Annotated in this window: 43 protein-coding genes, 5 tRNA genes and 1 pseudogene; 33 read left to right on the top strand and 16 right to left on the bottom strand. The window is 28.2% G+C overall.

Translation table 11 applies throughout. The annotated features are described in order from the left end of the window. Positions 1-734: 734 nt before the first annotated feature. The 4 genes from KJR01_RS07735 to modA all read right to left on the bottom strand — a co-directional run bounded on the left by KJR01_RS07735 (position 735) and on the right by modA (position 3,339). Entirely contained in the window at positions 735-1,160 is a 426-nt protein-coding gene (locus KJR01_RS07735; RefSeq protein WP_214118256.1) for a hypothetical protein, read from the bottom strand. A gap of 169 nt (positions 1,161-1,329) precedes the next feature. Continuing rightward, positions 1,330-1,992: a molybdate ABC transporter permease subunit gene (gene modB, locus KJR01_RS07730; protein ID WP_214118254.1), complete on the bottom strand. Its 663-nt coding sequence runs from the start codon at positions 1,990-1,992 to the stop codon at positions 1,330-1,332. After that, positions 1,980-2,660: an ATP-binding cassette domain-containing protein gene (locus KJR01_RS07725; protein ID WP_214118252.1), complete on the bottom strand. Its 681-nt coding sequence runs from the start codon at positions 2,658-2,660 to the stop codon at positions 1,980-1,982. The genes modB and KJR01_RS07725 overlap by 13 nt, the downstream gene beginning before the upstream one ends. Beyond that, positions 2,647-3,339, bottom strand: coding sequence for a molybdate ABC transporter substrate-binding protein (gene modA, locus KJR01_RS07720; RefSeq protein ID WP_214118250.1), 693 nt, complete (start codon positions 3,337-3,339; stop codon positions 2,647-2,649). The genes KJR01_RS07725 and modA overlap by 14 nt, the downstream gene beginning before the upstream one ends. Positions 3,340-3,507: 168 nt before the next feature. On the opposite strand from modA, the gene KJR01_RS07715 reads away from it, so the two are divergent. Further along, complete coding sequence (locus KJR01_RS07715) at positions 3,508-4,137, top strand: c-type cytochrome (protein WP_250325169.1); 630 nt, start codon at positions 3,508-3,510, stop codon at positions 4,135-4,137. Positions 4,138-4,183: 46 nt separating this feature from the next. Here KJR01_RS07715 and KJR01_RS07710 read toward each other — a convergent pair whose 3' ends face one another. Both KJR01_RS07710 and galU read right to left on the bottom strand, forming a co-directional pair. Further along, positions 4,184-5,389: a phosphoglucose isomerase-related protein gene (locus KJR01_RS07710; RefSeq protein WP_214118248.1), complete on the bottom strand. Its 1,206-nt coding sequence runs from the start codon at positions 5,387-5,389 to the stop codon at positions 4,184-4,186. After that, complete coding sequence (gene galU, locus KJR01_RS07705; protein WP_214118246.1) at positions 5,386-6,207, bottom strand: UTP--glucose-1-phosphate uridylyltransferase GalU; 822 nt, start codon at positions 6,205-6,207, stop codon at positions 5,386-5,388. The genes KJR01_RS07710 and galU overlap by 4 nt, the downstream gene beginning before the upstream one ends. Positions 6,208-6,284: 77 nt before the next feature. On the opposite strand from galU, the gene KJR01_RS07700 reads away from it, so the two are divergent. The 6 genes and pseudogenes from KJR01_RS07700 (at position 6,285) to KJR01_RS07675 (ending at position 13,057) form a co-directional block, all read left to right on the top strand. Next, positions 6,285-7,634, top strand: coding sequence for a mannose-1-phosphate guanylyltransferase/mannose-6-phosphate isomerase (locus tag KJR01_RS07700; protein WP_214118244.1), 1,350 nt, complete (start codon positions 6,285-6,287; stop codon positions 7,632-7,634). 11 nt (positions 7,635-7,645) lie between these two features. Further along, the gene (gmd, locus tag KJR01_RS07695; protein WP_214118242.1) at positions 7,646-8,761 is read left to right on the top strand and encodes a GDP-mannose 4,6-dehydratase; all 1,116 of its coding nucleotides are present in this window, start codon (positions 7,646-7,648) and stop codon (positions 8,759-8,761) included. Further along, positions 8,758-9,684 (top strand): glycosyltransferase family 10 domain-containing protein, encoded by a 927-nt coding sequence (locus KJR01_RS07690; RefSeq protein WP_214118240.1) that lies wholly within the window; start codon positions 8,758-8,760, stop codon positions 9,682-9,684. Before gmd ends, KJR01_RS07690 begins: the two co-directional genes overlap by 4 nt. Continuing rightward, positions 9,681-10,724 carry a GDP-L-fucose synthase family protein gene (locus KJR01_RS07685; protein ID WP_214118238.1) on the top strand — a complete coding sequence of 348 codons (1,044 nt, stop codon included), beginning with the start codon at positions 9,681-9,683 and terminating at the stop codon, positions 10,722-10,724. Before KJR01_RS07690 ends, KJR01_RS07685 begins: the two co-directional genes overlap by 4 nt. Before the next feature lie 549 nt (positions 10,725-11,273). Beyond that, positions 11,274-11,576: pseudogene (locus KJR01_RS10580) on the top strand (glycosyltransferase family 2 protein); the annotation flags it as partial. Between the two features lie 572 nt (positions 11,577-12,148). Next, on the top strand, positions 12,149-13,057 hold the full coding sequence (locus KJR01_RS07675; protein WP_214118235.1) for a glycosyltransferase family 2 protein: 909 nt from the start codon (positions 12,149-12,151) through the stop codon (positions 13,055-13,057). Here the strand turns inward: KJR01_RS07675 and KJR01_RS07670 are convergent. After that, positions 13,050-13,826, bottom strand: coding sequence for an alpha-2,3-sialyltransferase (locus KJR01_RS07670; RefSeq protein WP_214118233.1), 777 nt, complete (start codon positions 13,824-13,826; stop codon positions 13,050-13,052). The two genes, KJR01_RS07675 and KJR01_RS07670, sit on opposite strands and share 8 nt — an antisense overlap. Before the next feature lie 67 nt (positions 13,827-13,893). On the opposite strand from KJR01_RS07670, the gene KJR01_RS07665 reads away from it, so the two are divergent. The 5 genes from KJR01_RS07665 to KJR01_RS07645 all read left to right on the top strand — a co-directional run bounded on the left by KJR01_RS07665 (position 13,894) and on the right by KJR01_RS07645 (position 19,563). Continuing rightward, a complete protein-coding gene (locus KJR01_RS07665) occupies positions 13,894-14,925 on the top strand; it encodes an N-acetylneuraminate synthase family protein (RefSeq protein WP_214118231.1) in 1,032 nt (343 codons plus the stop codon). After that, positions 14,918-16,042 (top strand): UDP-N-acetylglucosamine 2-epimerase, encoded by a 1,125-nt coding sequence (neuC, locus tag KJR01_RS07660; RefSeq protein WP_214118229.1) that lies wholly within the window; start codon positions 14,918-14,920, stop codon positions 16,040-16,042. Before KJR01_RS07665 ends, neuC begins: the two co-directional genes overlap by 8 nt. After that, a complete protein-coding gene (locus tag KJR01_RS07655; RefSeq protein WP_214118227.1) occupies positions 16,039-16,701 on the top strand; it encodes an acylneuraminate cytidylyltransferase family protein in 663 nt (220 codons plus the stop codon). The genes neuC and KJR01_RS07655 overlap by 4 nt, the downstream gene beginning before the upstream one ends. Before the next feature lie 101 nt (positions 16,702-16,802). Continuing rightward, on the top strand, positions 16,803-18,323 hold the full coding sequence (locus KJR01_RS07650; protein WP_214118225.1) for a YifB family Mg chelatase-like AAA ATPase: 1,521 nt from the start codon (positions 16,803-16,805) through the stop codon (positions 18,321-18,323). A gap of 541 nt (positions 18,324-18,864) precedes the next feature. Further along, the gene (locus KJR01_RS07645) at positions 18,865-19,563 is read left to right on the top strand and encodes a hypothetical protein (RefSeq protein ID WP_214118223.1); all 699 of its coding nucleotides are present in this window, start codon (positions 18,865-18,867) and stop codon (positions 19,561-19,563) included. Between the two features lie 38 nt (positions 19,564-19,601). Here KJR01_RS07645 and KJR01_RS07640 read toward each other — a convergent pair whose 3' ends face one another. Genes KJR01_RS07640 through KJR01_RS07625 form a run of 4 tightly spaced genes read right to left on the bottom strand, consistent with a single transcriptional unit; the run spans position 19,602 to position 20,948 of the window. Further along, complete coding sequence (locus KJR01_RS07640) at positions 19,602-20,168, bottom strand: hypothetical protein (protein ID WP_214118221.1); 567 nt, start codon at positions 20,166-20,168, stop codon at positions 19,602-19,604. Beyond that, entirely contained in the window at positions 20,149-20,460 is a 312-nt protein-coding gene (locus KJR01_RS07635; protein ID WP_214118219.1) for a hypothetical protein, read from the bottom strand. Before KJR01_RS07635 ends, KJR01_RS07640 begins: the two co-directional genes overlap by 20 nt. Continuing rightward, complete coding sequence (locus KJR01_RS07630) at positions 20,450-20,773, bottom strand: hypothetical protein (RefSeq protein WP_214118217.1); 324 nt, start codon at positions 20,771-20,773, stop codon at positions 20,450-20,452. Before KJR01_RS07630 ends, KJR01_RS07635 begins: the two co-directional genes overlap by 11 nt. A 13-nt stretch (positions 20,774-20,786) precedes the next feature. Continuing rightward, a complete protein-coding gene (locus tag KJR01_RS07625) occupies positions 20,787-20,948 on the bottom strand; it encodes a hypothetical protein (RefSeq protein WP_214118215.1) in 162 nt (53 codons plus the stop codon). Between the two features lie 169 nt (positions 20,949-21,117). Between KJR01_RS07625 and KJR01_RS07620 the strand changes: the two genes are divergently transcribed. Continuing rightward, a complete protein-coding gene (locus KJR01_RS07620; protein WP_214118213.1) occupies positions 21,118-21,249 on the top strand; it encodes an alpha-amylase in 132 nt (43 codons plus the stop codon). 64 nt (positions 21,250-21,313) lie between these two features. Here KJR01_RS07620 and KJR01_RS07615 read toward each other — a convergent pair whose 3' ends face one another. Genes KJR01_RS07615 through yaaA form a run of 3 tightly spaced genes read right to left on the bottom strand, consistent with a single transcriptional unit; the run spans position 21,314 to position 22,867 of the window. Beyond that, positions 21,314-21,910: an NAD(P)H-dependent oxidoreductase gene (locus KJR01_RS07615; protein WP_214118211.1), complete on the bottom strand. Its 597-nt coding sequence runs from the start codon at positions 21,908-21,910 to the stop codon at positions 21,314-21,316. Next, positions 21,907-22,131, bottom strand: a complete 225-nt coding sequence (locus KJR01_RS07610) for a hypothetical protein (RefSeq protein WP_214118209.1) — start codon at positions 22,129-22,131, stop codon at positions 21,907-21,909. Before KJR01_RS07610 ends, KJR01_RS07615 begins: the two co-directional genes overlap by 4 nt. A 1-nt stretch (position 22,132) precedes the next feature. Next, a complete protein-coding gene (gene yaaA / locus KJR01_RS07605; protein WP_214118207.1) occupies positions 22,133-22,867 on the bottom strand; it encodes a peroxide stress protein YaaA in 735 nt (244 codons plus the stop codon). An 87-nt stretch (positions 22,868-22,954) separates the two neighbouring features. Here yaaA and KJR01_RS07600 point away from each other — a divergent pair. From KJR01_RS07600 to KJR01_RS07515, 18 genes are all read left to right on the top strand, one after another. Continuing rightward, positions 22,955-23,030, top strand: a tRNA-Thr gene (locus KJR01_RS07600). Positions 23,031-23,086: 56 nt separating this feature from the next. Continuing rightward, positions 23,087-23,171, top strand: a tRNA-Tyr gene (locus tag KJR01_RS07595). An 8-nt stretch (positions 23,172-23,179) separates the two neighbouring features. Further along, positions 23,180-23,256 (top strand) — tRNA-Gly (locus KJR01_RS07590). 108 nt (positions 23,257-23,364) lie between these two features. Continuing rightward, a tRNA-Thr gene (locus tag KJR01_RS07585) sits at positions 23,365-23,439 on the top strand. A 62-nt stretch (positions 23,440-23,501) separates the two neighbouring features. Beyond that, positions 23,502-24,701, top strand: a complete 1,200-nt coding sequence (gene tuf, locus KJR01_RS07580; protein WP_214118205.1) for an elongation factor Tu — start codon at positions 23,502-23,504, stop codon at positions 24,699-24,701. Positions 24,702-24,751: 50 nt separating this feature from the next. Next, positions 24,752-24,910 carry a 50S ribosomal protein L33 gene (gene rpmG / locus KJR01_RS07575; RefSeq protein WP_214118203.1) on the top strand — a complete coding sequence of 53 codons (159 nt, stop codon included), beginning with the start codon at positions 24,752-24,754 and terminating at the stop codon, positions 24,908-24,910. A gap of 4 nt (positions 24,911-24,914) precedes the next feature. Beyond that, positions 24,915-24,990, top strand: a tRNA-Trp gene (locus tag KJR01_RS07570). A gap of 15 nt (positions 24,991-25,005) precedes the next feature. Next, positions 25,006-25,185 (top strand): preprotein translocase subunit SecE, encoded by a 180-nt coding sequence (gene secE / locus KJR01_RS07565; RefSeq protein ID WP_214118201.1) that lies wholly within the window; start codon positions 25,006-25,008, stop codon positions 25,183-25,185. Positions 25,186-25,194: 9 nt separating this feature from the next. Next, entirely contained in the window at positions 25,195-25,728 is a 534-nt protein-coding gene (gene nusG, locus KJR01_RS07560; RefSeq protein ID WP_214118200.1) for a transcription termination/antitermination protein NusG, read from the top strand. 17 nt (positions 25,729-25,745) lie between these two features. After that, positions 25,746-26,171 carry a 50S ribosomal protein L11 gene (rplK, locus tag KJR01_RS07555; protein ID WP_214118198.1) on the top strand — a complete coding sequence of 142 codons (426 nt, stop codon included), beginning with the start codon at positions 25,746-25,748 and terminating at the stop codon, positions 26,169-26,171. A 56-nt stretch (positions 26,172-26,227) separates the two neighbouring features. Then, complete coding sequence (gene rplA / locus KJR01_RS07550) at positions 26,228-26,929, top strand: 50S ribosomal protein L1 (RefSeq protein WP_214118196.1); 702 nt, start codon at positions 26,228-26,230, stop codon at positions 26,927-26,929. 186 nt (positions 26,930-27,115) lie between these two features. Continuing rightward, positions 27,116-27,595, top strand: coding sequence for a 50S ribosomal protein L10 (gene rplJ, locus KJR01_RS07545; RefSeq protein ID WP_214118194.1), 480 nt, complete (start codon positions 27,116-27,118; stop codon positions 27,593-27,595). A gap of 18 nt (positions 27,596-27,613) precedes the next feature. Beyond that, positions 27,614-27,988, top strand: coding sequence for a 50S ribosomal protein L7/L12 (gene rplL, locus KJR01_RS07540; RefSeq protein ID WP_214118192.1), 375 nt, complete (start codon positions 27,614-27,616; stop codon positions 27,986-27,988). 89 nt (positions 27,989-28,077) lie between these two features. Beyond that, positions 28,078-32,208 (top strand): DNA-directed RNA polymerase subunit beta, encoded by a 4,131-nt coding sequence (gene rpoB, locus KJR01_RS07535; RefSeq protein WP_214118190.1) that lies wholly within the window; start codon positions 28,078-28,080, stop codon positions 32,206-32,208. Then, positions 32,198-36,736, top strand: coding sequence for a DNA-directed RNA polymerase subunit beta' (gene rpoC / locus KJR01_RS07530; RefSeq protein WP_442862233.1), 4,539 nt, complete (start codon positions 32,198-32,200; stop codon positions 36,734-36,736). The genes rpoB and rpoC overlap by 11 nt, the downstream gene beginning before the upstream one ends. Positions 36,737-37,028: 292 nt before the next feature. Further along, positions 37,029-38,396 (top strand): hypothetical protein, encoded by a 1,368-nt coding sequence (locus KJR01_RS07525; RefSeq protein WP_214118186.1) that lies wholly within the window; start codon positions 37,029-37,031, stop codon positions 38,394-38,396. A gap of 51 nt (positions 38,397-38,447) precedes the next feature. Further along, a complete protein-coding gene (locus KJR01_RS07520) occupies positions 38,448-39,308 on the top strand; it encodes a hypothetical protein (RefSeq protein ID WP_214118184.1) in 861 nt (286 codons plus the stop codon). A 259-nt stretch (positions 39,309-39,567) separates the two neighbouring features. Next, positions 39,568-40,413: a hypothetical protein gene (locus KJR01_RS07515; RefSeq protein ID WP_214118182.1), complete on the top strand. Its 846-nt coding sequence runs from the start codon at positions 39,568-39,570 to the stop codon at positions 40,411-40,413. A gap of 406 nt (positions 40,414-40,819) precedes the next feature. Here the strand turns inward: KJR01_RS07515 and KJR01_RS07510 are convergent, their stop codons facing one another. Next, entirely contained in the window at positions 40,820-41,488 is a 669-nt protein-coding gene (locus tag KJR01_RS07510) for a cytochrome b/b6 domain-containing protein (protein ID WP_214118180.1), read from the bottom strand. Continuing rightward, positions 41,478-42,419 (bottom strand): 4Fe-4S dicluster domain-containing protein, encoded by a 942-nt coding sequence (locus KJR01_RS07505; protein ID WP_214118178.1) that lies wholly within the window; start codon positions 42,417-42,419, stop codon positions 41,478-41,480. The genes KJR01_RS07510 and KJR01_RS07505 overlap by 11 nt, the downstream gene beginning before the upstream one ends. Before the next feature lie 62 nt (positions 42,420-42,481). Here KJR01_RS07505 and KJR01_RS07500 point away from each other — a divergent pair, with 62 nt between their 5' ends. Next, positions 42,482-42,877, top strand: a complete 396-nt coding sequence (locus KJR01_RS07500) for a cyclic nucleotide-binding domain-containing protein (RefSeq protein WP_214118176.1) — start codon at positions 42,482-42,484, stop codon at positions 42,875-42,877. 21 nt (positions 42,878-42,898) lie between these two features. Continuing rightward, positions 42,899-43,087, top strand: coding sequence for a helix-turn-helix domain-containing protein (locus KJR01_RS07495; protein WP_214118174.1), 189 nt, complete (start codon positions 42,899-42,901; stop codon positions 43,085-43,087). Positions 43,088-43,502: the final 415 nt, after the last annotated feature.

Raw genomic sequence — 43,502 nt, 5'->3', positions numbered from 1 at the left:
ATATAAACTAATTTTATACCTTTACAGGATAAATAATGTTTTTAAAAGCTTTTTTAATGAAATAAATAAGCTGTGGATAATATAGATTTAATGATGTTGGGTAGTGGGTTAGATACAAATTGATAGATAAATTTTTATTTTATTTAATATAGGAATTTATCTTAAATATTTTTAATGTAGTTTGATAAGAGTTATTTCTAAAATGCTTTATAAGATGATTTAGGAAATGATTATAGTATTATTTTTAGTGTAATAAAAAATAGCTTATAAATTAGTGGATTTAGTGATTGATTGAATTGTTGGTGCGGTGTTAATATAATTAATAAGATTTATAATAGTGGCTTAGCCTTGCTTATTAGATTTAAATTGAGTTATTAGTAAATTAATTTTTTAGATTAATAATATAACTTATAAATTTTTAATCTAAAGGGTTAGATTAAGGCATAACAATAGTATTCCAGAATAAAAAAGCGTATATGAAAGAACTAATATTACAAATTTAAAATAATAAAGAAAATTTTCTATAAAATTATAATATATGTGGTTTTTATCTTTTGGTTTATATTCTTTTGAAATTACTTTAAAATAACGAAAGTAAAATACACATTTAAAGAAAAGTTTAGCATTAAATTTTTTATACGGGTAAGTTTCACATAAGAATACAAATCCTACAACTATCATAGCAAGAAATACTAGTTTCATAAAATCCTTTCAGTAGTATTTATAATACTTAATTAATCAAACCAACTATAACGCTTTATATTATTTTTTTCTAAAATTTCAATAAAATTTTTAATTTCATCTTGTGTAAACATATTTTGATTTATATGTATCGGAAATTGAAACTTCTTAAACCTAACTACTATATTATTATTAGTAATAGAAGTAAAAAACCAATAATCTTTAAATTTTCTATAGCAAACTTTTTGAGTGCAAAACTTTCTCTTAATTATGAAAAAATCTTCATAACAAATAACCGTTTTAATATCAATTGCACAAAAAAAATGATAAGGTATAATAGCAACTATAATAAAACCAATAATATTTGCTAAAAAATTATCTAAATCTATAAAACATATTCCAATCAGTAAAGTTGCTAAATCCCATATAAAAACAAATATATAATAAAGAGATACGAAAAAAGATTTTTTTCTATTCATTATAAAAATAGGTTCATTGTTGTTTTACATAATATTTTCCTATATTATTTATTTTTATTTTGAAAATAGGCTCTCCTTTAAGTTTTACCCTACAGCTTTTAATCTATTATTATATTCTCTATACTCTCAATTTTTATCATTATTTATTCTTTAGTTTAAAGAATTTGAATTAGGATTTATATTTATTTTGTTTTATAAATTGTAAGGCAAATAAAATAATAAAAGAAATGGCTAATAATATTATACTAAGCTCATTTGCTTTATTTAAATCTAGTGTTTCTAATGCTTCAAATACGGCAATAGAAGCGACTTTTGTCTCTCCTGCTACGCTACCGCCTATCATCATTACTACACCAAATTCTCCCATAGTATGAGCAAAACTCATAACACTAGCACTTATTATACTAGGGATTATTAGCGGCAAACAAAGGCGAAATATTATATTAGCTTGAGATTTTTCAAGTAATTTAGCTCTATCAAAAAGATTTTTAGGCAAAGCATTAAACGCACTATAAATAGGATTAAACATAAAAGGCATAGAATAAATTATTGAAGCAATCAATAAAGCCTTAAAATTAAAAACAAGTTTAATATCAAATTTAGCTAAAAATTGCCCTAAATAATTATTAGGACTTAATAGCACCAATAAATAAAAGCCTAAAACGGTAGGGGGTAGCACAAGTGGCAATGAAATTATGCTTAATAGTATTTTTTTACCAAAAAACTCTTTTTGGCTTAGATAAAATGCAGGATATAAGCAAATAAAAAATAATATTATAGTAGTTACGAAAGATAACTTAAGTGATAAGAAAATTGGTGTTAATTCTTGCATAAAAACTCATTATTTTGGATTTTTTCTATAAAAAATTCTTCTTTATTAAGACATTTTTCAAAGCTACCATTTTTTACAAAATATATTTTATCAGCAAGGGCATTTATTTCAAAACACGAATGAGATACAAAAATAATTGTTCTTTTGTAGTCTTGATTTATTTTTTTAATTAGTTTTATAAGTGCTATTTTGTTACTATCATCAAGTGCGCTTAAAGGCTCGTCTAGTAGTATATATTTTGCATTTTTGCTTAAGGCACAAATTAATGCTAGTCTTTGTTTTTGTCCTCCACTTAGAGTGCTAATTTTTTTAGTTTTGTGTTCTTCTAAATTAGCTAGTTTTAATAATTCATCGTAAAAATTACTTGTATTTTTATCTAATCTTTTACCAAAAATATATTTTAAATCATCTAAAAGAGTTTTAGTATTTGTAAAAACTAGATTTTCATATACATTAAAATTATCAAATAATGTGCAATCTTGAAATAAAAAAGCAATATCTTTTAGCAAAGGCTTATTAATAAGCCCAGCTATTAATTTTAAAATAGTGCTTTTACCACTTCCGCTATCACCAAACAATGCGATAATTTCTCCATCATCAAAGCTTAATCTAGCATTTATTTTAAAGTCTTTAAAATCGTGTTTTAAATCCAGCTCATTCATAGCCATATTTATTAAAAATTTCCTTTGCATCAGGGCTTAATATAAAATCATAAAACACTTTAGCATTTTTTTCTTTACTTGTAATTATCATACCTTGTAAAATTGGTTCGTATAATTTATCATCAATTTTTAATATGTTTTCATCACTAAAACCTAATTCTTTAATTTGCTCTACGCTAGACGCTGCTACAAAAGCATAATCACAAGCTTTTGTAGCTTGTAGTAATGTTGCTGAAATATTTGTAGCCGTTATTATGTTTGAACTATTTGGAATTTGATTTAATACTTCTTTAGCTGCTTTTCCATAAGGAGCTGTGTTTGGGTTTGCTATAGCTATACAAGATGCGGTTTTTAAATCATCTAAATTAGGCTTTTTTTTAGCTGAAAATAATATTAGCTTTCCTTTTGCATAAGTGATTGCTTGATTTTTAGTTAATTCTTCTAAATCTTTAGCAAATTCCATATTTGCAGATAAGAATACATCATAATTTGCTCCATTTTTAATTTGTGCGTTAAAGCTACCACTAGCACCTGTATTGACATTAAGTTTTATATCTGGGTGTAGTTTTTCAAATTTTTGCTTTAATTCGTTTAGTGGATAGCTTATATTTGCAGCTGCTGCGATATTTAAAGTATTTGCTAATGCAAAAGAACTTAAACTTAAAAATAATAATGCTTTTTTCATACTTACTCCTTTAAAATATAAAAAATTATATATTAAAAAATCTTTAATAAAACTGAATTTAAAAGCTTATTATATAAAATAATATATAATAAATTAATTTTTTATTTTAATATTACAATTATTAAAAAATGCTAGTATTTTGCCTTTTAATTTATTTAAGGAGAAAATATGAAAAAAATATTTTTAAGTTTAGCAGCAATTAGTGCTTTAATAATTCAAACAGGTTGTGATGATAAAAAAGAAGAGCAAAAACCAACTCAAGAGCTTAGTCAAAATGTAAAATCAAGCACTGAAGAAGTGGCTAAGAAAATAGATACAATTGTAGATAATGTAGCAACAAAGGTTGATGAACATATAAATACTGCTGCAAATCAAGTTGAACCTATGATAAATTCTGCAGTAGATAGCATTAGTGATACTACAAAAAGCGTTGCTAACAATTTAAAAGAAAGCACCAATGAAGTTGCAAATACAATAAAAGAAAGCACAGATAGTGCAGCTAAAGCAATTACTGATGGCATTGATAAGGTTAGTAGTAGTGTTGAAAATGTTTTAAAAACTGATGCGGCGACTTTATTTAAAAAATGTATTGCCTGTCATGGAAAAAATGCAGAAAAATTAGCTCCTGGGGCTGAAGTTGTAATAAATACTTTAAGCGAGAGCGAAATTTATGAAGCTTTAAGTGGATATAAGGCGGGAACTTTTGGTGGTAAATCTCAAAAAACTATGCAATTACAAGTAAAAAATCTAAATGATGAAGATTTTAAAGCTTTAGCTAAATACATTAAGACTTTATAAGATAATTAAAAATTAGGAATTTGAAATTCCTAATTTTATTTTATGATTATTTTGTAGTTAATAATATTTTTAGAAGTTTTTTTGCACTTTCAACACCAGGTTGATCGTAAGTGCTAATGCCTATCATAAGCCCACAAGCACCAACTAATAACTCATAATAGTATATTAAATATCCGATATTATAAGCACTTTTGCCATCAAGCTCAATTAGACTTGTTTCTATTCCTTCAGCTTTTATCGCATCAAGACACGATTTGCTTTGAGCGTAAAGTAGCTCATCTAAACTATGTCCTACGCTTTGATTTTCAAGATTTTCAAGTCCTTTTATGTGCTTTATTTTGGGGCTATTTGGATTTGGTTTTATACGGATAAATTCTACGAATTTATCTTTTGGCCCTTCAATTATGAGTTGTAAAAACGAATGCTGGTCTTTTGGTCCTATTAGACTAATTGGTGTAAGTCCTACGCGTTTATATTCTTTAAATTTCCCAAGACTTTCGGCTACAAGTTGAACGAACCATTCGTTAAAATGGCGTAATTCTTCACAATAAGTGAATAAAACATAATTTTTATTTATCATTTTTGTGCTTAGCGTGTAGGCTAGATTAAGTATATGTTCTTTTGTTTTTTGCTCGTTCATACAATCTTTAGCACCTTTGATAAGTTCATCAACATTAGCCCCTGCTAAAAATAACGGCACAAGTCCAACATTACTAAGCACTGAAAATCTACCGCTAACATTTTCTTCTATATCAAAATGCGTTATTTCATTTGTCTTTAAAAACTCATAAAATTTGGTATTTTGCATACAAATTCCTATTAAGTGATGCTTTAAATCATCCACATTTAAACCTAAAACATCAAGCAAAATCCTAAAATAACTTATACATTCAATTGTATTTCCAGATTTTGATACTAATATGAAAAGCGTTTTTTCAAGGTCAATTTTTTCTAATATTTCATTAAAAAGAGTGCTTGAAACATTGTCTAAATAATCAATATTTTTTATCCCCAAAAAACTCGTAATCGCCCTAGTGCCAACACTACTTCCACCCATTCCAATAACTATAAAATGACTTTTGTTAGCAAATTTTTCTTTTACTTTTTGAAGTTTTGAAATTCCTAAATCAAATTCTAAAGGCAAATCATAAAACCCAACTTCGCCACTTTGCCTTTCTTCATTCATTCTTTTTAGATAAAGGCTTATGTTTTCTTGCGAAGTTTTTTCAAAATACTCTTGATAGGTAATCATTTGTAATCTCTTTCATAAAAGTATTTAGTCGCCTCAAAAAAACCTTCTACACTACCACAATCAAATCTAAGACCACTAAATACTAATCCTATACATCTACCTTCTTTTGCTTGAGTATTAAGAGCATCAGTAATTTGAATTTCTCCACCACGACCAGGTTTGGTATTGTCTAAAATATCAAAAATATCAGGGGTTAGAATATATCTTCCAATAATTGCTAGATTTGTTTTTGCGTCTTTTGGGTCTGGTTTTTCAACCATATCTGTGATTTTGTAAATATTATCTTCTAATTTTACGCCTTCAATAATCCCATATTTTTTAGTATCTTTATTTGGAACTTCCATAAGTGCAACAATACTGCAACGATATTTTTCATATGCTTTTACCATTTGGCTCATTACACCACAAGCATCATTTACACACAAGTCATCTGCTAAAATTACCCCAAAAGGTTCATTACTAACCATATTTTTAGCACAATTTATCGCATCACCTAATCCATTCATTTTTCTTTGCCTAGTAAATGTGAAGTTACATACTTCCATTTGTCTACGAACATCATCAAGTAATTTTTCTTTTTCACTGCCTTTTATTGCGTCTTCAATCTCATAAGATATATCAAAATAATCTTCTAAAGCTCTTTTTGTTCTGCCTGTAATAATACCTATATTTGTAAGTCCTGCTTCAATAGCTTCTTCCATAGCATAGTGTATTAATGGCTTATCTAAAATAGGTAGCATTTCTTTAGGTAAAGTTTTTGTTGCAGGTAAAAATCTAGTTCCATAACCTGCTGCTGGAAATATGCAAGTTTTTATCATCTTTCTTCCTTTTTGCTAATAAATATTAAAAAAGTTTAGCAATAATGCGTTAATTTATATTTAAGATTGGAAAAGTTATGGTTAATATAGTGTTATGTGGTGGGAGTGGGACTAGACTTTGGCCACTTAGTAGAAGTCTTATGCCTAAACAATTTCTTAGGATTTTTGATAATAAATCTTTATTTTTGCTAACGTGTGAGAGAAATTCAAAGCTTTGTGAAAAAACTCTTATTGTATCAAACGAACAGCAGTATTTTTTGGCACTTGATGAAATCGGTCAAAGAAACGAAATTTATAAAAACACATCATATTTGCTTGAGCCACTTGCTAAAAACACAGCTGCAGCAATAGCGTTGGCTTGTTTTGGACTTAGTGATGAAGAAGTGGTTTTGATAACTCCAAGCGACCATCTTATAAAAGATTTATCATCTTATGAAAAAGTCATATCAAAGGCTAAAGATTTAGCAAATGAAGGCTTTTTGGTAACTTTTGGTATCAAACCAACTCACGCTGAAACAGGCTATGGATATATAAAATCAAGCGATGGTTTAAATGTAGATGGTTTTTATGAAAAGCCTGATTTTAAAACAGCTCAAAAATATATAATGGGGGGGGGGTATTTTTGGAATTCTGGAATGTTTATGTTTAAAGTTGGAGTATTTTTAGAAGAGCTTAAAAAACATTCAAACGATATTTACGAAACTTCATTAAGTGCTTATAAAAAATCTACCAAAAACAATAATACCACTAGAATAAAAATCGATGATATGGCAAAAATCCCTGAAAATAGCATTGATTATGCTGTTATGGAAAAATCAAACCTAATGAAAGTTGTCCCTGCTGATATTAATTGGTCTGATTTGGGTAGCTTTGAAGCATTAAGTGAAGAGATTAAAAGCACAGAATTTAAAAGTGTAAATTCAAATAATAACTTTGTATATAGTGATAAATTAGTATCTTTAATAGATGTTGATGATTTAATTGTAGTTGATACAAAAGATGCCTTGCTAATTTCAAAAAAGGGCAAATCTCATCATGTAAAGCAAATAGTAAAGAGTCTAAAAGATGATGAAAGAGCAAAAGCCCACACTACAGCTTATAGACCTTGGGGAAGTTATAGTGTGCTTGAAGTTGCAAATGGCTATAAGATTAAAAAAATCGTTGTAAATGTAGGCAAAAGACTGTCTTTGCAAAAGCATTTTCATAGAAACGAACACTGGATAGTAGTAAGCGGAACTGCAAGTGTTGAGATTGATGGGGTTAAGCAGCTTGTAAGGGCAAATGAGTCTGTGTATATAAAAATGGGGCAAATACATCGCCTAAGTAATGATGGTAAAATCCCACTTGTACTAATTGAAGCTCAAGTGGGAGAATACACAGGCGAAGATGATATAGTAAGATTTGAAGATGATTATAATAGAAATTGAAAGGAATTTAAATGAGTAAAAAAGTAGCTTTAATTACAGGGGTAACTGGTCAAGATGGAGCATATCTGTCTGAGTTTTTGCTAAATAAGGGTTATGAAGTTCATGGGATTAAAAGAAGAGCATCGCTTTTTAATACAGATAGAATTGATCATCTTATGGAAGATAGTAGTGTATCTAATAATAATTTTTTCTTACATTATGGTGATATGACTGATTCTATGAATTTAACTAGAATTGTAAGTGAAATAAAGCCTGATGAGATATATAATCTTGCTGCAATGAGCCATGTGCATGTTAGCTTTGATACGCCTGAATATACCGCAAATGCTGATGGTATAGGAACTCTTAGGCTTCTTGAAGCAATTAGATTTTTAGGACTAACTGATAAGACTAAAATTTATCAAGCATCTACAAGTGAGCTTTTTGGACTAGTTCAGCAAGTTCCACAAACAGAAAAAACGCCATTTTATCCTCGCTCTCCTTATGCTTGTGCTAAACTTTATGCTTATTGGATAACAGTAAATTACCGCGAGGCTTATAATATTTTTGCTTGTAATGGAATACTGTTTAATCACGAAAGCCCTATTAGAGGAGAAACCTTTGTAACTAGAAAGATAACTCGTGCAGCTGCAAAAATAGCTCTTGGAATGCAAGATAAGCTTTATTTGGGCAATTTATCAGCTAAAAGGGATTGGGGCCATGCAAAAGACTATGTGAAAATGATGTGGCTAATTCTTCAAGCTCCTAAGCCAGAAGATTGGGTAATTGCAACAGGGGTTACTACTGAAGTAAGAGAGTTTGTAAGACTTGCGTTTGCTGAGCTTGGAGTTGAAGTTGAGTTTCGTGGCAATGGAGTAGATGAAAGAGGCTATGTAAAGGCTTGTCATGGAGATTTTAAACTTGAAATTGGTAAAGAAGTTGTAGCAGTTGATCCAAGGTATTTTAGACCTACTGAAGTAGAATTACTAATAGGCGATGCAAGTAAAGCTAGAGAAAAGCTTAGTTGGGTACCTGAGTATGATTTACATATGCTTGTAAAAGATATGGTAAAATCAGACTTAAAACTAATGCAAAAAGATAAATACTTGCAAGATGGTGGGTATAAAATCTTAAGGTATTTTGAATGAAAACGTTAAAAATGCTTATTACTGATTGGTGGGGTGAAAACAATGAAGCTAATTTTTATAATAATTTAATTATTAAAAGATTGCAAAAAAAATATAAAGTAGTTTATTCTAATACACCTGATTATTTATTATATGGTCCATTTGGAGATAATCATAGGAAATTTAACAATTGTGTTAAGATTTTTTTTACACTTGAAAATAAGATTGCAAATTTTGATGAATGTGATTATGGTATTGATTTTGATAGTAATCTTGCTGACGATGAAAGACATTTAAAACATTATCATTATTTATCTGATTCTTTTTATAATTTAACATTGGAAAAAAGGCTAGAAAAATTAAAATTTAAAAATAAATTTTGTTCTTTTTTAGTTAGTGCAAAAGCTGTAAACTCTCCAAGAGATGATTTTTTTAATTTTTTAAATATGTATAAAAAAATAGATAGTGGCGGTGGACACTTAAATAATTTAGGCTATAGGGTAGGTGATAGATTTAATAATTTTAAAAAATCAAAACTAGAATGGTTGCAAGAATATAAATTTAATATTTGTTTTGAAAACTCATCTTCAAGTGGATATCTTACTGAAAAAATATTTCATGCTTTTGAATCAGGATGTATTCCTATATATTGGGGTGATCCAAGTATAAATGAAATAATTAATCCTAATTCATACATAAATATACAAAATTATTCAGGTTTTAATGTAGTTTTAGAAAAAATTAAGGAAATTGATAATAATGAACAAGCTTATTTGGATATGATAAATCAACCTATTTTTTTACAAGATATAGATTATTATAAAATGTATTATGGGAAACTAGATGAATTTTTGGATAATATTTTTTGTCTTAGCAAAGACAAAGCTATTAAAAGAAAAATTGGACTTTTTGATAAAATTAAAATAATGATCGGGATAAAATGAAAAAAACTGATAAAATCTATATAGCAGGGCATAATGGGCTTGTTGGCTCTGCTATTTTAAAATATTTAAAAGATAAGGGTTATACAAATTTCGTATGTTTGTCTCATAATGAGCTAGATTTAACAAATCAAGCAAAAGTATCGGATTTTTTTGCCAAAGAAAAGCCTGATTATGTAGTTTTAGCGGCTGCAAAAGTTGGCGGTATAATGGCAAATAATACTTATAGAGCTGATTTTATATATGAAAACTTGCAAATCCAAAATAATATTATCCATAGTGCATATTTGTATGGTGTTAAAAAGCTTTTATTTTTAGGCTCAAGCTGTATTTATCCAAAGAACGCAAAACAACCTATAAAAGAAGAATACTTATTAACCGATGAGCTAGAATATACAAACGAGCCTTACGGGGTAGCAAAAATAGCTGGTCTTAAGATGTGCGAGTCATATAACTTACAATATGGCACAAATTTCATCTCAGTAATGCCAACAAATCTTTATGGAAATAATGATAATTTTGATTTAGAAAAATCTCATGTAATGCCAGCACTTATTCGTAAAATGCACCTTGCAAAACTACTTAATGAAAATAAATTTGATGAGGTTTGTAAGGATTTAGGTATAGCTGATATAAATAAGGCTAAAGAATATTTAGCTAAATTTGGTGTGAGCGATAAAAGTGTAGAGATTTGGGGTAGTGGTAAGCCTTTAAGAGAGTTTTTACATGTTGATGATATGGCAGCTGCAAGTGTATTTGTGCTTGAAAGTGTAGACTTTAAAGATATTTGTGGAAAGGGCGAGATAAAAAATACTCATATAAATGTTGGCTTTGGAAGTGATATAAGTATAAAAGATTTAGCTTATATGATAAAAGATATTGTCGAATTTAGTGGAGAGATAGTTTTTAACGCTACTAAGCCTGATGGTACTATGAAAAAACTTATAGATAGCTCAAGGTTAAATAAACTTGGTTTTAAGCCAAAAATAAGCCTCGAAGAAGGTATAAGAAGTGTTTATGAAAATTATAAGGAAAAGTTTTGAAATAAATAAAACTAAGGATTGTTGATTGGTGGGAAAAGGACAATGAAGAGAATTTTGAAAAATAATTTGATAAATATTTTTATTTTTTTTGCAATAAAAGTAAACAAATATAATGCTTTTAACAAAGAGTAAGTCTTTATTAAATAACCAATAGATTTTATAAAATTTAATTATTTAAATTTAGATTATAAATTTATAAAGACTTATAAAAATTAGGTAATATTTTTAGAAGATTATTAAGATTGTTTTGTAAAATTCTATAATATATTACTAATTAATATAAAAGTTTTAAGGCAAGTTTGCGTATGAAAAAAACTATAAAAGTGAAAATTACCGATTGGTGGATAGTATACAGTAATACCAAATACACTAATTATTTTATAATATTATATATTAAAGCTAGCAAAAGACATGAAATTTTTGAAGATTTGTGTAAATATAGAAAAGTTGATTCTGATGGAAGATATCAATGATAAAATTAACATTAAAATTTATGCTAAAAAGTTTGTGGAGAATTATGAGAATAAAAATAAATTTTAAGGAAAATAAATGCCACTAATATCAATAATCCTACCAACTTATAATGTTGAAAAGTATATTGCAAGAGCACTTGAAAGCTGCATAAATCAAACTTTAAAAGATATAGAAATAATAGTAGTAGATGATAAAGGTCAAGATAAAAGCATTGATATTGCATACGAATATGCAAATAAAGATAGTAGGATAAAAATTATTCATAATAAAGAAAATTTAAAATTACTCCATGCAAGAGCTGAAGGGGTAAAGGTAGCTACAAGCGATTTAATTATGTTTTTAGACCCAGATGATGAATTAGAGCTTAATGCTTGTGAGATTTTATATATTCATTACAATAATGAGTTTAAGTTGCTAAGATGTAATTTTTCTTTAATAGGTTTTGATGAAACATATAATTTAAATGTGGCACATAGTTATGATGAATATATTCAATTAAGTGGAAAACATGTATATTATGATTTTTTAATGTGGGGTGTTTTGATTAATAAACAATTATATTTGGATTGTTTGTTGTTAGTGGAAGAGTATGGTTTAGATAATATAAATTTTATTGAAGATGTTACAATGGGTTTTTTATTAATAAACAAAACAAATAATTATTCTTATATTGAAAATAAATTATATAAATACTATAAAAATACTAATTCTTTAACAAATAGTAGTCAATTTGATTTAAAATTAAAGTTGCGTATAATAAATATGATTATAAGGTTTTTTAATACTATGAAAAATAAATATCCACAAGATTTTAATAATAAAATTTATATATCAAATTTATATATGCTAATAAGACTGAAATATAAATCAGAAAAAGAATTAAATTGTAATATTATAGGTAGATTACTTGGTAAAATATCGTATGAAATAAATAAGTTAAAGTTAAAAATATGCCACTAATATCAATAATCCTACCAACTTATAATGTTGAAAAGTATATTGCAAGAGCACTTGAAAGCTGCATAAATCAAACTTTAAAAGATATAGAAATAATAGTAGTAGATGATAAAGGTCAAGATAAAAGCATTGATATTGCATACGAATATGCAAATAAAGATAGTAGGATAAAAATTATTGATAATATAACAAATAAAGGCACTTATGAAGCTAGAAATATAGGTGTAAGAAATGCTAATTCTGAATTAATTATGTTTTTAGACCCAGATGATGAATTAGAGCTTAATGCTTGTGAGATTGTTTATACTAATATGTTAGATGGAAGTGATATGTTATGTTTTAATGCTAGAAAAATTAATTTAGATGGCACTATAAAAAATATGCTAGTGTTTAATAACAATATATTTTATGTATATAATTTTGAACAATTTATTAATACAAAGGATTCTTTTTGGAATTTATGTTTTAAATGTTTTAAGAAACATAAATTATTAGAGTCTATTAATAATACAAAAATTAGTACTAAAATTTTAATGGCAGAAGATGCTTTATTGTTTTATTTTGCTCTTGCTAATATAAATATAATCAAATCAATTTCTGATTGTATTTATAATTATTATAACAATCCAAATTCATCAATGAATATTAGCAGCATTGATGTATTAAAAAATAATATTATAAATGAACGTTATGTTTTAAATATTATTAGTGATACATATATAGATAATACCAATAGAATAAAAAAAGTATTATTGTATAGATTAAAATTATCTTTAGCTTACAAACAATATCTTTATAATTATCAAGTATTTCCAAAGTTTAAGCTGATTTTTAGATTAATACTGAGTTTAAGAAAAAAATATTATAGAATAATAGCTTGTTTTTCAAAATTTATTATTTAAATTTATCTAATATTTTTGTAAGCATAGATTTTTTGGTTATTTGTATTTCTGGTGTTTGTATAAAAATATTGTCCCTTGTATCTTTTATTATATCATTTATGTAATTATTTTTAACAACATGATTTTGTATTGTGCTTTCTAAGGTATTTAATTGTAAAAAATTATTATTTTTTATAAATAGTAAATCTGTATTTGGAGTATGATTAGATGAAAATAACATATCTTTATATATGAAATTATGTATAATACTATCCTTATTATAATTAATATGACTTATGTTTTTATTATTGGCAAAATCTATGCCAGTATAGTATATGTTTTTATATCCCAAAGATTTACCTAACAACATTAGTAATACACCAGATGTAGGTCTTAAATCATTAAATTCATTTAGCAAACATAGTTCTTTTAAGATTGTATTGTTTATAAAATTATTTAATATCATCACAAAAGGCATTGTTTGTATAAAATCATTTATATTGAAGTTTATATCCCAATTTTTATTTATATAATTTAAACATACATATTCAACATGGTATTCTTGTTTGCTTATTAAAGTATTTAATGTTTTTAATTGAGAGTAAATAACCATTGGATTAAACATAACAAGTTTTATGTTTTTTCCTAAATAATACTTATCTTCACAATAGAACTGATTACACCTAAATACGTCATATTCTTTTGGCATTGAATTTAAATCTATATTTTTAAGACTTGGGCCATTTCCAGCCACTATTAAATTGTCGCTAGTTCTATTGAATTGAAGCATTTTAAAGTTCCTTTTTTGTTACATTTAAAATATATTATAGTGTTTAAAAATAAAATAAGGGGTTTAAATGCAAATTTTAAATAGAATTATAGATAAAAATCATCCAGCTTTAATTATTGCAGAAATCGGTATTAATCATGGTGGTAGCCTTGAAGTTGCTAAACAAATGGTAGATGCGGCTCATCGTGCAGGAATTGAAGTTGTAAAACATCAAACTCATATAGTAGAAGATGAGATGAGTAAAGAAGCTAAGAAAGTAATTCCAGGAAACTCAAATGATAGTATATATGATATTATGGCTAGATGCGCTTTAAATGAAGTTGATGAACTAGAGCTTAAAAAATATGTAGAAAGTAAAGGTATGATTTTTATATCAACCCCATTTAGCCGTGCGGCAGCTCTTAGATTAGAGAGTTTTGGAGTAAGTGCATATAAAATAGGTTCTGGTGAGATGAATAATTACCCACTTTTAAAATTAATTGCTAGCTTTCATAAACCGACAATTATCTCAACAGGTATGAATGATATAGCTTCTATTAAAAAAGCTGTAAAGATTTTTAAAGATGAAAATACCCCTATTGCATTACTTCATACAACAAATCTTTATCCAACACCACCACACTTAGTAAGGCTTGGAGCTATGCAAGAGATGATGAATGAATTCCCTGATTTAGAAATTGGACTTAGCGATCATACTTTAAACAATAACTCATCAATTGCAGCTATTGCTTTAGGAGCAACGATAATTGAAAGACATTTTACCGATCATAAAAATAGAATTGGTGAAGATATAGTTTGTTCTATGGATGAAAATGAAGCAAGAGAGCTTGTAAATGCTGCAAAAGAACTTCATCAAATGAAAGGTGGTAAAAAAGAAGCAGCTAAAGAAGAAAAAGTAACCATTGATTTCGCATTTGCAACTTGTGTAAGCATAAAGCCTATTAAAAAAGGAGAAGTGTTTAGTGTGGATAATCTTTGGGTAAAACGACCTGGAACAGGTGAAATACTAGCTGAACATTATGAAAGTTTATTGGGTAAAAAAGCAAGATATGATATAGAAAACGATATTCATATAACTTGGGATATGGTAAATGAGTAAAAAAATACTTTTTGTAAGTGGAACAAGGGCAGATTGGGGGAAAATAAAACCATTAATAGAAAAAATTCAAAAGGATAATAATTCAGATTATATGATTTATGCTTGTGGTATGCATTTACTAGAACAATTTGGAAGTACTTATAAAGAAATTATCAAAGATGGATTTTCAAATTTATATTTAGCAAAAAAATATAAAACAGATAAAACTGATATAAATTTATCTCATTTTATAAGTGATTTTAGCGAGTTTGTAAGTTCATATAAACCTGATATGATAGTAATTCACGGGGATAGACCAGAGGCTTTAGGTGGTGCTATTGTTGGAGCATTTAATAATATTTTAGTAGCCCATATTGAAGGTGGAGAAAAAAGTGGCACTATAGATGATAGTATAAGACACTCGGTTACTAAACTATCTCATATACATTTTGTAGCAAACGATGAGGCTAAGGCTAGACTTATTCAACTAGGAGAAGATGAAAAAACTATTTTTGTGATAGGTTCTGCAGATATTGATGTAATGTTAAGTGATAATTTGCCAAATTTAGATGATGTTAAGTCATATTACAATATAGAGTTTAAAGATTATGCAATATTTTCATTTCATCCTGTTACAACTGAAGTTCATTCTATGCAATATCAAATTGAGAATTTAATTCAACTATTAATTAATAGTAATAAAAACTATATTTGCATATATCCGAATAATGATTTGGGTAGCGATATTATTTTAAATGAATTAAAGAAGTTAAAAACTAATTCAAAATTTAAATTATTTCCATCAATTAAATTTGAAAAATTTTTAACACTTTTAAAAAATGCTGAATTTATTATAGGAAATAGTTCAGCTGGTATTAGAGAAGCTAGAGTATATGGGACTTATTGTATAAATATAGGTTCAAGGCAAAATTCAAGAGTAAAAGAAAATATAAAATATATAAAAACATTTAAATCAGATGATATGCAATTACTTGATTTTATTAAAACACATAATTTTAATATAAAAAATAAAGATAATTCTTTTAGTAGTGGAAATTGTGCAGGTGAATTTCTTAAAATTTTAAATAATAAAAAGACTTGGAAAATTAATTTGCAAAAAAGGTTCAATGATTTATGAAAGTTTTAGCAATTATTCCAGCAAGAAGTGGTAGTAAAGGTGTAAAAGATAAAAACATTAGATTAGTAAATCAAATTCCTTTAATGGCATATACGATCAGTGCAGCTATTAAATCTGAAATTTTTGATGAAATAATGGTGTCTACTGATAGTATAGAATATGCGAGTATTGCTAAAAAATATGGTGCAAGTGTGCCATTTTTACGTTCAGAAAAAACAAGTGGTGATACAGCTAAAACCTTAGATTGTATCTTAGAAGTCCTAGATGAGTATAAAAAAATAGATAAAACATTTGATATTTTAATAATTTTACAACCAACATCACCACTTAGAGATGCCGAAGATATTAAAGGAGCTTTTAATACATTTTTAAAGTATAAAAAAAGTGTAGTTAGTGTATGTGAAGGTGATAATGTTGTTTTATTAAGAACTATAAGTGATGGTAAATTAGAAAAAATAATAGAACAAAATAGTACTATAAGACGTCAAGATTTTAAGAAAAACTATAAAATTAATGGAGCTATTTATATAAATTATATTAAAGACTTAGATGAAAATACGAGTTTTAATGATAACGAAATAGCTTTTATTATGGAAAAATCCCATTCACTTGATATAGATACTGAGTGGGACTTGAAAGTACTTAATAGCATAATTTAATGACATAAATTATTTTATAATATAATAGTTTTTTTGAATTATCAAATAAATTGCAGTTTTGTATTAATAAACTTAAAGTATTCTAAAGAAAAGGTAAAAATATGAAAAATATAAAATCAGCAATTTACACAAACGAACTAAATATAATAAATATTGAAGCAATGATGTCAAAGGGCTTACCTGCCTTTAATATAGTAGGATTAGCAAGCACTAGTATCAAAGAAAGCGTAGATAGGATAAAATCAGCTTTTGCTAATCTTGATGACTTTACAATGCCTTGCAAAAAAATCGTAATAAATTTAAGCCCATCAGATATTCCTAAAAATGGTAGTTATTTTGATTTAGCAATTGCGCTTTTAGTATATTTTTATGAAAAAGATTTAGATAATGATTATTATGTATTTGGAGAGCTTGGGTTAAATGGAGATATTAAAAGCACTTCGGGGCTTTTTTCTATTTTATTATTTTTAGCTAGATTTAAGCCAAATTCTAAGGTCTTAGTGCCTAAAGAATTAGCAAGTGAAGTTAGTTTGATTTATAATTTGCAGTGTTATGCTGTCGGGAATTTACTTGAAGCTTTTGAGTTTTTTACTAGCGAAGATAAAGAAAAATTCAGAATAAACTATAATGAAAATATTTTTAATTCTTTAATAAAAATCAATAATAAAAGTTATATAAAAAATACAAATTACCCACTAGATTTTATAGACATTAGGGGGCAAGAACAAGCAAAATTAGCTTGTAAAATAGCAGCTTTAGGAATGCACAATATTATGCTAGAAGGCTCACCTGGAAGCGGTAAGAGTATGTGTGCTAAAAGGTTAGTTTATATAATGCCGCCGCTTAGCGTTGATGAGATTTTAGAAAATAATGCTTATAGGAGTTTAAATGGCGAGAAGCTTGATTTTTCGTCTATTAGAAGTTTTAGAAGTCCGCATAGAAGCTCAACTATTAGCTCAATTTTAGGTGGTGGGACTAAAAATGCTAGGATAGGCGAAATTGCTTTGGCAAATAATGGGGTTTTGTTTTTTGATGAATTTACTTATTTTAATAAGCAAATTATAGAAAGCCTAAGAGAGCCTTTAGAAGATAATTTAATCAATATCTCAAGGGTCAATTCAAAAATATCTTATAAAACTAAATTCTTATTCATATCAGCCTTAAATCCTTGCCCTTGTGGAAATCTCTTTAAAAAAGAGCAAAATTGCAAATGCCTTGAGCGTGATATTATAAGGTATAAAAGCAAGATTTCAGAGCCGATTTATGATAGAATTGATTTATATGTGGCGGTTGATGAGGTTGATATGAACGCAAAAGCAAGTGTTAGTAGCAATGATTTAGCTGATGAGATTTTAAAGGCTTTTATCTTTCAAAAAGAGATAAGAAAGCAAGATGAATTTAATGGTAAATTAAGCGATGAAGATATTAAAAAATACTGCATTTTAGAAGATAGTGCAAGAGATATTTTTAACAAAGCTATTAATAATTACAATCTAAGCGCTAGGGCTGCTAATAAGGTTTTAAAGGTTGCTAGGTCTTTGGCTGATTTTGAAGGGAGATTGAAAATAAACGAAAAAGATATAAAAATAGCTTTATCTTTTAGATATAGAGCAAAACATTAGATTTTGATTTTAAATTCTTTAGTTTTAAAGAATTTAAAATTAGTAGTTAAAGTTAAATCAATAATCTAACAATTGATTATCACATATAATATTTTTCATATCTTTTAAAGCAGAGAATAAAACAATTTTTCTTTTTGTTATATCAATGGCAATTAAATTGTATTTTTCTAAATCAAGATTTTCTTTAGATATAACTTCGTTAAAATATTTTTCAAGTTCTTGAATTAATTTTTAGCTTTTTGTATTGCTGATACTAAGTTTTGATAAGAGTAATTTGTTTCATCTTTTTTTATTAATTCACAATAATCGTCCAATAAGATATAACAATCTTTCAAATTATTTATTATTTCGTGCTTTTTGGCAAATTTTGTCCCGTATTTTTAGTATTTTTAGCTCCTTATTTTGCTTAAAAAATTTTTGTGATTATAAAACAATCAATAATTAAATTCCTTAAAATTGGTTTTAATAATTTTATTTTTAAGCTTTTATTAAGAGTGGGGGGGGGTATTATTATATTTTTAAAATTATTTTAGGAGATATTATGAAAAAATTAGTTTTTTCGTTAATTTGTGTAAATGCTTTTGCAAGCAATTTTGTTGGTTTTGGTTTTTATGGTTCGAATGTTGAATCAGATGTTGAATTTAATGTAGATAATAAAAATCTTTATAGCTATGAAATTTATACGAATAAATTTTATAGTGAAGGTGAAAGTAATTTTGTATATGATTTAAAATTAGATTATTCACATTATAAAACTGATTATAAATATATAGATGAAAATATAGAATTTAAAGGTAATTTTAAAGCAAAATTGCTTAGCCTACAGGTATTAGCTGGATATGGAGAGTTAGTTAGTAATGATGTATCTTTATCATTTTTAGGTGGTTTAGGTTATGAAAATTTAAAAGTAACTTTTGATGATGAATTTATGAAGATTTACAATCTTGCTTTAAACATAAAACCTAGTATTGCTGTTGATATGAAACCAAAATCAATGTTTTTAAAGGCCGGTGTTGCAGCTAGAAAACAATTTGAGAATAATTTTACAATTAGTGGTGGCGTGTATCTTAAATATTTTGCAAAAAAAGTAGATTTTACAAAACGCTTTTCGCCTGAAGTTGATTTAAGACTTGGTTATACTTTTGCAAATAATACTTATGCAGGAGTAAAATTTGGCTATGAAAATACTTTAATCGGTCATGGTGGTAAAGCTGGTTTTGAACTAGGCTATAAATTTTAAAATTTACTCAAGCCTTTAAAGGTTTGAGTAAAAATATTTTAATAACCAATTAGCTCTACATAAACTTGCTCTTTATCATCTGTGTAATAAGTTTTATATTTTATTGTAGTTTCGTTTTCTCCACCATTCACAACTATGCCTTTTATCTTGCCATTTGTTATTTTACTGCTTAATTCATTTGGCATAGTTGGATAAACAAATTTCAAATTAGCATTACAATATCTTGCTCTATCATCTTCGTTTTTTAGTGTTACAAAGCTAGAAAAATCCATCTTAACATTACTGCTTACATATTTTATTATTTGATTTAATAAATCAATTACGGGTTTATAAGCATTTGCTGCGTAGCTTTCGGCAAAATTACCATTATATGAATAATCATAATCTTTAAACTCTCGCACTTTAATTATCGTATTTTCTACTTCATCTTGAAATGCTTTAATAACGCCATATTTAAATATTACTTCAGGAGCATTTTTTCTTATAAGCTCTTCTAGGGCTTCAAGTGCTACTTCATCATTGCATTTTGGTGTATTATCAAAAAAAGAAAAATTAAAAGCACTTAAATATGTGCTTAAAAATAAACTAATTATTATTTTTTTCATTGTTACTCCTATTATCTTCAAATATTTTTGCAATAACTTGAGAGATGTTTTCATTATTTGGGTTATTGTCTAATATAAATAATTTTAAAAACTCAACGCCAAAATGCGATGGGAAAATAAAATAACAATCATTGTGAAAATTATCCTTAGGAAAATGATTTGTCCTTATCCCTATTGATAATTCACCCTTATTTGTCTGTGCTTCACCGACTACTACTTCAAAATATTTATCTTTATAAATTAGTTTGAAAGGATAGTTTTTACTATCAATAAAAGGCTTTTTAATTTGCATTTCTTGCCTTTACTAAGTCTATGATATTATTAACCTTTTCTAGGTTTTTATTTCTTAAAAATACACCTATGCTAAATAAATCTATAAACCAAAATGCACAAACTAATAAATAAAATATAAAAGTAATTTGTGGATCAAATCTAATTAAAAGCGTTGCAATATAACTTATTTGATAAATTATAAGAATTAATAATTTTATAATACCTATTTTAAAATGCCCTACCTTAAATCTTGAAACACCGAAAGATCCTAATACGAAATTGTGCAACCAAAAACATACACTAGGACTATCAAGCTCGTCTTTTTCAAGCATTTTAGCAACTTCTTTAAGCTCGGTTTCGCTTAAACTTTCTAGTTTTTTTTAATAATTCTTCATTACTCATAATTGGTTTTGAGTAATTTTGATTTGCTGTAAGAGCTTTTTTAAATCCACCTATTTTCTTAGGCAACTTATCTTGAATTTGAGAGAATAAAATCGTCGCATTCATTTTTAATCCTTTTAAAATAAAATAAAAACGAGATAATACCCCCCCCCATTCTTAATTTATGCTTAAATATATAACAAGTTTTAAATATATGAATTTTAAATTTATATTTTTTAAGTAAAAATTAAGAATGGGGGGGGGTATAATAAATTATTTTATGAAAGGAGATATTATGAATAACGCTAATGCAAACCATAAAGCAAATCAAGCTAATGCTAATAAAGGCACTTCAGGTCAAAACCCAGCTCACGCAAAAGTTCATGGAAATCGTGGTGCTCAATTAAATCCAAATAATAAAAAATAATTTTGGATTTACTAGCCTAAAAAGGCTAGTGTATAAAATGTAATTTATTTTGAAGATAGAATGCTTATATAAATTTTACTTTTTCGTTAAACGAAAATCTCATTTTTTTATGTTTTGGTTGTCCGTTTGCTCTATAGCCAAAAGTTAAAACCAAAGCACAAAACTCATCTTTTGGTAAAAATTCTTCATTAATCGGTGCTTCGTCATATCCTCCGATAATGCAAGAATCAACGCCTAAAGTATGAGCACAATTTACCATATTTGTAGCTGCTATATAGCATTGTAAAGCTCCATATTCGTGAGCGTTTCTAGTTTCTAAACGCTTTAGATAAGGCGAATATAATTCATAAACTTTATCAAAATCTTCTCTTCTTTTAAGTGCATTTTGAACTACGCTACCCTTTGGGTCAAAATTATTTTTTGCAGCTACAATTACAGCAAAAGCACAAGTTTCAAATTGTCTTTTAGAATTACAAAATTGTTTTAATTTTTCAATGTTTTCAGGATTTTGTAAAACATAAAAAGTCCAAGGCTCAAGCCCTAATGAGCTAGGGCTTAAAACTCCAGCTTCTAAAATAGTATTGATTTTTGCTTGAGAAACTTTTTCGTTATTAAATTCTTTACAAGCAAAACGAGTTTTTAATAAGTGCAAATAATTCATTCTTCGTCCTTTCTAGCTTTTTTTTGAGCTAATATATTTTCTTTATTATCTTCTATTAATAATCTATTTCTTTCTATTAGCTTCATTGCTTCGTTTAATTTATCATCAATTACTGATATTTTTTGTTTTAATAGATTTATTCTTGCGTTGAAATATTGCGTAATTAAAAATGCTATCAGTAAAAATACGATTAGTATAACTAGTAAATACAAGCTTCCCATTTTAATCCTTTATATCAATATAAAATATTGTTTTATTTTCTATATTTTCTATATTTATTACAGAAAAATTAGTATAAATCATATTAGATAATTCTTTAATATTAGTAATATTATTTTGTGCTAATAGCCTTAAAACCCTGCCACGATAGACTTTTGAACTATGAGATAATTGCTTATTATTTTTCATAAAAATAAAAGTTGCGTGTGGAATTTGAATTTGATAATAGTCTTTATAAATATCGGCTCTAAGGTCAATTGCAAATTCTTTTATTATTTCATTTAGATTATTTGTTGTATCTTTTAAATATTCTTTAGCTTGGTTGATTTTGTTTAATTTCACCCCTTGTTTGAGTTTATAAAATGGTATCTCATCATTTGCAAGAATAGGTCCAAAAAGGTTGGAAAATATAATTACATTATCATCAATATATGTTTTTTCTTCATTACTTAAACTATTGTAATCTAATTCTTTATAGCTAACTCCTTGATATAAAATTATTGCTTTATATAATTTATTAGAGAAATTATTTAATATATTTTGGGTATTTTTAACACCAAAAATTAATTCTAAATTATCAAAATGATTTATATATTCCTTTATATATGATTTTCTAAATTGAGATTTTATTGAGAGATTGTCTAAATTTAAATTAGTAAAAAATATCTTTAATTCATCTATATTACAAGCATTTAAGCTATTTATTTTTTCTTCACTTGGTGAAAACAAAATTTTCATATTGCTCCTTTTTTTAAAAAAATTATAACTTACTCTTGACAAATGAAAAATTTTTACATATAATGCCGTCTTTCATTTTTGATTTATGCTGGTTTAGCTCAGTTGGTAGAGCAGCTGCCTTGTAAGCAGCAGGTCGGGGGTTCAAGTCCCTTAACCAGCTCCATTTTATTTTTAGCAGTGTTTGACCAGAACAAAAAAGGCTTTATTTTTATAAATAAAGGTGAGTTACTCAAGTGGCCAACGAGGGCAGACTGTAAATCTGCTGGCTTTGCCTTCCGTGGTTCGAATCCACGACTCACCACCATTATAGATGCGGGAATAGCTCAGTTGGCTAGAGCATCAGCCTTCCAAGCTGAGGGTCGCGAGTTCGAGTCTCGTTTCCCGCTCCAACTTTTTTGCAAGAACTGGGAGCTGTAATTTTTATCGCTTCGCAAGTTTTTCCAAAAATAGTTTAAGTTTTAGTGTATTTGTTGTCTAAAGTTATAATTTTTCTGAGCGCTCGTATGGCTCAGAGGTAGAGCACTCCCTTGGTAAGGGAGAGGTCGTGGGTTCAAGTCCCACTATGAGCTCCATTTATTCAAAAAGGTAATAATTTTAGACTAGTAATTAATTTTATTAATACGGAGGAAGTATTATGGCAAAGGAAAAATTCTCACGTAATAAACCACACGTGAATATCGGAACAATTGGTCACGTTGACCACGGTAAAACTACTTTAACTGCTGCTATTTCAGCTGTTTTATCAAGAAAAGGTCTTGCAGAGCTTAAAGATTATGATAATATTGATAATGCTCCAGAAGAAAAAGAAAGAGGTATTACAATTGCTACTTCTCATATTGAGTATGAGACTGAAAATCGTCACTATGCTCACGTAGACTGCCCAGGCCACGCAGACTATGTTAAAAACATGATTACAGGTGCTGCACAAATGGATGGCGCTATTCTTGTTGTTTCAGCAGCAGACGGCCCAATGCCACAAACTAGAGAACACATTCTACTATCACGCCAAGTTGGTGTTCCATATATCGTAGTATTTATGAACAAAGCCGATATGGTTGATGATGCTGAATTATTAGAACTAGTTGAAATGGAAATTAGAGAATTATTAAGTTCATATGATTTCCCAGGCGATGACACTCCAATCGTATCTGGTTCAGCTTTACAAGCTTTAGAAGAAGCAAAAGCTGGTAAAGATGGCGAATGGTCAGCTAAAATTTTAGAGTTAATGGCTCAAGTAGATAGCTATATCCCAACTCCAGTTCGTGATACTGACAAAGATTTCTTAATGCCAATTGAAGACGTATTCTCAATTTCAGGTCGTGGTACAGTTGTAACAGGACGTATTGAAAAAGGTATCGTTAAAGTTGGAGATACTATTGAAATCGTTGGTATTAGAGATACTCAAACAACAACAGTTACTGGTGTTGAAATGTTTAGAAAAGAAATGGAGCAAGGTGAAGCTGGTGATAACGTAGGTGTATTACTACGCGGAACAAAAAAAGAGGATGTTATTCGTGGTATGGTTCTTGCTAAACCAAAAACTATTACTCCACATACAGACTTTGAAGCTGAAGTTTATATCTTAACTAAAGAAGAAGGTGGTAGACATACTCCATTCTTTAATAACTATAGACCACAGTTCTATGTAAGAACAACTGACGTTACAGGTTCTATTCAGTTAGCAGAAGGCACAGAAATGGTTATGCCTGGTGATAACGTAAGAATTACTGTATCATTAATTCAACCAGTTGCACTTGAAGAAGGTACTCGTTTTGCTATCCGTGAAGGTGGTAGAACAGTTGGTTCAGGTGTTGTATCAAAAATTATTAAGTAATTTAAATGAGTAGGTTTTACGACCTACTCTAAAAACTAAAAGGAAATGTTATGAGAATTAAAATTGGTTTAAAATGCGAAGAAACAGGCGATATTAATTATAGTACGTTTAAAAATTCAAAGAATACTACTGAAAAGTTAGAACTTAAAAAGTATTGCCCAAGATTAAGAAAACATACAGTTCATAAAGAAGTTAAGTTAAAAAGCTAATTTTAGGGCAATAGCTCCAACGGTAGAGCGCCGGATTCCAAATCCGATGGTTGGGGGTTCGAATCCCTCTTGCCCTGCCAATTAAAGGTTTTAAAATGGAAAAATTAATAAATTATTTTAAGTTATCAAAAGCTGAGTTAGCAAAAGTATTTTTTCCAACTAAAGGACAAGTAAAAAATGCTTTTATTACGGTAGTTGTTGTAGTTACCGTTATTTCTTTATTTTTAGCTTTTGTTGATTTTATTATGTCTTTTTCATTAAAGAGTATTTTATAAGGGCGCGAGATGAATTTTAAATGGTATGCAATTCAGACTTACGCAGGTAGCGAAATGGCTGTAAAAAGAGCTATTGAGAAATTATGTTATGAAAATGGAATTTCTGATAGATTAAAAGAAGTTTTAGTTCCTACAGAAGATGTTATTGAAACAGGTAAGAATGGAAAACAGAAAATTACAGCAAAATGTTTATATTCTAGCTATGTTTTTGCAAACATTGATTTAGATATAGAGTTATGGCATAAAATTCAAAAATTGCCTAAAGTTGGAAGATTTATTGGAGAATCTAAAAAACCTACTCCTTTAAGTGAGAAGGATGTTAATTTGATTTTAGAAAAAGCTAATAATAAAAAAGCTCCAAGACCTAAAATTTTCTTTGAAAATGGAGAAAGTGTTAGGATTACTGAAGGCTCGTTTGCGAATTTTACAGGTATTGTAGAAGAATACGATATGGTTAGGGGTACTTTAAAACTTAATGTTTCAATTTTTGGAAGAAGTACGCCAGTTGAAATACTATATTCACAAGTAGAAAAAATTATTTAATAAATTAAGGAGTCATTATGGCTAAAAAAGTTGTTGGGGAAATTAAATTACAAATAGCTGCAACAAAGGCAAATCCATCACCACCAGTAGGACCTGCTTTAGGACAACAAGGTGTTAATATTATGGAATTTTGTAAGGCTTTCAATGAGCGTACAAAAGATATGGCGGGATATAATATTCCAGTAGTTATAACAGTATATGCTGATAAAAGTTTTACATTTATAACAAAACAACCACCTGCTACAGATTTAATTAAAAAAGCTGCAGGTATTTCAAAAGGAACTGATAATCCTTTAAAAAATAAAGTAGGTAAGCTAACTAAAGCTCAAATACTTGAAATTGTTGATAGAAAAATTGCTGACTTAAACACAAAAGATCGTGAGCAAGCTGCTAAGATTATTGCAGGTTCTGCTAGATCAATGGGTGTTGAAGTAGTAGATTAATAAGAACCTAACCGCCGGGTTAAGGCGGAAGCACTTTAAAAAATGCGGAGAAAAATATGGCAAAAAAAGCAAAAAGAATTCAAGAATTATTAAAAAAAGTTGATTTAACAAAAGAATATTCACTAAATGATGGTATTAAAGTTATTAAAACTTTATCATCAGCTAAATTTGATGAAACTGTTGAAATAGCAATGAAATTAAATGTTGATCCAAGACATGCTGATCAAATGGTAAGAGGTTCAGTAGTATTACCAGAAGGAACTGGCAAAAAGGTTCGTGTAGCTGTAATTGCAAAAGATATTAAAGCTGATGAAGCAAAAGCAGCAGGAGCTGATATTGTTGGTGATGATGATTTAGTAGAAGAAATTCAAAAAGGTAATATTAATTTTGATGTATTAATAGCAACTCCAAATTTAATGGGGCTAGTTGGTAAAGTTGGCCGTATTTTAGGACCTAAAGGTTTAATGCCAAATCCTAAAACAGGAACAGTTACTATGGATGTAGCTCAAGCTGTTAAAAATGCTAAATCAGGACAAGTTAATTTCCGTGTAGATAAACAAGGAAATATTCATGCTGGTTTAGGTAAAGTTAGTTTTTCTGAAGAAAAATTATTAAATAACGTTAGTGCTTTTGTAAAAGCAATTAATAAACATAAACCTGCAACTGCAAAAGGTAGATATATTAAGAGTGCAACTCTATCTTTAACAATGAGTCCAGGTTTAAAACTTGAAACTCAAGAATTATTAGATTTAAAATAATTTTTTCTATGAATAGCTATTTTTTAAACTTTTTATGTTAAAAATATAGCTATTCTTTTTCAAATTTTTATTTGAGTTTTTTTTGCGTAAAGAATTTAAATAAAAATTTGATTTGTGACAGCCGAGGTTTATTACTTAATTGACTTTTGTCTCTCTGCTTAAATCATAAATCGGAAAGGAGAAACGATGACAAGAAACCAAAAAGAAGAACTAATAGCTAGACTTTCTGATGAATTTACAACGAACAATGCTGTTGTTGTTTGTAATTATAAAGGTATTATTACTAAGCAATTAGAAGTATTACGTGATTCTGCAAGAGTTGCTAATGTTAAAGTAGAAGTTATTAAAAATACTTTAGCTAGTATTGCTTTAGAAAAATCAGGCAAAAATGGTTTAACACTTAAAGATACAAATATTTATCTTTGGGGAGAAGACGCGTTAGCAGTTACAAAAGTAGCAGCTAAATTTGCTGAAAAAAATAATGCGTTTGAAGTTAAGTTTGGTCACATAGATGGTGAAGTTGCAGATGCTAATAAAATTACTGCATTATCTAAAATGCCATCTCGTGAAGAGTTACTTGCTATGTTATTGCAAGTTTGGAATGCGCCGATTCAAAATTTCACAATCGGTTTAAATGCACTTAAAGAAAAAAAAGAACAAGAATAATTTTATAAAGGATAAAAAATGGCAATTACAAAACAAGATGTATTAGAATATATCTCAAATCTAAGTGTTTTAGAACTATCTGAATTAGTTAAAGAATTTGAAGAAAAATTTGGTGTTAGTGCAGCTCCTGTAATGGTTGCTGGTGCTGTAGGTGGTGCTGCAGCTGCTGCTGAAGAAGAAAAAACAGAATTTAACGTTGTGTTAGTAGATTCAGGTGCTAACAAAATTAATGTTATTAAAGTAGTACGTGCATTAACAGGATTAGGCTTAAAAGAAGCTAAAGATGCTGTTGAAGGTACTCCATCAACATTAAAAGAAGGTGTTAGCAAAGCAGATGCTGAAGAAGCTAAAAAACAACTTGAAGAAGCTGGCGCTAAGGTTGAACTTAAATAATTTATTTAGCCCTATTTTTAGGGCTATTTTTGTATTGTGTTGTTTTTACAACAAAACTATTCTTTCAAAACTTACCAAGAGGTACATATATGTTAAATAGCTTACATTCAGGAAACAGATTAAGGGTGGATTTTTCAAACGTTCCACAGCAAATTGAGATTCCAAATCTATTACAATTACAGCAAAAAAGCTTTGATTATTTTTTAAATATTGGTAATGAAGACAGGGAAAGTGGTATAGAAAAAGTTTTTAAATCTTTTTTTCCTGTTAGTGATTCTCAAAATAGATTAAGTTTAGATTACGTATCTTGTGAATTTGTAAAGCCTAAATACACAGTAAGAGAGTGTATGGAAAGAGGTCTTACGTATGCAGCTAACTTGCGTGCAAAAATTCGCTTGACGTTATATGATAGAGATGAAAAAACTGGTGAAAAAATTGGAATTAAAGATATAAAAGAACAAGATATTACTATTCGTGATATACCTTTAATGACAGATAGAGTTTCTTTCGTTATCAATGGGGTTGAAAGAGTAGTTGTAAATCAGCTTCATAGAAGTCCAGGTGTTATTTTTAAAGAAAGCGAAGAAGGTAATAAATTACTTTATTCTAGCCAAATTATACCTGATAGAGGAGCTTGGATTTATTTTGAATTTGATTCAAAAAATATTTTATATGCAAGAATTAATAAAAGAAGAAAATTCCAAGCAACACTTTTACTAAGAGTATTAGGATATAGCAAAGAAGATATTATTCAATTATTTTATCCAATTCAAACAATAACACTAAAAAAACATAAATTCTATACAAAATTTGATATTAATGCTATAGGCGATAGAGTTGAATTTGATTTAATTAATGAAAAAGGTGAAGTTGTTCACGAAGCAGGTAAGAAATTAACTAAAAGAAAAATTAAAGAACTTGAAGAATCAGGTTTAAAATTAATAGAATATCCTGTTGATATTTTAGCTAATCGTCAATTAGCAGAGCCTGTATATGATAAAAATACTGGGGAATTATTATTTGATACTCTTACAATGCTTGATGAAGATAAGCTAATTGCTTTAGTTCATAATGGTAGTGATTTTAAAATAGCTAATGATGTTGGTTCAGGAATTGATGATTCAATGTTAAAAACTCTTCAAAATGATTTAGATATGTTTAAATCATTTAAGCGTTCAGAAAATTATGAAAATGAAGAAGAATTTGCAATAGCTAAAATATTTAGAGTATTAAGACCAGGTGATCCTGTTGTTTTAGAAGCAGCAAAAACTTATATTTTAGATATGTTATTTAACCCTGAAAGATACGATATAACAAGAGTTGGTCGTATGAAAATGAACCACAAATTAGGACTTGATGTTCCTGAATATGTAACCGTTTTAACTAGAGAAGATATAGTAAAAACTATTCAATATCTTTACAGAATTAAATCAGGTCGTGGATATTTAGATGATAGAGACCATTTAGGAAATAGAAGAATTAGAGCTATTGGTGAGTTATTAACTAATGAATTACACATAGGTTTTGCAAAAATTCAAAAAGGTATTAAAGATAAATTAAGCTCAATTACTACTCCTATTGAAGAATTAATGCCAAGTGATTTAGTGAATTCAAAAATGATTACTTCTACACTACTTGATTTCTTTACGGGTGGTCAATTATCACAATTTATGGATCAAACAAATCCACTTAGTGAAGTTACACATAAAAGAAGATTATCAGCTTTAGGTGAGGGTGGTTTAGTAAAAGAAAGAGCAAGTTTTGAAGCTCGTGATGTTCACACAACTCATTATGGAAGAATTTGTCCTGTTGAAACTCCAGAAGGTCAAAATATTGGTCTTATTAACTCACTTTCAACTTATGCAAAAGTTAATGATTTAGGTTTTGTTGAAGCTCCTTATAGAAAAGTTGTAGATGGTAAAATAAGCGATGAAATCGTGTATTTAACAGCTACTCAAGAAGAAGGAATTTGTATTGCACCAGCTTCTACGAAAGTAGATGAAAATGGAAATATTGTTGATGATTTAATTGAAGCTAGAATAGATGGAGAAACGATACTAGCAAAACGCGAAGATGTAGGACTTATTGACCTTACTTCAGGGGCTATCGTTGGGCTTGCAGCTTCGTTAATTCCTTTCCTAGAACACAATGACGCAAACCGTGCACTAATGGGTTCAAACATGCAGCGTCAAGCAGTTCCATTGCTTACTGCTACTGCTCCAATAGTTGGAACAGGTATGGAAAGAGTAGTAGCAAGAGATGCGTGGGAAGCAATCAAAGCTAAGCGTTCAGGTAAAGTAGAAAAAGTTGATAGCAATAATATATTTATATTAGGCGAAGATGATAATGGTTTATATATAGACCATTACAAACTAGAAAAGAACTTAAGAACAAACCAAAATACAACATTTTCTCAAAAACCAATTGTAAGAAAAGGCGATATAGTAAAAGTAGGACAAGTAATTGCAGATGGCCCTTCTATGGATCAAGGAGAGCTTGCTATTGGTAAAAATGCTTTAATTGCATTTATGCCTTGGAATGGTTACAACTACGAAGATGCTATTGTAATGAGCGAAAAAATGATTCGTGAAGACGCATTTACTAGTGTTCATGTTTATGAAAAAGACATAGAAGCTCGTGAATTAAAAGATGGCGTTGAAGAAATTACTCGTGATATTCCGAATGTAAAAGATGAAGATATAGCACATTTAGATGAAAGCGGTATTGTAAGAATCGGAACGCATGTAAAACCTGGTATGATTTTAGTAGGTAAAGTTTCTCCTAAAGGTGAAGTAAAACCAACTCCTGAAGAGAGATTATTAAGAGCGATTTTCGGAGAAAAAGCAGGTCATGTAGTTAATAAATCTTTATACGCAGGTGCTAGTGTTGAAGGCGTTGTAATTGATGTAAAAGTATTTACAAAAAAAGGTCATGAAAAAGATGCTCGTGCAAAAGCAGCTCAAGATGCTGAACGCTTAGTATTAGAAAAAGACTATCATGATAGATTATTAATGATGGATAGAGAAGAAAATCTAAAGATTGCTAAATTATTAAAAGAAACTCCTTTAGAAAAAGCTGAAACTATAGGTGGAACATCTTATAAAAAAGGTGAAATCGTAAAAGAAGATGATTTATCTAATTTAAATCGTTTTGCTATTGGAAGTATTATTAAAGCTTATCCTAAAGATGTGCAAGCTTATTATGAGAATTTAAAAAATCATTTCCAAAATGAGAAAAAAGCTTTAAAACAAGAGCATGATGAAAAATTAGAAATATTAGAAAAAGATGATATTTTACAAAATGGTATAGTAAAACTTGTGAAAGTTTATATAGCAACTAAGCGTAAGTTAAAAGTTGGGGATAAAATGGCAGGTCGTCACGGAAATAAAGGTATAGTTTCTTGCATAGTTCCTGAAGTTGATATGCCTTATTTACCTGATGGAAGACCTGTTGATATTGTTTTAAATCCACTAGGTGTTCCAAGCCGTATGAATATAGGTCAAATTCTAGAAAGCCATTTAGGTTTAGTAGGACTTAGACTAGGAGAACAAATTCAAGAAATATTTGATGCAAAAAGAGCTGATTTTATTAAAGAATTACGCCAAAAAATGATTGATATTTGCGATATTTCAAGATTAATGGATGCTAAAGTATATCTAAAAGATATGAGTGATGATGAGTTTATTCGCCACGCAAGAGATTGGAGTAAGGGCGTTAAATTTGGAGCTCCTGTATTTGAAGGTGTAACTGCAGAAGAATTTAAAAAGCTATTTGAAATGGCTAGAATAGATATGGATGGCAAAAGTGAGCTATACGATGGTCGCACAGGCGAAAAGATGAAAGAGCGTGTAAATGTGGGCGTTATGTATATGCTTAAACTTCACCACTTAGTAGATGAGAAAGTTCACGCAAGAAGTACAGGTCCATATAGTCTTGTTACACAACAACCTGTTGGCGGTAAAGCATTATTCGGAGGTCAAAGATTTGGAGAGATGGAGGTTTGGGCATTAGAAGCTTATGGTGCAGCACATACCTTAAGAGAAATGCTAACTATTAAATCTGATGATATTGATGGAAGATTTGCAGCGTATAAAGCACTTGCAAAAGGAGAAAATGTAACTTCAGCAGGAATTCCTGAGACATTTTTTGTTCTTACAAACGAGCTAAAATCTTTAGCTTTAGATGTTGAGATTTATAAAGAGGATAATGATGATGAATAAGAAATATAAAAAAATCCAACTTAACGAAGAAGAAAAACCAAGTCAATTTGATGCCATAGGGTTTAAAATAGCTAGCCCTGAGGCTATTCGTTCATGGTCATTTGGTGAAGTAAAAAAACCAGAAACTATAAACTATCGCACACTTAAGCCTGAAAGAGATGGCTTATTTTGTGCTAAGATTTTTGGGCCAATTAGAGATTATGAGTGCCTTTGCGGAAAATATAAAAAAATGCGTTTTAAAGGCGTTAAATGTGAAAAATGTGGAGTTGAAGTAACTACAAGTAAAGTTCGCCGCACTAGAATGGGTCATATTGAATTAGTTACTCCAGTGGCTCATACTTGGTATTCAAATGCAATACCTGCAAGAATTTCAACACTTTTAGATATTTCTACAAAAGATTTAAGCCGTGTTTTATACTATGAAGCATATATTGTAGAAGCTGTTGGAGATGCGCATACTGCAACTTATGATGATAATAAAAAAGTTACAAAATATAGCGTAATCAGCGAAGAACAATTCCAAGCTTTAAATGAAAGATATGAAGATACTGGCTTTAAAGCTAGAATGGGTGGAGAAGTAATTCATGATTTATTAGCTGAACTTGATTTAGTAGATATGGTAAGAGAATTAAAAGAAGCTTGCGAACTAGCTCCAAAATCAAAAAAACCTGCAATTATTAAAAAATTAAAAATTGTAGAAAGCTTTTTAGCAAGTTCTCAAAGTGGAGAAGGAAATCGCCCTGAATGGATGATGATTACATGCTTACCTGTTTTACCACCTGATTTACGCCCATTAGTGTCTTTAGATGGTGGAAAATTTGCTGTTTCTGATGTGAATGATTTATATCGCCGTGTAATTAACAGAAACTCTCGTTTAAAAAGATTAATTGAACTTGATGCACCTGAAATTATTATTAGAAACGAAAAAAGAATGCTTCAAGAAGCTGTTGATTCATTGTTTGATAACGCTAGAAAACAAACAGGAGCAGCTAAAGGTGCGAATAAAAGAACTCTAAAATCACTTACTGAAATCATCAAAGGTAAGCAAGGACGCTTTAGACAAAACCTACTTGGAAAGCGTGTTGACTTTTCAGGTCGTAGCGTAATTGTTGTTGGCCCAAAACTTAGAATGGATCAATGTGGCTTACCTAAACAAATGGCTTTAGAATTATTTAAACCACATTTATTAGCTAAACTTGAAGAAAAAGGTTATGCAACTACGGTTAAACAAGCTCATAAAATGATAGGCGAAAAGACTAACGAAGTATGGGAATGTTTAGAAGAAGTAGTAAAAGATCATCCTGTAATGCTAAACCGTGCACCAACTCTACACAAGCTTTCAATTCAAGCTTTCCATCCGGTGCTAGTTGAAGGTAAAGCTATTCAGTTACACCCTTTAGTTTGTGCTGCATTTAACGCTGACTTTGACGGCGACCAAATGGCTGTGCATGTTCCACTTAGCCAAGAAGCAATAGCAGAATGTAAGATATTAATGCTAAGCTCAATGAATATTTTATTACCTGCAAGTGGTAAAGCTATAACAGTTCCATCACAAGATATGGTTTTAGGTATTTATTATCTATCGCTTGAAAAAACAGATGCAAAAGGTGCTAATAAGATTTGCACCGGTGTTGATGAAGTATTAATGGCTATGCAAACAGGCTCACTTGATATTCACGCTACAATTAAATCAGTTGTAAATGGTAAGAGTATTAAAACTACTGCGGGTCGTTTAATTATCAAATCAATTTTACCTGATTTTGTTCCTGAAGAATTATGGAATAAGGTTTTAAAGAAAAAGGATATCGGAGCATTAGTTGATTATGTTTATAAAAATGGTGGCTTAGAAATTAGTGCAAGTTTCCTTGATAATCTTAAGAATTTAGGTTTTGAATACGCTACAAAAGCTGGTATTTCAATTTCTATTGCTGATATTATTGTTCCTGATGAAAAGAGTGATAATATAGAAAATGCAAAAGCAAAAGTAAGAGAAATCCAAAACTCATTTAACCAAGGTCTAATCACTGCTAGTGAGCGTTACAATAAAATTATTGATATTTGGAAAAATACTAATAATGAATTATCAAAAAATATGATTAATCTAATGAAAAACGATAAAGCAGGATTTAACTCAATTTATATGATGGCTGATTCAGGTGCTAGGGGTTCAACGGCTCAAATTTCACAGCTAGCAGCTATGCGTGGTCTTATGGCTAAACCTGATGGTTCTATTATTGAAACACCAATTACTTCAAACTTTAGAGAAGGGCTAAATGTTCTTGAATACTTTATCTCAACTCACGGAGCTAGAAAAGGTCTTGCCGATACTGCGTTAAAGACTGCAAGTGCAGGACACTTAACAAGAAAGCTAATTGATGTTGCTCAAAATGTGAAAATTACTATGAATGATTGTGGAACTCACGAAGGTATAGAAGTTAGTGAAATTACTGCTGATGGTGTTGTAGTTGAAAACTTACACGATAGAATTATAGGTAGGGTTTTAGCTGATGATGTTATTGATCCAATTAGCAATGAAGTATTATTTAATGAAGGCACATTAATTGATGAAGTAAAAGCAAAAAGTATTGTTCAAAGCAATATCAAATCAGTTACAATTAGAACTCCAATTACTTGTAAAGCTAAAAAAGGAATTTGTGCTAAGTGCTACGGAATTAGCCTTGCTGAAAGTAAGTTAGTTAAAACTGGTGAAGCTGTTGGTATTATTTCAGCTCAATCAATCGGTGAGCCAGGAACTCAGCTAACACTTAGAACTTTCCACAGCGGGGGAACTGCTACAACTGATATGCAAGATAGACAAGTAGAAGTTAAAAAAGAAGGTTTCATAAGATTTTATAATGTTCAAACTTATAAAAATAATGAAGGCAAACAAATTATCGCAAATCGTAGAAATGCAAATATCCTTTTAGTTGAGCCTAAGATTAAAGCTCCATTTGATGGAAGTATTTCATATATTAATGCGCACGATGATATAACTATAGTTGTAAAATCAGGTAAAAAAGAGCAAAAATATATTTTAAGAAAACACGATGTTGCAAAAATCAACGAATTAGCTGGTGTTAGCGGAAACTTATTAGGAAAGCTTTATTTACCTTATAAAGAAGGTGATAAAGTTGTTGAAAATGAAAGTATAGTTGAAGTTATTAAAGAAGACTATAACATTCCAAGACGTATTCCTTACGCATCAGAATTATTAATAGAAGATGGAGCACCAGTAGCTCAAGATATTAGAGCAAATGCGGTTGGTAAATTAAACTATTACATTCAAAAAAGCGATGGTTTAGAAAAAATTGAGCTTAAAAAAGGTCATATAGTTAATGAAAAAGGTTTATTTGTAATTATTTCAGATGGAAATGATAGAGAAGCTATTCGCCATTATGTTCCAAGAAAATCTAAAATAGAATTTGGAAGTAATGAAATAATTAAAAACGCTAATGATTTGATAGTTACAGATGCAAGTAATGAAAGCCATATAATAGCTCAATGGGACCCATATAATAACCCTATAATAGCTGAGAGTGATGGTGTTGTAAGCTTTGTAGATATTGAACCAGGCTTTAGTGTTGAAGAGCAAACTGATGAATTAACAGGAAATAGCTCTTTAGTAGTTAATGAATATTTACCTGCTAGTATGAAACCTGCTATTGTGATTACAAAAGATGATGGAAGCACAATCAGATATCAACTAGAATCAAAAACCGTTATTTATGTAAATAATAATGAAAAGGTAAAAGTAGCTCAAATTCTGGCTAAAACTCCAAAGGCAGCAACTAAGTCTAAGGATATTACGGGTGGTCTTCCAAGAGTTACTGAATTATTTGAAGTAAGAAAGGTTAAAAACCCTGCTACATTAGCTGAGATTGATGGAATTGTAAGACTAGGTCAAGCTAGCCGTATGCGTCAAGTTATTACTATAGAAGGTGCTGATGGCAATTTAGTTGAGCATACAATTGACCGCCATAGCCAAATCCAAGTAAGAGATGGTGAGATGGTTCATGCAGGTGAGCGTTTAACTGATGGAACAATTACAAGTAATGATATTTTAAGAATATTAGGCGAGAAAGCATTACACCATTATTTAATTAGCGAAATTCAGCAAGTTTATAGCGGACAAGGCGTTGCAATTAGTGATAAACATATAGAAATTATTATTTCACAAATGTTAAGACAAGTAACCATTATAGATAGTGGAGATACTAAGTTTATAGTAGGCGATGTAGTAAGTAAGCGTAGATTTGCTGAAGAAAACGAAGCTGTTATGAAATTTGGTGGAAGTCCAGCTATTGCAGAACCACGCTTAACGGGTGTTACTCGTGCGTCAGTTAGCAGTGATAGTATTATCTCGGCTGCTTCGTTCCAAGAAACTACTAAAGTATTAACTGAAGCTAGTGTAACTGGTAAAGTAGATTATTTAGAAGACTTAAAAGAAAACGTTGTTTTAGGTAGAATGATACCTGTTGGAACGGGACTTTATTCAAGAGCAAAATTACAAATTCATAAAAACGACTAATTATAAGGGGATATAATCCCCTTATTTATTATTAATATCACAATACATTTTCTAATTACAATATTTAAATAAATATGAATATTTTAAATAGCTATAATTTTTAACTACATTTTTTAGCTTTCAAATCTTGTTTTTAAATTCTTTAAAATTAGTAGAATTTAAATAAATGCTTTAGATATTTTTATTGATATTTTTCATATTATATATTCTATTTAAAGGTATTTAAAAAATACAATGATTTTAAAATATAAAAATAGTATTATTTTAAAATATTATAAAAAGTGGGGTAAAAATGGCTTTTGAAAATGTAGTAATCACAAAAGAACTTGATGAAAAATATAAATTATCTAAAATCTTTAACATTTACAATAGAAGGTATAACACTATTCCAGAAAGAAAAAAGTTTTTATTTGATAGTGATAAAGAGTGTTTTTTGCTTGAATGCTATCATTATGAAGACCCAGAGTTTGATCATGCTTATCTTAGCAAGGCTGTGTATATTATGTGGTATCAAAATACCTTTATAGAGCTTGTGATAGATTATAATTTGCACGAGATGATTGGAAACGAGATGTATGATTATATCTATGAGATTTTAGATATAAAAGTGCTTGATTCTACTATTAAAGATAACAAAGAAGGCTTTAATGTAATAGGGTATGATTATATATGTAGAGTTTTAGACATTAAAGATAAATCACCGCTTAGCAAAGATGAAATCTTTAGCGTAGTAAAAGATGCTTTGTTAGCTTGTAAAGGCTATGGAAGAAAAGTATATGTTTTAGATGAGATAACTAAACAAAAGTTAGAGCAAACAAAACTATCATTAGATGAGGCAAACGAGATTTTGGATATTGCTGATGATACAGGGTATTTTGATTATATAGCAAAGCATTTAGATTTAAGATATCTTGGAGTTTTTAATAAATACACCGTTTTTTGCGAAGGGGTAAATGATATAAAAGATACAAGAAGTATTGATAAAACTATCGCTTTAAAGTTTTTGGATATTGATACAAATACAAGCTTGAAAAACGCTTTTATAAGGGTTTTTGATATAGACGAGCAAAGCTTGTTAAAAACCTTAAAAAGCGATATGTTTAAGTGTGTTGATATTTATAATATATTTAGCTCTCGCTTAAACAAAGAATTACATGATACAAAAGAATACAAAGCTTATGTGGAATTTGAAATTATGTATAAGACTCTTTTAAAGCGTTTTGCACGAGAGACATCAGGTGCGGTGCGTGTGATAGTAAGTGATAATCCTAGTCATAGTTTTGTTCATGCTACTTGTAAAGAGATTATGAAAAATGAAAATATAACTATGATAAATGATATACCAAAGAAGTTTTATCATGATTGTGCATGGTATTATGAGGATTTGCTTGATGCTTTTAGACGCGAGAAGGAATTTTTCAAAGAACATGTAAAAGAAACAGAACTACTTCTAAAACAATTGTCAATATATAAAAAATACGGCGTGCGTGGTTTTAATATTTTTAGATTTTTTTATAAATACTATGATAAAGCTTTTAGATTTTTTAACAAATACTACAATCCTTTTATGAAAGTTGTTATATTTGGTTTGCAGTTAGCTTGTGTTTATTTTGTTATTAGATTAGTTATTGTTTTGCTTAAGATTTTTGATTTGATTTAGTGTAATAAAGAATGTATTATTACTAAATTAACTTTATTTTAAAGGTAGGATATGAATGAGTTTTTAATATATCTAACATATTTTTTAGATAATTTACATGGTTTAGCTAGTGGGATTATTAGTATTTTAATTCCTATAGATTATGTGCCATTTTTTATTACCTATCCTACGCTTTTTGCCCTTACATTTTTTATAGGAATGAACCTTTATCCTAGATTTATAATAGCTTTATATATTTTATTTTTTTATTTGGTTATAAGAGTTGGGCTTATTGATAGAGATATCGGTGGGGGATTTGTAGTTTTACAACTATTACTACCAATTGTATTTTCACTATTAATTTGGTGGTTTTATAAGTTAATAATGAAACAAAATCAAAAATTTATTAAAGTTATCTTTTATTTTTTCTCATTTTTAATGATTGCTTTTCACGGAATATTATTAATAAGTCATTTTAATTTACAGCAAATTCCAAGACACGAAGTAACAGAACTTAAAAAACCAAATACCTTATTATTAAGCACAATTGAAAAGCAAAACTATACGATAGATGGAAAATTTTTTAAAAGCGTAAAATTGATAGTTGATAAAGAAGTGCAATTATATGAAAATTATAAAAAATATGAAAAACGCTTTGAAGAAGAAGCTTCAAAATTACCAACTAGACTTAGTAAAGATAAGCTAATAAATTATGATATTTATGGTTATTTTGTGCCTTGTAACTATGCAAAATCATATATGTCTTTTAGAGAGCTAAAAATCCCAGAGCATCCTGATTTTGATAGAATTTATGATTCTTTTGCTAGGTTATTTATTGATAACTATTATCTTAGTTTAGACAATTATATAAGTGATTGCTCTAATGATGTTTATCAAAATTATTTAAATAAATTAAAAGGAGAATTAAAATGAGTTGTAGTTTAGAATACACATTTTTATTTTTAATATAATTATTTGAATTAATTTTTCATAATTAAATATATTAAACAAAATATTTTTATATTAATTATGTAAAAAAATATCAATAAATATTCTTATTTTTAAATGAAGTAAAAAAGCAAATATTAATAAGATACAACTAGCTAAATATAACTAAAAGAATTTAAATTAGTGATAAAATCACAAGTATTATCTGATATAAAATAAAACATTTTGTTACAAGGAAATTAAAGTGGAAATTATCAATAAAAAGTGTGATATTTGTTCTTGTAAAATCTCAAAATTAACTTATAAAAAAGATTTAGGATTTATTAGTCTAAAATGTCCTAATTGTAATGCCTTGTATAGATCAAAAGACAAAATGTCTTTTGTTATGATAGATGCTGCTTTAGTGGATATTTCTCGTTGGGTTTGTGCATTGCTTTCTATTGTGCCTATTGCTTTATTGGATAAATTTATTAATAGCAGAATTATTCAAGTAGCAATATGGTTTTTAACTTTTTTGATTATTGCAAGTATTTTTTCATTCATTCATGATTATTTAGAATTGTTTATATTTTCAAAATTTGTTTTATTTGATAATAGTGAAACAATTGAAATTAAAAAATCTAGGTTAAGCAAATTAAAAGACTTTATGATTAATCTTAGCAAAAATATAAATATATTTTATAAAAAGTGCGATATTTGTTCTTGTAAAATCTCAAAATTAACTTATAAAAAAGATTTAGGATTTGTTAGTCTAAAATGCCCTAATTGTAATGCTTTTTATATTTTAAAAAGCAAGATTAATGGCTTTTCTTTTAGCAATGCTTTGAGTGTTATTTTTGGTTTTATTAGTGCTATTATTACAATAATTTTTGCCACTTCAAATAAGAATTTAGCTAATGAAAATTTTGTATTTTTTATCTTTATATTATTTGCGATTTTTTTAACATCTATCGCTATTTTTTCTGCTATTGAGCGTTATTTGAATATATTTATATTTTCTAAGTTTTTCTTGGTTGAAGATTTGAGTAAAATCAAAGCTAAAAGTAAAACAATAATAGACTATATTTTAAGCAAATTTAAATTCTTATAAATCATCACAAGCTTTAATTTATCAATGTTTGTTTAAAGTTTTCTTTTAAAGATTTAATAACAGCAATAACTACGAAATAATACAATAGACAAACTTTTTTATACCTGTTATCTAACTGAAAATATTTAATTTAATCTTAAAATATTAGTAGTTCTTAAAACTATATTTTGGTATTACAAAATAAATATAATATTTTTATTTGATTGTATGATTTATGCTTTTTTTAGTAAAGTTAGTAATAATTTTTGGCTTTGTTTAATACTTGCAAATTTGCTTAAAATTGTCCTTTGTTTTTACTAATTTTTCTTATTTTTATATTATGAAAATTTATTTTCTTATATATATTTCATCGGTATCAATTTCAACTAAACAAATAATCAAATTTATAATTTAGTTCCAGTAAAGCTCATAACATATTTAAGACCTTTTTAGCGGCTTTTACACCTTCATGCCATAATTTATGTCTTTTTAATACATATTTAGCATCAATTTTTCCACCAAACATAGCACCTAAAAGTGCTCTATTAGTCTTAAAAACAAAAGCAAATAAATGTATAAATATCCAAAAAATTATTAAAAACATTCCAATATTATGTAGTAATGCTATTAAAAATATAGAGTTTTCACTAATTGAAATTCCTGCTAAATTTTTATAAGTTTTAATAAGCCCTGTAATAATTAAAACAGCCATAATAATTACAAGTCCTAAATACGCAAGGCGTTGTTCTGGTAGGTATTTTTCGCAAGGTTCTTCTTCTTTGTTAAAAATTATTGCATAGATTAATTTTATGCTTTTTTTAATATCACCTTTTTTTGGAAGTATTGAAAAATCTTTGCGTAAAATATAATATGTAATATGCAAAAATACAAAAAATATCAAGCTAATACTAAAAATATAATGAACCATCAAACTAATATAATAATCCACACTCCAAGACATTAAAGGTAGTTTATAAATCATATATCTTTTTGCGACAGGCATTTGTAAAATACCACTAAAAATCAACGCAAAAACACTAATCATTATTTCTAAATGAGTTATTTGATTAAATATACTTTGTCTTTTAATTTTCATTTTTTTTCCTTAGTAAAACACCTGCTAAAACACCTGCAATCGGGCTTAATAAAACACTTTTAATAATTTTGTCATTACTGGTTATTTTGTTATTTATATCTACTTTCATATGTGCTATTCCTTGGGTGTTGTTTGCGTGTTTTTTGCTTATTGCTTCTTGAATTTTTTCAAACGAAATCGGTGATACATAAAAAGTCGCAGTTCCGCCGTTTTGTTTATCTCCGTAAATATATGTGCCATCATCTTTGGCTAAATCTTTATATTCTTGTGCCTTTTTTAGGGCTAGTAATTTTATTTTTTCCTTATTTGCATATATCATTGCGTTTTTAGGACAAGCACTCACACAAGCAGGAATGCTAATATCAGCACATAAATCGCATTTATACATAACCCCACCACCTGCTAATTTAGGTGCTATGTTAAGATAAACTCCAACTCCTGCTTGTCGTTGTGGTATGTGCCAAGGGCAAACATCTTTACATTTTGCTCCACCAAAACAAACATTAGGATTAATCTTAACCGCTGAATTATCTTTGCTAATTGTTCCAAAAGGACATATTTTAAGGCAAGTTGGGTCATCACAATGCATACAATGTCTTGGGATATTTATATTTTTATTATCTATGTTTAATTTTTCAACATAGATGAAATTATAAGGATTTAGCCTATTAATCTCATCTTTTTTGTCTTGATAATCTTCGTAAAATTTTTGTGGATAATAATTTGGTATTTCGCTAATTGGTTTAGGAAAAACATCTTTATTTTTTAATTTACAAGCACTTACGCATAAAGGTGTTGCTAAATTAGCACAGCCATCGCAAAGGCTTAAATCAATTAGTTTTGCCATTGTTTCTTGATTAGTATTCGCAAAAACCTTGCTTACACTAGCAATTCCTGCGATTTTTAAAAAATTCCTTCTATTTAAACTCATAATATTCCTTTTTTTGATAAAGTATAAGAGTTTTTAAAAATTATGTATGTGATAAAGTTACAATGAAAAAGATTGAAGATTTTTTAAATTCTATATTTACAAATAATGAGCTAATTAAAAAATGTTTAGAAAAAGGTCTTTCTAAGATTTATAAAAAAGGTGATGATTTATGGGATTGTCAAGGGCTTATATTTATAATTGATGGAAGTATTAAGATATTTATTGATAATGGCATTAGAAAGATTGATATTTTTAATTTATCAAATGATGAATATTGCTTATTATTAGCTTCTTGCGTGCTAAATAATATTAGTTTTGATGTTAATATTGAGTTTGTAAAAAACACTAATGTTTGGGTAATTCCTAGCAAAGATTTAGAAGAATTAAGCGAAAAATATTTAGAATTTAAACAGCTAAAATTAGACATTATTTCTAAAAGACTTAGCGAAATTATGTAATTTTTAGAAGATTTTGCTTTTATGCCGCTTTCAAATCGTGTTTTAAAATATATAAAAGATAATGCAAATAATAATGAATTAAAAATCACTCACGAAGAATTAGCAAGAGTAGTAGGTAGCTCAAGGGAAAGTATTTCAAGGGTTTTAAAAGAGTTGAAAAATGATAATAAAATCTTGTTAAAACGAGGTGCTATTATTGTTTGTACTTAAAGAATTTAAAACAGGAGTTTAAAATAAATCTTAGATATTGCTAGATTTAAAATTTAAATTTCAAATTCAAATTCTTTAAAATTAAATTATTTTTCTAATTGCAATACTCAAAAATAAAGCTATTTAAAACAACTTGAAATAGGATTTTGGTTTTTTATAATTATTTATATTATAAACTTTACCTATAAATCCTAATAACCATAAACTCCACCAAACCCTTAACTCCCAACTATTTTCAACAATCAATTACCACTAGTCCATTTCAAATAACTCAAAAACTTTTTCACAAATTTTCATTTTTTTCAATTTTTTTAAAAAATATTTTTATATTTAAGAATACTTTAAGTTTTGCTGTATATAATTCAGGCTTTCGTTTGCATAACTTCAGTTATCAAACTTGTTATTTTAAATAGTT

It is taken from the genome of Campylobacter sp. 2018MI10 (genome assembly GCF_018501175.1).
GTDB lineage: Bacteria > Campylobacterota > Campylobacteria > Campylobacterales > Campylobacteraceae > Campylobacter_E.
This window is presented reverse-complemented; position numbering and strand designations above follow the sequence as displayed.

Bases quoted from the DNA above. Each gene is read 5' to 3' on its own strand.
- KJR01_RS07735 (WP_214118256.1), bottom strand. From the start codon at position 1,160: ATGAATAGAAAAAAATCTTTTTTCGTATCTCTTTATTATATATTTGTT.
- modB (WP_214118254.1), bottom strand. From the start codon at position 1,992: ATGCAAGAATTAACACCAATTTTCTTATCACTTAAGTTATCTTTCGTA.
- KJR01_RS07725 (WP_214118252.1), bottom strand. From the start codon at position 2,660: ATGGCTATGAATGAGCTGGATTTAAAACACGATTTTAAAGACTTTAAA.
- modA (WP_214118250.1), bottom strand. From the start codon at position 3,339: ATGAAAAAAGCATTATTATTTTTAAGTTTAAGTTCTTTTGCATTAGCA.
- KJR01_RS07715 (WP_250325169.1), top strand. From the start codon at position 3,508: ATGAAAAAAATATTTTTAAGTTTAGCAGCAATTAGTGCTTTAATAATT.
- KJR01_RS07710 (WP_214118248.1), bottom strand. From the start codon at position 5,389: ATGATTACCTATCAAGAGTATTTTGAAAAAACTTCGCAAGAAAACATA.
- galU (WP_214118246.1), bottom strand. From the start codon at position 6,207: ATGATAAAAACTTGCATATTTCCAGCAGCAGGTTATGGAACTAGATTT.
- KJR01_RS07700 (WP_214118244.1), top strand. From the start codon at position 6,285: ATGGTTAATATAGTGTTATGTGGTGGGAGTGGGACTAGACTTTGGCCA.
- gmd (WP_214118242.1), top strand. From the start codon at position 7,646: ATGAGTAAAAAAGTAGCTTTAATTACAGGGGTAACTGGTCAAGATGGA.
- KJR01_RS07690 (WP_214118240.1), top strand. From the start codon at position 8,758: ATGAAAACGTTAAAAATGCTTATTACTGATTGGTGGGGTGAAAACAAT.
- KJR01_RS07685 (WP_214118238.1), top strand. From the start codon at position 9,681: ATGAAAAAAACTGATAAAATCTATATAGCAGGGCATAATGGGCTTGTT.
- KJR01_RS07675 (WP_214118235.1), top strand. From the start codon at position 12,149: ATGCCACTAATATCAATAATCCTACCAACTTATAATGTTGAAAAGTAT.
- KJR01_RS07670 (WP_214118233.1), bottom strand. From the start codon at position 13,826: ATGCTTCAATTCAATAGAACTAGCGACAATTTAATAGTGGCTGGAAAT.
- KJR01_RS07665 (WP_214118231.1), top strand. From the start codon at position 13,894: ATGCAAATTTTAAATAGAATTATAGATAAAAATCATCCAGCTTTAATT.
- neuC (WP_214118229.1), top strand. From the start codon at position 14,918: ATGAGTAAAAAAATACTTTTTGTAAGTGGAACAAGGGCAGATTGGGGG.
- KJR01_RS07655 (WP_214118227.1), top strand. From the start codon at position 16,039: ATGAAAGTTTTAGCAATTATTCCAGCAAGAAGTGGTAGTAAAGGTGTA.
- KJR01_RS07650 (WP_214118225.1), top strand. From the start codon at position 16,803: ATGAAAAATATAAAATCAGCAATTTACACAAACGAACTAAATATAATA.
- KJR01_RS07645 (WP_214118223.1), top strand. From the start codon at position 18,865: ATGAAAAAATTAGTTTTTTCGTTAATTTGTGTAAATGCTTTTGCAAGC.
- KJR01_RS07640 (WP_214118221.1), bottom strand. From the start codon at position 20,168: ATGAAAAAAATAATAATTAGTTTATTTTTAAGCACATATTTAAGTGCT.
- KJR01_RS07635 (WP_214118219.1), bottom strand. From the start codon at position 20,460: ATGCAAATTAAAAAGCCTTTTATTGATAGTAAAAACTATCCTTTCAAA.
- KJR01_RS07630 (WP_214118217.1), bottom strand. From the start codon at position 20,773: ATGCTTGAAAAAGACGAGCTTGATAGTCCTAGTGTATGTTTTTGGTTG.
- KJR01_RS07625 (WP_214118215.1), bottom strand. From the start codon at position 20,948: ATGAATGCGACGATTTTATTCTCTCAAATTCAAGATAAGTTGCCTAAG.
- KJR01_RS07620 (WP_214118213.1), top strand. From the start codon at position 21,118: ATGAATAACGCTAATGCAAACCATAAAGCAAATCAAGCTAATGCTAAT.
- KJR01_RS07615 (WP_214118211.1), bottom strand. From the start codon at position 21,910: ATGAATTATTTGCACTTATTAAAAACTCGTTTTGCTTGTAAAGAATTT.
- KJR01_RS07610 (WP_214118209.1), bottom strand. From the start codon at position 22,131: ATGGGAAGCTTGTATTTACTAGTTATACTAATCGTATTTTTACTGATA.
- yaaA (WP_214118207.1), bottom strand. From the start codon at position 22,867: ATGAAAATTTTGTTTTCACCAAGTGAAGAAAAAATAAATAGCTTAAAT.
- tuf (WP_214118205.1), top strand. From the start codon at position 23,502: ATGGCAAAGGAAAAATTCTCACGTAATAAACCACACGTGAATATCGGA.
- rpmG (WP_214118203.1), top strand. From the start codon at position 24,752: ATGAGAATTAAAATTGGTTTAAAATGCGAAGAAACAGGCGATATTAAT.
- secE (WP_214118201.1), top strand. From the start codon at position 25,006: ATGGAAAAATTAATAAATTATTTTAAGTTATCAAAAGCTGAGTTAGCA.
- nusG (WP_214118200.1), top strand. From the start codon at position 25,195: ATGAATTTTAAATGGTATGCAATTCAGACTTACGCAGGTAGCGAAATG.
- rplK (WP_214118198.1), top strand. From the start codon at position 25,746: ATGGCTAAAAAAGTTGTTGGGGAAATTAAATTACAAATAGCTGCAACA.
- rplA (WP_214118196.1), top strand. From the start codon at position 26,228: ATGGCAAAAAAAGCAAAAAGAATTCAAGAATTATTAAAAAAAGTTGAT.
- rplJ (WP_214118194.1), top strand. From the start codon at position 27,116: ATGACAAGAAACCAAAAAGAAGAACTAATAGCTAGACTTTCTGATGAA.
- rplL (WP_214118192.1), top strand. From the start codon at position 27,614: ATGGCAATTACAAAACAAGATGTATTAGAATATATCTCAAATCTAAGT.
- rpoB (WP_214118190.1), top strand. From the start codon at position 28,078: ATGTTAAATAGCTTACATTCAGGAAACAGATTAAGGGTGGATTTTTCA.
- rpoC (WP_442862233.1), top strand. From the start codon at position 32,198: ATGATGAATAAGAAATATAAAAAAATCCAACTTAACGAAGAAGAAAAA.
- KJR01_RS07525 (WP_214118186.1), top strand. From the start codon at position 37,029: ATGGCTTTTGAAAATGTAGTAATCACAAAAGAACTTGATGAAAAATAT.
- KJR01_RS07520 (WP_214118184.1), top strand. From the start codon at position 38,448: ATGAATGAGTTTTTAATATATCTAACATATTTTTTAGATAATTTACAT.
- KJR01_RS07510 (WP_214118180.1), bottom strand. From the start codon at position 41,488: ATGAAAATTAAAAGACAAAGTATATTTAATCAAATAACTCATTTAGAA.
- KJR01_RS07505 (WP_214118178.1), bottom strand. From the start codon at position 42,419: ATGAGTTTAAATAGAAGGAATTTTTTAAAAATCGCAGGAATTGCTAGT.
- KJR01_RS07500 (WP_214118176.1), top strand. From the start codon at position 42,482: ATGAAAAAGATTGAAGATTTTTTAAATTCTATATTTACAAATAATGAG.
- KJR01_RS07495 (WP_214118174.1), top strand. From the start codon at position 42,899: ATGCCGCTTTCAAATCGTGTTTTAAAATATATAAAAGATAATGCAAAT.